The sequence below is a fragment of the Harryflintia acetispora genome (assembly GCA_004340125.1).
Lineage (GTDB): Bacteria > Bacillota > Clostridia > Oscillospirales > Ruminococcaceae > Harryflintia > Harryflintia acetispora.
The window spans coordinates 56,134-109,473 of record SLUK01000006.1 but is presented as its reverse complement, the minus strand read 5'-3'; the positions used below and the strand labels follow the sequence as shown (position 1 = coordinate 109,473).

General features: G+C 58.0%; 68 protein-coding genes and 1 pseudogene (2 of these 69 cut by a window edge). 15 read left to right on the top strand and 54 right to left on the bottom strand.

The genetic code is table 11. From position 1 onward, the window contains the following. The 5 genes from EDD78_RS08200 to EDD78_RS08180 all read left to right on the top strand — a co-directional run. Positions 1-126, top strand: the final stretch of a protein-coding gene (locus tag EDD78_RS08200) for a glycoside hydrolase family 113 protein (RefSeq protein ID WP_132084619.1). Its footprint begins 2,004 nt before the window's first position; 126 of the gene's 2,130 nt are visible here — the last part of the coding sequence; its start codon lies beyond the left edge, outside the window; its stop codon occupies positions 124-126. Further along, on the top strand, positions 123-1,259 hold the full coding sequence (locus EDD78_RS08195; RefSeq protein ID WP_132084618.1) for a HEAT repeat domain-containing protein: 1,137 nt from the start codon (positions 123-125) through the stop codon (positions 1,257-1,259). Before EDD78_RS08200 ends, EDD78_RS08195 begins: the two co-directional genes overlap by 4 nt. Beyond that, positions 1,246-2,661, top strand: a complete 1,416-nt coding sequence (locus EDD78_RS08190) for a glycosyltransferase family 2 protein (protein ID WP_286170804.1) — start codon at positions 1,246-1,248, stop codon at positions 2,659-2,661. Before EDD78_RS08195 ends, EDD78_RS08190 begins: the two co-directional genes overlap by 14 nt. Next, entirely contained in the window at positions 2,658-3,350 is a 693-nt protein-coding gene (locus EDD78_RS08185) for a polyphosphate polymerase domain-containing protein (RefSeq protein WP_132084617.1), read from the top strand. Before EDD78_RS08190 ends, EDD78_RS08185 begins: the two co-directional genes overlap by 4 nt. A 125-nt stretch (positions 3,351-3,475) precedes the next feature. Then, complete coding sequence (locus tag EDD78_RS08180; protein ID WP_132084616.1) at positions 3,476-4,231, top strand: class I SAM-dependent methyltransferase; 756 nt, start codon at positions 3,476-3,478, stop codon at positions 4,229-4,231. Between the two features lie 51 nt (positions 4,232-4,282). Here EDD78_RS08180 and fba read toward each other — a convergent pair whose 3' ends face one another. The 3 genes from fba to EDD78_RS08165 all read right to left on the bottom strand — a co-directional run bounded on the left by fba (position 4,283) and on the right by EDD78_RS08165 (position 6,991). Continuing rightward, positions 4,283-5,128, bottom strand: a complete 846-nt coding sequence (gene fba / locus EDD78_RS08175) for a class II fructose-1,6-bisphosphate aldolase (RefSeq protein ID WP_132084615.1) — start codon at positions 5,126-5,128, stop codon at positions 4,283-4,285. 14 nt (positions 5,129-5,142) lie between these two features. Then, positions 5,143-6,183 (bottom strand): SIS domain-containing protein, encoded by a 1,041-nt coding sequence (locus EDD78_RS08170; protein WP_079698786.1) that lies wholly within the window; start codon positions 6,181-6,183, stop codon positions 5,143-5,145. A 106-nt stretch (positions 6,184-6,289) separates the two neighbouring features. Further along, positions 6,290-6,991 (bottom strand): nucleotidyltransferase domain-containing protein, encoded by a 702-nt coding sequence (locus EDD78_RS08165; RefSeq protein WP_132084614.1) that lies wholly within the window; start codon positions 6,989-6,991, stop codon positions 6,290-6,292. A 244-nt stretch (positions 6,992-7,235) separates the two neighbouring features. On the opposite strand from EDD78_RS08165, the gene EDD78_RS08160 reads away from it, so the two are divergent. The 4 genes from EDD78_RS08160 (at position 7,236) to EDD78_RS08145 (ending at position 11,134) form a co-directional block, all read left to right on the top strand. Beyond that, positions 7,236-8,342 (top strand): KamA family radical SAM protein, encoded by a 1,107-nt coding sequence (locus tag EDD78_RS08160; protein ID WP_132084613.1) that lies wholly within the window; start codon positions 7,236-7,238, stop codon positions 8,340-8,342. Positions 8,343-8,890: 548 nt separating this feature from the next. Next, the gene (locus EDD78_RS08155; protein ID WP_132084612.1) at positions 8,891-9,529 is read left to right on the top strand and encodes an ABC transporter ATP-binding protein; all 639 of its coding nucleotides are present in this window, start codon (positions 8,891-8,893) and stop codon (positions 9,527-9,529) included. Further along, the gene (locus tag EDD78_RS08150; RefSeq protein WP_132084611.1) at positions 9,519-10,322 is read left to right on the top strand and encodes an ABC transporter permease; all 804 of its coding nucleotides are present in this window, start codon (positions 9,519-9,521) and stop codon (positions 10,320-10,322) included. Before EDD78_RS08155 ends, EDD78_RS08150 begins: the two co-directional genes overlap by 11 nt. Further along, positions 10,319-11,134, top strand: coding sequence for a nitrilase-related carbon-nitrogen hydrolase (locus EDD78_RS08145; RefSeq protein WP_132084610.1), 816 nt, complete (start codon positions 10,319-10,321; stop codon positions 11,132-11,134). The genes EDD78_RS08150 and EDD78_RS08145 overlap by 4 nt, the downstream gene beginning before the upstream one ends. Here the strand turns inward: EDD78_RS08145 and EDD78_RS08140 are convergent. Beyond that, a complete protein-coding gene (locus EDD78_RS08140) occupies positions 11,131-11,355 on the bottom strand; it encodes a hypothetical protein (protein ID WP_132084609.1) in 225 nt (74 codons plus the stop codon). The genes EDD78_RS08145 and EDD78_RS08140 overlap by 4 nt on opposite strands. A 137-nt stretch (positions 11,356-11,492) precedes the next feature. On the opposite strand from EDD78_RS08140, the gene EDD78_RS13970 reads away from it, so the two are divergent. Continuing rightward, a complete protein-coding gene (locus EDD78_RS13970) occupies positions 11,493-11,666 on the top strand; it encodes a YlcI/YnfO family protein (protein ID WP_165873161.1) in 174 nt (57 codons plus the stop codon). A gap of 501 nt (positions 11,667-12,167) precedes the next feature. Here EDD78_RS13970 and EDD78_RS08135 read toward each other — a convergent pair. Continuing rightward, positions 12,168-13,043 (bottom strand): TIM barrel protein, encoded by an 876-nt coding sequence (locus EDD78_RS08135; RefSeq protein WP_165873160.1) that lies wholly within the window; start codon positions 13,041-13,043, stop codon positions 12,168-12,170. A 121-nt stretch (positions 13,044-13,164) separates the two neighbouring features. On the opposite strand from EDD78_RS08135, the gene EDD78_RS08130 reads away from it, so the two are divergent. Then, positions 13,165-13,356, top strand: a complete 192-nt coding sequence (locus EDD78_RS08130) for a hypothetical protein (protein WP_079698777.1) — start codon at positions 13,165-13,167, stop codon at positions 13,354-13,356. A 149-nt stretch (positions 13,357-13,505) separates the two neighbouring features. On the opposite strand, the gene EDD78_RS13965 is transcribed toward EDD78_RS08130, so the two are convergent. From EDD78_RS13965 to EDD78_RS08115, 3 genes are all read right to left on the bottom strand, one after another. Further along, positions 13,506-13,880, bottom strand: a complete 375-nt coding sequence (locus EDD78_RS13965; RefSeq protein ID WP_143533549.1) for a hypothetical protein — start codon at positions 13,878-13,880, stop codon at positions 13,506-13,508. 77 nt (positions 13,881-13,957) lie between these two features. Beyond that, positions 13,958-14,557: a flavodoxin family protein gene (locus tag EDD78_RS08120; RefSeq protein WP_132084607.1), complete on the bottom strand. Its 600-nt coding sequence runs from the start codon at positions 14,555-14,557 to the stop codon at positions 13,958-13,960. Next, on the bottom strand, positions 14,550-15,197 hold the full coding sequence (locus EDD78_RS08115) for a TetR/AcrR family transcriptional regulator (RefSeq protein WP_132084606.1): 648 nt from the start codon (positions 15,195-15,197) through the stop codon (positions 14,550-14,552). The genes EDD78_RS08120 and EDD78_RS08115 overlap by 8 nt, the downstream gene beginning before the upstream one ends. Before the next feature lie 227 nt (positions 15,198-15,424). On the opposite strand from EDD78_RS08115, the gene EDD78_RS08110 reads away from it, so the two are divergent. Both EDD78_RS08110 and EDD78_RS08105 read left to right on the top strand, forming a co-directional pair. Then, positions 15,425-16,483 carry a hypothetical protein gene (locus EDD78_RS08110; RefSeq protein WP_079698773.1) on the top strand — a complete coding sequence of 353 codons (1,059 nt, stop codon included), beginning with the start codon at positions 15,425-15,427 and terminating at the stop codon, positions 16,481-16,483. Positions 16,484-16,597: 114 nt separating this feature from the next. Then, positions 16,598-17,347 carry a GNAT family N-acetyltransferase gene (locus tag EDD78_RS08105; RefSeq protein WP_132084664.1) on the top strand — a complete coding sequence of 250 codons (750 nt, stop codon included), beginning with the start codon at positions 16,598-16,600 and terminating at the stop codon, positions 17,345-17,347. 12 nt (positions 17,348-17,359) lie between these two features. Here EDD78_RS08105 and EDD78_RS08100 read toward each other — a convergent pair whose 3' ends face one another. Continuing rightward, a complete protein-coding gene (locus tag EDD78_RS08100) occupies positions 17,360-18,751 on the bottom strand; it encodes an MATE family efflux transporter (RefSeq protein ID WP_117507829.1) in 1,392 nt (463 codons plus the stop codon). Positions 18,752-18,922: 171 nt separating this feature from the next. Here EDD78_RS08100 and EDD78_RS08095 point away from each other — a divergent pair, with 171 nt between their 5' ends. After that, entirely contained in the window at positions 18,923-19,954 is a 1,032-nt protein-coding gene (locus tag EDD78_RS08095) for a 3-deoxy-7-phosphoheptulonate synthase (RefSeq protein WP_079698770.1), read from the top strand. Positions 19,955-20,096: 142 nt separating this feature from the next. Here the strand turns inward: EDD78_RS08095 and EDD78_RS08090 are convergent, their stop codons facing one another. The 45 genes and pseudogenes from EDD78_RS08090 to EDD78_RS07875 all read right to left on the bottom strand — a co-directional run bounded on the left by EDD78_RS08090 (position 20,097) and on the right by EDD78_RS07875 (position 52,974). Then, positions 20,097-21,128, bottom strand: a complete 1,032-nt coding sequence (locus EDD78_RS08090; RefSeq protein ID WP_079698769.1) for a hypothetical protein — start codon at positions 21,126-21,128, stop codon at positions 20,097-20,099. A 315-nt stretch (positions 21,129-21,443) separates the two neighbouring features. After that, on the bottom strand, positions 21,444-21,587 hold the full coding sequence (locus EDD78_RS13960; RefSeq protein ID WP_165873159.1) for a CD1375 family protein: 144 nt from the start codon (positions 21,585-21,587) through the stop codon (positions 21,444-21,446). Beyond that, positions 21,580-21,765: a transcription factor gene (locus EDD78_RS08085; RefSeq protein ID WP_132084605.1), complete on the bottom strand. Its 186-nt coding sequence runs from the start codon at positions 21,763-21,765 to the stop codon at positions 21,580-21,582. Before EDD78_RS08085 ends, EDD78_RS13960 begins: the two co-directional genes overlap by 8 nt. Next, positions 21,765-22,985 (bottom strand): hypothetical protein, encoded by a 1,221-nt coding sequence (locus EDD78_RS08080; RefSeq protein ID WP_207668663.1) that lies wholly within the window; start codon positions 22,983-22,985, stop codon positions 21,765-21,767. Before EDD78_RS08080 ends, EDD78_RS08085 begins: the two co-directional genes overlap by 1 nt. Positions 22,986-22,988: 3 nt before the next feature. Further along, positions 22,989-23,579, bottom strand: a pseudogene (locus EDD78_RS14260) (DUF6273 domain-containing protein); the annotation flags it as partial. A gap of 12 nt (positions 23,580-23,591) precedes the next feature. Further along, on the bottom strand, positions 23,592-23,918 hold the full coding sequence (locus EDD78_RS08075) for an inorganic polyphosphate kinase (protein WP_132084603.1): 327 nt from the start codon (positions 23,916-23,918) through the stop codon (positions 23,592-23,594). Beyond that, positions 23,905-24,228, bottom strand: a complete 324-nt coding sequence (locus EDD78_RS08070) for a hypothetical protein (protein WP_132084602.1) — start codon at positions 24,226-24,228, stop codon at positions 23,905-23,907. The genes EDD78_RS08075 and EDD78_RS08070 overlap by 14 nt, the downstream gene beginning before the upstream one ends. Further along, complete coding sequence (locus EDD78_RS08065) at positions 24,225-25,025, bottom strand: serine/arginine repetitive matrix protein 2 (RefSeq protein WP_207668662.1); 801 nt, start codon at positions 25,023-25,025, stop codon at positions 24,225-24,227. The genes EDD78_RS08070 and EDD78_RS08065 overlap by 4 nt, the downstream gene beginning before the upstream one ends. Position 25,026: 1 nt before the next feature. Further along, positions 25,027-26,160 carry a baseplate J/gp47 family protein gene (locus EDD78_RS08060; RefSeq protein WP_132084601.1) on the bottom strand — a complete coding sequence of 378 codons (1,134 nt, stop codon included), beginning with the start codon at positions 26,158-26,160 and terminating at the stop codon, positions 25,027-25,029. Next, positions 26,153-26,560 (bottom strand): DUF2634 domain-containing protein, encoded by a 408-nt coding sequence (locus EDD78_RS08055; protein WP_132084600.1) that lies wholly within the window; start codon positions 26,558-26,560, stop codon positions 26,153-26,155. The genes EDD78_RS08060 and EDD78_RS08055 overlap by 8 nt, the downstream gene beginning before the upstream one ends. A gap of 126 nt (positions 26,561-26,686) precedes the next feature. Then, positions 26,687-27,046: a hypothetical protein gene (locus EDD78_RS08050; RefSeq protein WP_132084599.1), complete on the bottom strand. Its 360-nt coding sequence runs from the start codon at positions 27,044-27,046 to the stop codon at positions 26,687-26,689. An 11-nt stretch (positions 27,047-27,057) separates the two neighbouring features. Continuing rightward, entirely contained in the window at positions 27,058-27,813 is a 756-nt protein-coding gene (locus EDD78_RS08045; protein WP_132084598.1) for a serine/arginine repetitive matrix protein 2, read from the bottom strand. 117 nt (positions 27,814-27,930) lie between these two features. Next, the gene (locus EDD78_RS08040) at positions 27,931-28,593 is read right to left on the bottom strand and encodes a transcriptional regulator (protein ID WP_132084597.1); all 663 of its coding nucleotides are present in this window, start codon (positions 28,591-28,593) and stop codon (positions 27,931-27,933) included. Then, positions 28,590-31,289, bottom strand: a complete 2,700-nt coding sequence (locus tag EDD78_RS08035) for a phage tail tape measure protein (protein WP_132084596.1) — start codon at positions 31,287-31,289, stop codon at positions 28,590-28,592. Before EDD78_RS08035 ends, EDD78_RS08040 begins: the two co-directional genes overlap by 4 nt. Before the next feature lie 531 nt (positions 31,290-31,820). Continuing rightward, positions 31,821-32,207 (bottom strand): DUF6848 family protein, encoded by a 387-nt coding sequence (locus EDD78_RS08025; protein WP_286170802.1) that lies wholly within the window; start codon positions 32,205-32,207, stop codon positions 31,821-31,823. 38 nt (positions 32,208-32,245) lie between these two features. Next, positions 32,246-32,689 carry a hypothetical protein gene (locus EDD78_RS08020; RefSeq protein ID WP_132084594.1) on the bottom strand — a complete coding sequence of 148 codons (444 nt, stop codon included), beginning with the start codon at positions 32,687-32,689 and terminating at the stop codon, positions 32,246-32,248. Positions 32,690-32,703: 14 nt separating this feature from the next. After that, on the bottom strand, positions 32,704-34,140 hold the full coding sequence (locus EDD78_RS08015) for a DUF2586 domain-containing protein (RefSeq protein ID WP_132084593.1): 1,437 nt from the start codon (positions 34,138-34,140) through the stop codon (positions 32,704-32,706). Further along, positions 34,134-34,364: a hypothetical protein gene (locus EDD78_RS08010; RefSeq protein WP_132084592.1), complete on the bottom strand. Its 231-nt coding sequence runs from the start codon at positions 34,362-34,364 to the stop codon at positions 34,134-34,136. Before EDD78_RS08010 ends, EDD78_RS08015 begins: the two co-directional genes overlap by 7 nt. Before the next feature lie 3 nt (positions 34,365-34,367). Beyond that, positions 34,368-34,877, bottom strand: a complete 510-nt coding sequence (locus tag EDD78_RS08005; RefSeq protein ID WP_132084591.1) for an SON protein — start codon at positions 34,875-34,877, stop codon at positions 34,368-34,370. A 2-nt stretch (positions 34,878-34,879) separates the two neighbouring features. Continuing rightward, positions 34,880-35,383, bottom strand: a complete 504-nt coding sequence (locus EDD78_RS08000; RefSeq protein WP_132084590.1) for a phage virion morphogenesis protein — start codon at positions 35,381-35,383, stop codon at positions 34,880-34,882. A gap of 104 nt (positions 35,384-35,487) precedes the next feature. Beyond that, positions 35,488-35,937: a gp436 family protein gene (locus EDD78_RS07995; protein ID WP_132084589.1), complete on the bottom strand. Its 450-nt coding sequence runs from the start codon at positions 35,935-35,937 to the stop codon at positions 35,488-35,490. Positions 35,938-36,075: 138 nt separating this feature from the next. Further along, on the bottom strand, positions 36,076-36,963 hold the full coding sequence (locus EDD78_RS07990; protein WP_132084588.1) for a Mu-like prophage major head subunit gpT family protein: 888 nt from the start codon (positions 36,961-36,963) through the stop codon (positions 36,076-36,078). 26 nt (positions 36,964-36,989) lie between these two features. Continuing rightward, positions 36,990-37,433 carry a hypothetical protein gene (locus EDD78_RS07985; RefSeq protein ID WP_132084587.1) on the bottom strand — a complete coding sequence of 148 codons (444 nt, stop codon included), beginning with the start codon at positions 37,431-37,433 and terminating at the stop codon, positions 36,990-36,992. 3 nt (positions 37,434-37,436) lie between these two features. Beyond that, positions 37,437-38,480 carry a phage protease gene (locus EDD78_RS07980; protein WP_132084586.1) on the bottom strand — a complete coding sequence of 348 codons (1,044 nt, stop codon included), beginning with the start codon at positions 38,478-38,480 and terminating at the stop codon, positions 37,437-37,439. Between the two features lie 135 nt (positions 38,481-38,615). Continuing rightward, a complete protein-coding gene (locus EDD78_RS07975; RefSeq protein ID WP_132084585.1) occupies positions 38,616-39,359 on the bottom strand; it encodes a phage head morphogenesis protein in 744 nt (247 codons plus the stop codon). Beyond that, complete coding sequence (locus tag EDD78_RS07970; RefSeq protein WP_286170800.1) at positions 39,352-40,905, bottom strand: DUF935 domain-containing protein; 1,554 nt, start codon at positions 40,903-40,905, stop codon at positions 39,352-39,354. The genes EDD78_RS07975 and EDD78_RS07970 overlap by 8 nt, the downstream gene beginning before the upstream one ends. 14 nt (positions 40,906-40,919) lie before the next feature. Further along, positions 40,920-42,692 carry a phage terminase large subunit gene (gene terL, locus EDD78_RS07965; RefSeq protein WP_132084584.1) on the bottom strand — a complete coding sequence of 591 codons (1,773 nt, stop codon included), beginning with the start codon at positions 42,690-42,692 and terminating at the stop codon, positions 40,920-40,922. 25 nt (positions 42,693-42,717) lie between these two features. Beyond that, positions 42,718-42,930: a DUF551 domain-containing protein gene (locus EDD78_RS14255; protein ID WP_132084583.1), complete on the bottom strand. Its 213-nt coding sequence runs from the start codon at positions 42,928-42,930 to the stop codon at positions 42,718-42,720. Beyond that, the gene (locus EDD78_RS07955) at positions 42,923-43,483 is read right to left on the bottom strand and encodes a DUF3486 family protein (RefSeq protein ID WP_132084582.1); all 561 of its coding nucleotides are present in this window, start codon (positions 43,481-43,483) and stop codon (positions 42,923-42,925) included. Before EDD78_RS07955 ends, EDD78_RS14255 begins: the two co-directional genes overlap by 8 nt. Beyond that, positions 43,483-43,806, bottom strand: a complete 324-nt coding sequence (locus EDD78_RS07950; RefSeq protein WP_434059181.1) for a hypothetical protein — start codon at positions 43,804-43,806, stop codon at positions 43,483-43,485. The genes EDD78_RS07955 and EDD78_RS07950 overlap by 1 nt, the downstream gene beginning before the upstream one ends. A gap of 4 nt (positions 43,807-43,810) precedes the next feature. Continuing rightward, the gene (locus tag EDD78_RS07945) at positions 43,811-44,119 is read right to left on the bottom strand and encodes a hypothetical protein (protein WP_286170799.1); all 309 of its coding nucleotides are present in this window, start codon (positions 44,117-44,119) and stop codon (positions 43,811-43,813) included. A 10-nt stretch (positions 44,120-44,129) separates the two neighbouring features. Next, positions 44,130-44,567, bottom strand: a complete 438-nt coding sequence (locus EDD78_RS07940; protein ID WP_132084581.1) for a hypothetical protein — start codon at positions 44,565-44,567, stop codon at positions 44,130-44,132. 168 nt (positions 44,568-44,735) lie between these two features. Further along, positions 44,736-44,933, bottom strand: coding sequence for a hypothetical protein (locus EDD78_RS07935; RefSeq protein WP_132084580.1), 198 nt, complete (start codon positions 44,931-44,933; stop codon positions 44,736-44,738). Between the two features lie 18 nt (positions 44,934-44,951). Beyond that, complete coding sequence (locus tag EDD78_RS07930; protein ID WP_132084579.1) at positions 44,952-45,197, bottom strand: hypothetical protein; 246 nt, start codon at positions 45,195-45,197, stop codon at positions 44,952-44,954. Between the two features lie 139 nt (positions 45,198-45,336). Next, positions 45,337-45,639, bottom strand: a complete 303-nt coding sequence (locus EDD78_RS07925) for a Mor transcription activator family protein (RefSeq protein WP_132084578.1) — start codon at positions 45,637-45,639, stop codon at positions 45,337-45,339. Positions 45,640-45,652: 13 nt separating this feature from the next. Beyond that, positions 45,653-46,468 carry a glycoside hydrolase family 25 protein gene (locus tag EDD78_RS07920; protein WP_132084577.1) on the bottom strand — a complete coding sequence of 272 codons (816 nt, stop codon included), beginning with the start codon at positions 46,466-46,468 and terminating at the stop codon, positions 45,653-45,655. A 10-nt stretch (positions 46,469-46,478) separates the two neighbouring features. Further along, complete coding sequence (locus EDD78_RS07915) at positions 46,479-46,841, bottom strand: addiction module toxin RelE (protein WP_132084576.1); 363 nt, start codon at positions 46,839-46,841, stop codon at positions 46,479-46,481. After that, the gene (locus EDD78_RS07910) at positions 46,834-47,280 is read right to left on the bottom strand and encodes a regulatory protein GemA (RefSeq protein ID WP_132084575.1); all 447 of its coding nucleotides are present in this window, start codon (positions 47,278-47,280) and stop codon (positions 46,834-46,836) included. The genes EDD78_RS07915 and EDD78_RS07910 overlap by 8 nt, the downstream gene beginning before the upstream one ends. A gap of 4 nt (positions 47,281-47,284) precedes the next feature. After that, positions 47,285-47,809 (bottom strand): host-nuclease inhibitor Gam family protein, encoded by a 525-nt coding sequence (locus EDD78_RS07905; RefSeq protein WP_132084574.1) that lies wholly within the window; start codon positions 47,807-47,809, stop codon positions 47,285-47,287. After that, positions 47,810-48,118 carry a hypothetical protein gene (locus EDD78_RS07900; RefSeq protein ID WP_132084573.1) on the bottom strand — a complete coding sequence of 103 codons (309 nt, stop codon included), beginning with the start codon at positions 48,116-48,118 and terminating at the stop codon, positions 47,810-47,812. It lies immediately after the preceding gene. 37 nt (positions 48,119-48,155) lie between these two features. Continuing rightward, positions 48,156-49,109: an AAA family ATPase gene (locus tag EDD78_RS07895; protein WP_132084572.1), complete on the bottom strand. Its 954-nt coding sequence runs from the start codon at positions 49,107-49,109 to the stop codon at positions 48,156-48,158. A gap of 11 nt (positions 49,110-49,120) precedes the next feature. Then, a complete protein-coding gene (locus tag EDD78_RS07890; RefSeq protein WP_286170797.1) occupies positions 49,121-51,163 on the bottom strand; it encodes a Mu transposase C-terminal domain-containing protein in 2,043 nt (680 codons plus the stop codon). A gap of 11 nt (positions 51,164-51,174) precedes the next feature. After that, positions 51,175-51,390 carry a helix-turn-helix domain-containing protein gene (locus EDD78_RS07885; RefSeq protein ID WP_132084571.1) on the bottom strand — a complete coding sequence of 72 codons (216 nt, stop codon included), beginning with the start codon at positions 51,388-51,390 and terminating at the stop codon, positions 51,175-51,177. Between the two features lie 376 nt (positions 51,391-51,766). Further along, positions 51,767-52,285 (bottom strand): hypothetical protein, encoded by a 519-nt coding sequence (locus EDD78_RS07880; RefSeq protein WP_132084570.1) that lies wholly within the window; start codon positions 52,283-52,285, stop codon positions 51,767-51,769. Positions 52,286-52,287: 2 nt separating this feature from the next. After that, positions 52,288-52,974 (bottom strand): hypothetical protein, encoded by a 687-nt coding sequence (locus EDD78_RS07875; RefSeq protein ID WP_165873157.1) that lies wholly within the window; start codon positions 52,972-52,974, stop codon positions 52,288-52,290. A gap of 178 nt (positions 52,975-53,152) precedes the next feature. Here EDD78_RS07875 and EDD78_RS07870 point away from each other — a divergent pair, with 178 nt between their 5' ends. Then, positions 53,153-53,340, top strand: the beginning of a protein-coding gene (locus EDD78_RS07870) for a helix-turn-helix domain-containing protein (RefSeq protein WP_132084568.1). 211 nt of this gene lie beyond the right edge of the window; the window shows 188 of its 399 coding nt (coding positions 1-188); its start codon is at positions 53,153-53,155; its stop codon lies off the right edge, out of view.

Here is a 53,340-nt window from a genome sequence, read left to right as displayed (position 1 = left end):
GGAACCATCGAACTGGGTGAAACGCCCCTGCGCGGCTGGGGCAACAAGGTCACCTATCATGAGCGGCTCAAGGATTCCTACTACATCGTGCAGGAGATGTGGGCCGCAGGGGAGGCGGCGTCATGACCTCCGGCTGGATCTGGACTCTGCTCAACCTCTATCTGCTCATCAGCCTGTGCGCCATCCTGTTCGATTTATGGATCATGCTGACCGCCTCGCACCGCCAACGCGCCCGCGGCCGGCGGGAGGCCCGCCTCAAAGCCCTGCTGGAAAGGCAGCTTTCCCTGCTCGGGCAGGGGCGCGAGCAGGAGGAAGCCACCCAGCATAAGCTGTACCGCCGGCTGCGCTCGATCGGCGACGTGCTGGCCTTTTGCGTCCTGGCGGATGCTTACAGCGCGGACGGGGACGCGCGCTTCGCCCTGTGGGTTTCCCGGTCGGGCGCGATGTTCGGGCGGCTGTGCCAGTACTATGGCCGCAAGCAGAAGATGTACCGCGCCTCCTTCGCCTGGCTCTTGGCCTCCTGCCGGCAGGACATCCCGGCCGCCCTGCCCTTCCTGCTCGCCTGCACCGCCCAGCGCGGCTCGATCTATTGCCGGGAAAACGCCCTGACCGCCCTGTACCGGGGCGGGAGCGTCAAAGGGGTGGTCCAGGCCCTCAAGCGGATGAGCCGGGAGGATGTGCATCACAGCCAGAAGCTGCTCTGCGACGGGCTGCTCTCTTTTAAAGGAGACCGCGAGGAGCTTTGCGCCCAGCTCTGGGGGCAGTTCGGCTCCTTCACGCCGGACATCCGCCTGGCGCTGGTGGACTTCATGCGGCTGCTTGGGGCGGACTACTGCCGGGAGCTGCTCCCCCTGCTGGACGACCCCGCCACCGACGATGAGCTGTGCTACGCCATCCTGCGCTACTACGGGCGCTGCCGCGACGAAGGGGCCTACCGGCGCATGCTCGCCTTCCTGGAAAAGCCGCGGGGCGGCCTGTGGGAGTACGCGGCGGTGTCGGCCTCCGCGCTGCGCGCGTATCCCTGCGGGGAGACGGTAGACGCCCTGCTCGAAGCGCTGGGCGCCCACAACTGGTACGTGCGCTACAACGCGGCGGAGAGCCTGGTGTCCATGGGATTGCCCGAGTCGGCCTACCGCCCGGCGCTCGAGGGCGAGGACCGGTACGCGCGGGAAATCCTGCAATACATGCTGGAGCGCCGCCAGCTCTCGGGCGCCGCGCCCGAGACCCGGAAAGGAGGCAAAAGCCTTGTCGTTTCTTGAGACCCTCACCCAGGGCGTGAATTCGTTTTTCCTCCTTTACATGCTGGCTTATTCCAGCGTTCTGTTCCTCTCGGTGATCGTGGGGGTGGCCCAGATCGCCAGGCGCAGCGAGCTCATCGAGATGCGCAACTCCTTCCGGCACGAATATTACGTCCCCATCACCATCATCGTTCCCGCCCACAATGAGGAGCTGACCGTGGTGGACACGGTGCTCTCCCTGCTCAGCCAGAACTACCGGCTCTATGAGATCATCGTGGTGGACGACGGCTCCACCGACGGCACTGCCCAGAGGCTGATCGAGCACTTCCAGATGGAATGCGTGCAGCGCCCCATCCGGCGGCGGGTGCCCTGCAAGGAGGTGGTGAGCGTCTTTGAAACCCAGGGGCAGAAGGTGCCCCTCACCCTCATCCAGAAGCAAAACGGCGGCAAGGCCGATGCGCTCAACATGGGGATCAACGCCTCCAAGTACCCTTATTTCATCGCCATGGACGCCGACTCGGTGCTCGACGACGCCCTGGAGGCCATCGCCAAGTATGTGCTGGAGGACGACCGCACGGTGGCCGTCGGAGGGCTGGTTCGCATCGCCAACGGCGCGGTGCTCAAAAACGGGAAGCTCGTCAGCTACCGCCTGCCCAAAAACTTGTGGGCCATGCTCCAGGTCATGGAGTACGACCGCTCCTTCCTGGCCTCCCGCATGTTCTTCGACCTCTTCAACGGCAACCTGATCATCTCCGGGGCCTTCGGACTCTTCAAAAAGGAGACCGTCATCCAGGCCGGGGGCTACGACACCAATACCATGGGCGAGGATATGGAGCTGGTGATCCGCCTGCATGAATACTGCCGGGCCAGCCGCCTGCCCTACTCGATCAAATACGCCTCGGACGCGGTGTGCTGGAGCCAGGCCCCCTCCACGCTGGGGGATTTGAGGAAGCAGCGCCGCCGCTGGCATATCGGCATGTTCCAGTCCATCGCCAAGCACCGCAGCCTCATCCTCAACCCCAAGTTCGGACCGGTGGGCACCTTCTCGTTCCTCTATTACATCCTCTTTGAGCTGCTCTCCCCGCTGATCCAGATCGTGGGCCTCGCCTTCGTCGGGGTGGCCTACTACCTGGGGATGGTCAACGTCCCCTTCATGCTCGCGTACTATCTGTGGAGCCTGCTCTTCGGCGCGGTGCTCTCCATCGCCGCCTTCTTCACCCGGGTGTTCACCTTCCGCACCAAGCTGCCCAAGGGGGATTACCTCAAGGCGGTGCTGGTCTGTATCCTGGAAAACTTCGGCTACCGGCAGCTCATCGCCCTGTTCAGCCTCTCCGGGATTATCGGCTACCGAAAATACTCCAAAAATTGGGGACGTATCCAGCGCACCCGTTTTGGCGGGGATGAAAAGGGGGCCTCGGCATGAGGGAGGTACTACGCTACGAGCGCAAATTTCTGCTGCCCCAGGAGGAATACTTCCGGCTGCGCGGGCGCTTCGAGGCGCTGCTGCACAAGGATGCGCACACCGGCCGGGACGGCTACACGATCCGCTCCCTATACTTCGACACCCTGCACGATGCCGACTATTTTGAAAAGCTCGACGGCGTGCAGCTGCGGCGCAAGCTGCGGCTGCGGCTCTATGATCCTGCGGCGGACTTCGCTTTTTTGGAGCTCAAGCAAAAGGAGGGTGAATATCAGCTCAAGCGCTCGCTGCGCCTTGGGAGGGAAGCCGCCCTGTCCCTTTGCCGGGGCGTATACGCCCCGCTGCTCGACCTGCACGACGAATTCGCCGACGAATGCTACGCGCTGCTCACCATGCGCGGCTACCGGCCCAAGGCGGTCATCGAGTACCGGCGGGAGGCCTACACCGCCCGGGAAAACGACACCCGGATCACCTTTGACCGGGACATCCGGGCCAGTGAAAGCTGCCTTAGCCTGTTCGACCCCCGCCTGGCGCTCTATCCGGTGATGAACCAGGGTCAGGTGGTGCTGGAGGTAAAATACAACGGCTTTTTGCTGGAGTACCTCAAGGAGCTGGTCAGCGGGTGCGAGCGCTCCCAGGTCTCGGCGAGCAAATACTGTATGGGGCGGCTGGCGAGCTATGGCTTGATCTGAACATAACGGAGGGGTATCCATGAAAACGAAACGAATTATCTGCCCGGTGCGGCCGATATTGCGCTGAACCGGGCTCCAATATGGCTGCACCGTTTTTGTTAAAAAACAAAAAAGGAGCAGTAAAAATGAATAAAAAAACTTATAAAGCGCTTTGGAAGGCGGAGGAATCCCACGCCTTTCAGGGCTGGGATTTTTCTTATCTCGACGGGCGGTGGGAGCTTAGCGACCCGCCTTGGGACTACCGGGCGCTGGTGCTCTCCCTGCTCGGGCCGCATGAGAGGCTGCTCGACATGGGCACCGGCGGGGGCGAATTCCTGCTCTCGCTCCATCACCCGTACGCGCTGACCAGCGTCAGCGAAGGGTACCCTCCCAATGTCGCGCTCTGCCGCCGGGTGCTGGAGCCGCTGGGGATCACGGTGGGAGAAGTGTCCGGGGATGATTGCCTGCCCTTCGCCGGCGATTCGTTCGACCTCGTGATCAACCGCCATGAGGCCTTCTCTCCCGCCGAGGTTTGCCGTGTGCTGCGCCGCGGCGGATATTTTCTCACCCAGCAGGTGGGCGGGCAGAATAACCGCGACCTCTCCGAGAGGCTGATCGAGCACTTTCAGCCCGCCTTCCCCCATCATACCCTGCAAAATAACGTGCACGCGCTCGAGGGGCAGGGATTCGAGATTTTGCGCGCGCAGGAGGCCTTCCTCCCCGAACGCTTTTACGACGTCGGGGCGCTGGCTTTCTATTGCCGGATCATCAAGTGGGAGTTCCCCGGCTTCTCGGTGGACGGCTGCTATGAACGGCTTTTGGCGCTCCAACAGCAACTCGAAGCGGGCCGGCCAATCGAGGGGACCGCTCACCGCTTTCTGATCCTTGCCCACAAGAAATGAGCACAAAAAAGGCCGCTGTGGAATATCCACAGCGGCCTTTTCATTTTCCCATTAGGCCTTCCCGTTGCAGCCGCAAACCGTCATCTTCTGTTTGACCAGCTCCTTGACCGCCTCACGCGCCGGGGTGCCGTACTTCTTGGGGTCGAACACCTTCGGATCCTTTTCAAGATACGCCTTGACCGCCTCGGAGAAGGCGACGCGCAGCTCGGTGGCAAAGTTGATCTTCGCAATCCCCTTGCGCACGCCCTCCTGCATGACCTCGTCGGCCAGCCCGGAAGCGCCGTGCATCACCAGCGGAATGGAGACCACTTTGCGGATGTCCGCCGCGCGGTCCAGATCCAGCTTGGGCGCGACCTTGTAAATCCCGTGCGCGGTGCCGATCCCGATCGCCAGCGAGCTGACCCCGGTGCGCTCGACAAACTCCACCGCCTCCTTGGGGTCGGTGTACTGGTCGTCCACCCCGACCACGTCGTCCTCCTTGCCCCCGACGCGCCCAAGCTCGGCCTCCACCGGCACACCAAAGCTCTTGGCGTAGTCCGCGACCTTCTTGGAAACGGCGATGTTCTCCTCGAACGGGAGCGCCGAGCCGTCGATCATCACCGAGGTGTAACCCGCCGCTATACAGGCGCAGCAGAGCTCATAGCTCGAGCCGTGGTCGAGATGGAGGGCCACCGGCACGTCGGTCTTCTGCGCCTCGGCCTTTACCATGCCGGCGAACATCTCGGGGCTGAAATATTTGAGCGTCGAAGAGGTGGTCTGGATGATCACCGGGGCGCGCAGCTCATCGGCAGCGCGCACGATCGCCCAGACCATCTCGGCATTTTCCGCGTTGAACGCGCCGATGGCGTAGCCGCCGTCCCGCGCGTCGTCGAGCATTTTTCTGGTGGTAACAAGCATTGATAATCCTCCTGTTATTTTAAGGTGATGTATGCGTCCAGTCCGGTGGGCGCATCCGGGTTGCCGCCGATGGCCAGCGCGTGCGAAAGAGCGATCATCTGGCAGACGTAAATAAACGGCATGCCGAACGCCTCGAAGCGGTCGATCCCCTCGATCTGCACATGCAGCGCGGCCGAGCAGGGGTTCCCCGCCGCGTCGCCCACCGTGACGACGGTGCCGCCGTGCTTTTTGAGGTCCTCGACCATTGCGTATTGATAGCTGGTCTCGCCCGGCTGCAGCAGCAGGATGGTCAGCGTCTTCTTTCCATTGAGCACGATCGGCCCGTGGCGGTAGTCGAGCATGTTGAAGTACTTGCCGGGCACCAGCGCCACCTCGGTGAAGGCGAGCGCGCCCTCCTCGGCGATCCCGCAGAGCGGGCCGTCGGCCAGCACCACCACGTCGGAAAAGTCGTTTTTGCCGATCTCCTCGAGGGACGGGCGCCACTTCTCCTGATGGGCCTTGTTGCTCCCCGCGGCGGCCTTGACGGCGGCTTTCAGGCCCTCGTCGCCGTAGCAGATGGCGCACAGCTGTAAGGCGCTCGCGTAGAGAGTCGCCACCGTGCGGGTCTGGCAGACGCTGTTGTCATAAGCCCAGGGCAGCACGATCGCAAGGTCGGAGAGACCGGCCGCGTCGTTTCCTTCCTTCATGGTGATCGAGACCACCTTGACGCCCGGCTCCTTCTTCATGATCGTAAGGCCGCGCACAATCTCGCTGGTCAGACCCGAGCGGGAGAGCGCGACCACGATGGCGTCCCTCACGGTCTCGCGGTAGTAGCCAGGGTTCACCAGGTAATCCCCGCCGGCGAGCGCCACCGCACTGGTCCCCGGACGGGCGATAAAGAGCCGTTCGCAGCTCTTGGCCAGCATGTTGCTCGAGCCGCAGCCGATGAAGACGAACTTGCGGCTTTTGTTCTCCTCAAAAAAGCGTTTGATTTCCTGCTCCTGGCTCTCGATCTGCTCATACGAGCGCATGAGCGCCTCCTGGGTGCCCATGATTTCCTGTTCGGTCAGATACATCTGCGCTGCCTCCTTCGACGGTCGGCCGTACCCCTGTGCGGGTCGGGCAAAGTTTGTTATAACATTATATTCAATATACCATCCGCCCGGCCGTTTTGTCAACCGCTTACCGGCAGGTTTCGGGCCCCTTTTGCAGAATTTCCCCGCAGAGGCCGATCAGCCTGCCCAGCCGCTCCTCATACTCCGCCCTTTGCAGGGCGCCGCCTGTTCCCGCTTCGTCGAGCAGGACCTGCCGCCGCGCCCCGCGAAGCTTCTCCAAGAGCTCTTTGCGCGTCGGGACATACTCCCCGGTGCGCAGAGCATGATCCATGCGCAGCAGGAAGAAGGCGGATTTATAGAGCCCGCACAGCGCCTGCGGCTCCAGCTCCCCGAACAGGAGGGTGTGGCAGGCGGCGTGATAGAGATTGGCTGCCCCGACCTGCACGCAGGCGAGCTCGTCCTCCCGCCCCAGCGGCGGCAGCAGGGCCAAAAGATCGCCATAGTACCCCTTGGTATCCCGGCTCAGGGCAACGAGATCGTAGCCCGGCCAGCCCCGCAGCTCGCGCAGCCCGCAGATGAAGCCGCAGGCGAGCCCGCCCTGCGGCATGCCGCGCAGGAGGGAGCGGTAGGCCGCTAGGTCCTCTGCCTCCACCCTGTCCAAAACCACCACCACGTCGATGTCGCTGTCCTCCCGCGCCTCGCCGCGCTGCCGGCTCCCCTGCAGCCCAGCGAAGAGCAGACGCTTGCCGAAGCGCTCCGACAGCTTCCGGCACAGCTCCCCCATCCAGGAAACGACGTCCAATTCCATCACGCACACTCCTTTCACCATTTTGTCTTCCCCATCCTATCATACCGCATCCGCGCCCCGACGGCAACCACACCACCGTAAATCCCCGGATTTATTATACTGTTTGTAAATAATCAGATTGTCATTTCTCGACATAAAATTTAAAATATTATGCGGTTTAATTGTTGTAATTTACGGTTTGTTCATATTTATCCCTTGTCCAATCCCGGAAATATCTGCTATACTATTCGTATAAGAACAATTTTCTGACGAAAGGATGAGGTTTATGAGCTGGCAGGAGGAACTGAAACAGAACATTACCACAGCGAAGGAGCTTTCCGGGCTCTTAAACTGCACCCCGGAGGAGCAGCAGGGGTTCGCCGAAATTTTGGAGCAGTACCCCATGTCCATCACTCCCTATTACCTGTCTCTGATCAATTTTGAGGACGAGCACGACCCGATCCGGCGGATGTGCATCCCCTCGCTGCACGAGACCGACCTGGGCGGTTCCTTCGACACCAGCGGCGAGGCGGACAATACCGTAATCGTCGGGATGCAGCACAAATACCGCCAGACGGCGATGGTCCTTTCGACCAACCAATGCGCGATGTACTGCCGGCACTGCTTCCGCAAGCGCCTTGTCGGGCTGTCCGATGAGGAGGTTGCGCGCTACTTCGACGATATGATCGGTTATATCCGCGCGCACGGGGAGATCAGCAACGTGCTCATTTCGGGTGGGGACTCCTTCCTCAATTCCAACGCCGTCATCGAGCGGTATCTCGGCGCCCTGTGCGGCATCGGGCACCTCGACCTGATCCGCTTCGGCACCCGGGTACCGGTGGTCTTCCCTTCCCGGATCACCGGGGATGGGGAGCTTTTGGACATCCTGGGGCGCTACAGCCGTAAGAAACAGATTTACGTAGTCACCCAGTATAACCATCCTCGGGAGCTGACCGAAGCGTCCCTGGCGGCGGTGCAAGCGATTCGGGAGCTCGGGATTCCGGTGCGCAACCAGACGGTGCTGCTGCGCGGGGTCAACGACACCCCCGAGACGCTGGGCGCGCTGCTGCGGGGAATGACCCGAAATGGAATTCTGCCCTATTACGTCTTCCAGTGCCGGCCGGTGACAGGGGTAAAAAACCAGTTCCAGGTGCCGCTGCGGGAGGGCTACCGGATCGTGGAGGGCGCCAAGGTCCTGCAGAACGGCCAGGGCAAGTGTTTTCGCTACGCGCTCTCCCACCGGAGCGGAAAGATCGAAATTCTCGGCGAGCTGGACGATGAGCGCATGCTCTTCAAATACCATCAGGCCAAGGACTCAAAGAACGCCGGCCGGATTTTCTCCCTCCCCGTCAATGAGCGGGACTGCTGGATCGACGAGTGCTACGGCGAATAACGATACAGAAAAGATGGCCCGTATTCCAAATTACGCATAAGAAAGTTGGCAGGCAGCAGATGGAATCTGCTGCCTGCCAACTTATAAAGGACATGGCGTCAACTCCCGCTCTAAAGAAAAAAGGCGTGCCCTGCCGGGTGTGCTCAAAGGGCGCAGGAACAATTCCGCCCCAGAGAAAAAAGGCGCGCCCTTCCGAGAGCACCCATATGAAAGTATTGGAAACACAGCTTTCAATACTTTGAGAAGGGCGCAGCGTCAACCCCCGCCCCGAAGAAAAAAGGCGCACCCTTCCCGGGAGCACCCATATGAAAGTATTGGAAGCGCAGCTTTCAATACTTTGAGAAGGGCGCAGCGTCAACCCCCGCCCCGAAGAAAAAAGGCGTGCCCTTCCGGGAGCACCCATATGAAAGTATTGGAAGCGCAGCTTTCAATACTTTGAGAAGGGCGCAGCGTCAACCCCCGCTCTAAAGAAAAAAGGCGCGCCCTTTAGGACTTCTTTTTGTGTTATAATAGCTATTATACATTTTTAATTTTCAGGAGGCGGGGCCATGTTCACCATCACAGGGCTGAAATACCGCTCGATATTGGATATCCAAAGCCTCACCATCGACCGGCCGGTCAGCTGCATCACCGGCCCCTCGGGCAGCGGAAAGACCACCCTGCTGCGCTGCCTCAACCGGCTGTGCGAGCCGGACGAGGGGGTCATCCTCTACAATGGGATGGACATCGCGCGCACCGACCCTGTCATGCTACGCCGGCAGATCGTCATGCTCGGCCAAAGCCCGGTGCTCTACGACGGCACAATCGGGGACAATTTGCAGATCGGGCTACGGTTTGCACAGAAGCCCGCCGCCTCCCGCGACCGGCTGCTGGAGGTGCTCGCGGGGGTTGGACTGCAAAAATCGCCGGATGAGGAATGCCAGACCCTCTCGGGCGGGGAGAGGCAGCGGCTGTGCCTGGCGCGGGTGCTGCTCATGGATGCGAAGGTCTATCTTTTGGACGAGCCCTCGTCGGCGCTGGACAAGGAAACCGAGCGCTTTGTAATCGAAAACCTGGCCTCCTTCGTGCGCGGGAGGGGCAAGGAGCTGATCCTGGTCACCCACTCGCCCGAGGTGGCCGGGATGTATCCCGGCGCGCAGATCAGGCTGTCGGGCGGAAGGACGGAGGGATACGGGGATGAACAGTAATCAAAGCTCGGTGATGGACCTGCCGGTGCTCAGCCTTGCGCTGGCCTATGTCTTTGTGCTGGTGCTGCTGGTGATCTTCCGCTCCCGCGGGATCCGGCGCGAGCGGCAAATCCTGATCGCCACCACCAGGATGACCATCCAGCTGACCGTGATGGGCTACATCCTGATGTACGTCTTTCAGAACCCGAGCTGGTGGCTCACCCTGATTATGCTGCTCATCATGCTCGGGTTCGCAATTTTCAACGCCCAAAAGAGGGTGAAGCTGCCCCTCTCCCGGCCGCTACGGCGGCTGATGGGGCTCTCGATGCTCTGCGGCTACCTGTGCACCGCGCTCATCTTCCTGCTGCTGGTGCTGCGCATCCGGCCCTGGTTCAATCCCCAGTATTGCATCCCGGTCTCAGGGATGATCATCGGCAACGCGATGACCGGGATCTCCTTAGGCGCCAACAAGCTGTGCAACGGGATGAAGGAACAGCGCCCGAAGATCGAGAACTCGCTGATGCTCGGCGCCTCCCCTGCGGCCGCGGCGAAGGAGATCGTCAACGACGCTTTTGACAGCGCCATCCTGCCCACCATGAACAACATGCTCACCATGGGGATCGTCTCGCTGCCCGGGATGATGACCGGGCAAATCCTATCGGGCACCTTCCCACTGACCGCCATCAAGTATCAGATCGGGATCATGCTGGCCATCCTGGGGTGCACCGCGATCACGGTGGTGCTGTTCGTCACCCTCGGGTACAAGACCTTTTTTACCAGCGGGGCCGCCCTAAAATTGGAGGAAACGGTATGAAAGAGGATTTGAGAGTAAGCGTCATACAGATGGAGGCGCGCTGCGGCGAGACCGAGTGCAACCTGCGCCGGATCGCCTTCTTCGCCGCTCAGGCGCGCCACCGGGGCTCCGCACTCGCCTGCTTCCCGGAATGCGCCCTGACCGGCTACTCCCCGAAGAACGCTGGGGCGCTTGCCCTTCCGGCCGACGGAAAGGAATGCCGCTACCTAGAAGGGCTGGCGCGGCTGCACGCCATCACGCTGCTGGTCGGGATGATCGAGCGCGGGCGGGGAAAGCCCTATCTCACCCAGATGGTATTCGGCCCGCGCGGCCTGATTGGGCGGTACCGCAAGACCCACCTCGGCGCGCGGGAACGGGAATACTTCGCTCCCGGAGACGGGACCCCCGTCTTTCACACGCCAAAGGCCGATATTGGGGTCGAGCTGTGCTGGGACGCACACTTCCCGGGACTGAGCTTTGCGCTCTCGCGCAAAGGGGCCGAGATCCTTTTTGTGCCCCACGCCGCACCGCAGAGAGCAGGAGCGCGGGAAACGATCTGGAACCGGTACCTCCCGGCGCGCGCTTATGACAACCGGGTCTATCTGTGCGCGTGTAATCTTTGCGGGGAGAATGGGCAGGGAACACAATTTGGCGGCGGGCTGCTGATCGCCGGGCCGGATGGGGAGATCATGGCACAGCGGTACTCCCCCACCGCCGGGATGCTCACGGCGACCCTGTCCGCGGACATGCTAAACCGCTACCGCGCGGATGGCGACGGGGAGATGGAAAGCCGGTTCTTCCCGGCCTTTGCGCGGGTGGAGCTTTACGATTAGCCACAGGAAATATCCTCACGCTCGAAGAGGCGCACCAGCCGCTCGATGCAATCGAAATCGTTGAGTGTACCGTCGGCCAGGATCGACTGGATTTCCAGGAGCATGTTGAAGCCCTTCTGGGCCATGACATGCTCAAGGTGCTCCGTGTCGAGGCCGGGAAACTCGACGCGCATGGTTTTCCGGGAAAGAATGTTGATTAAGATTTGATTGATCGGTTCCATAAAATCACCCAGCTTATTTTAGCACAGATCGAACTTGTTTCCTGCAACGCAATTCGCAGTACATTTGTCATGCTGACATCCAGTCAGGACGTTGGTTATACTAACTACATGACAAAAGATATTGCGTGGCGAGGCAGATGCTAAAGTTTAAAATCCCATCCATTCCATCTACAACCAACAAGAGCATCCGTTTCCCGAACGACCTGATCGACGAGGTGGAAAAGGCCATTCAGGGAACCGACTGCACCTTCTCCGCCTTTGTGGTCGAGGCGGTGCGCGTCGCGCTGCAAAGCCTGAGCGAAGACAAATAAAAGGATTCCAAAGGAACCTCGTTCCTTTGGCCGGAGCCACGAGGGCAGAGCCCTCGTGCCGCCCTTCGCAAAGGGCGGAATTCCTTTCGTAAAAAGGCGGGGAAAGGTCGAGGAAAACCCCAAGATGGGTTTTCCTCGAGGGGGCGTGGGGGTGCGGTGCACCCCCACAAAGGCCGCCGCCTCGATGAGGGCCTCCGTCGGCCGAAATAAACGCTCAACTCGTTTTAGGGGAACCCCCTCTTGGGGTTTCCCCGGCCAAGCTTCCACTGGAAGCTCGGCCTCCCCTCCCCGCGCTCTTTTACGTCTTTTTGAGGGCTCCTCGCCCTCAAGCTCCCCGCCAAAGGGTCTTTGACCCTTTGGAAACCCGTTTCCTGGGCACTATGGAAAACCCTGGTGGAAAAGGGCCGTAGCTCTTTTCCACCAGGGTTTTTGTTTGGACATTGTGCACCCGACCCAATCCTAATACTTCAGGACGCGGGCTGTGCATGGCCGCCTCGCACGCTAGTCCTTTCGCGTATAGGCCGCAGCGCCCCGCTGCCGTTTCACGCCATATTCGTTACAGATGATCTCAATATCGTCGGCGAACTGCGCCAGGTAAAGCTCCGGGTCCCGGAAATAAGGGCCGAGGATTTCCAGCGAGCACCACCCGTCATAATGATAGCGCTCGAGCACCTTGAAGAGCGCCTTCATCGGGATGATCCCGTTCGCGTCGTGCACCGGCATATGGAAGTCGTCCTTGTCCGGGCAGTTGCACAGGTGGAGGTACTCCATCTTGTCGCCCAGGGTGTCGAAATATTCGGATACCGGTTCGCTCATTACCACCGGCACCGCGACGTCGACCATCGACTTGAGCGCCGGGGAACCGACCAGCTCGATCATCTCGCCGATCTGGTGGGCGGTGGTCACGGTGTTCCCTTCATAGGAGGAGAGCGATTCGAGGATGATGTCCACTCCCAGCTCCTCGGCCCGCTTGCACAGCCGGGCGATGCCTTCGCCAACCTGCGCCTTGGTCTTGTGGCGGTCCACCTTGTAGCCGGGATGGCCGGTGGTGATCTGCATTTTGTCGGTGCCGATGGCGGCCGCGGCCTCCACGCTGCGGATCAGGTAGGCCACCGTCTCCTCGTACTCCTTCTTCTCCTGCGAGGCGAGGTTGTAGGGATAGGCGAGGATTTCGGGGGTGAACATCGAAATCTCGAGACCGTACTTCTTCTTGTAGCCGTTGATCTCGGCCACCCGCCCGGCGTCCAGGTCGTAGGCATAGGCATGCGGGCGGGCGCCCCAAACCTCCACGCCGTCCAGGCCGTAGTGCTGCCCCATCTTGAAGCAGTATTCCAACGGATAACGGCAGAACTGGTAGGTCAAAAATGAAAATTTCATGGGCTTCTCCTCCTCTTGATTGTTTTGACACGATTGTACCATATTTTTCATTTTCTGAAAAGCCGCGCCGGCAGAAGAAAGTGGGAATACTAAAAGCAAAATCCCATGAGGAGGAAATAACATGTCCAAGGATATCAAGCAGAAGATTCTCGACGAGCTCGACAGCCGGATCAGCCGTCTCGAAGAGCATGAAAACGATGAAAAACCGGCGGACAACCAGTACAGCGAGCTCAACCATGCCCTCTCCCACGCGATCGGCAGGCCGCTGATGACCGAGCTGCGGGACGTTCGCGATTTTGTCGAGCGCCTGTAAGCGCCGCGGGCAAAAAACCATAGGTTTCAAGAGCTCATACCAAGAAAGCACAGGGGCAGCAGATTGTATCTGCTGCCCCTGTGCTTATGAAGGGCGCGGGAGCAATACCCGCTCCAATTTTTTGGAAATGGCGAAAGCGCCCTTTGCCCTCAGTTTTGGCAGTATAGGTCGCTGCAGCACAGCCAGCGCGGATGTGCGAACGACGGCCAGAAGGTGTTGCGGCAGACCTCGGGATAAAGGGTAGTCACACCGTTCGGATCGGTGCAGGGCTGATAATTGCGCTCGATCAGAATCTCCTCCGGGGTCGGCTCCACCACGATGGGCGTGCAGTCCACACACGGACAGGGGCAGCGGTTTTCGTCCATCGCCTGAATGTTCGCCGCGGTATCGCACGGACCGTTTTTCTCGCACAGGCAAGCGCCTCTGCAATTACTTTCCGAGCGAACGGTATCCTCGGCGACGCACTCACTGATACAGTTACATGCAGAACTGCATGCACGGTTGCATGCACAGTTACAGGCCATATTTTTAGCCTCCTTATGTTTTGTTGGTCACGCGAGATTTCTCTCAACCCATTATATGAGAGGGAGGCCGGTTTTGCTTATCCCCCTTGGCGCACACCGCCGAGGAGACGGTCCATCCGGGCGAGGATTTTTCGCCGCACCCCGTCCGGCAGGGCGCTTTTTCCCCTGCTCCCGGCAAAAACCACCGATCCGAGCTTCCGCATCCCCGCCGTGCCGAAAAATTCCTTCATCGCGCGCAGCGCGCCCCGGCTCTGCCCGCAGAGCCAACTAAACGGCGAAGGGGTGGTGCAGGCGGTGAGCAGCAGGTAGCGCTGCTCCTTTTTCAGCAGGGGCCTCGGGAAGGTGCTGGTGTCCTCCATCACCGACCCGGCCAGACGGTCGAACATCGTCTTGACAGGGCCCGGCACATTGGCAAAATAGACCGGCGCCGCCAACACGCACAGGTCGCACCGCAAAAGCTCCCGCCGCAGCGGCGGCAGCCGGTCCGGCAGCGGGCAGCACGCTCCGCCGCGGCAGGCCATGCAACCGGTACAGGGCAGCAGGGCGAGCTCGTAGAGATCGAAGCGCACGACCTCCCAACCGGCTTTTTCGGCCCTCTGTACGGCGACGTCCAACATGCGGGAAACCATCCCGCTCCTGCGCGGGCTGCCCAGCAGGGCGAGCATGCGTTTAGCCATTCCCCCGCCCCCCTCCCAGCGAACCCAGCAGCAGCGCGAAGCCCCGTTCCAGAAACTCCCGGCGGGAGAGCCCCAGCGAGAGGCGGATATACCGCTCCTTGGCCCCGGCCATCTTAATCATTCCGCACAGGCTCCCCCAAAAGAGGAGCACCGCCGCCGGCACGTCGAGCGGGGCGCTCACCTCCCCCTGCGCGGCCCCCTCTTCGAGCAGCCCGCCGACCAGGCGGGTGATCTCCTCCCCCGTCTCATAGATGTCGAGCAGCACCTGCGGCGCCGCGGGGGAACCGGGATCGAACTCCACCTCCCCCGCGGCGTAGTCGAAGGACCAAGGGTCCCGCTCGTAAAAATCGGCCAACGCGCGGCAGAGCGCGAGGGCCCGCTCGTGGAAGCCTCCCGGCTCCCTGGCCGCGAGGCGCAGCGTCTCGAGGAGGGCGCGCATGCTCCATCGGGCGATCGCCCGCCCGATCTCCTCCTTGCCGGAAAAATAGACATAGAGGGTGGCCTTGCTGTACCCGGCCTCGCGGGCGATGTCGTCCATCGTGACGGCGGCTTCCCCACTGCTCTCATAGAGCCGCCGCGCCGCCGCGATGATCTGGGAGCGGTGGAATTGCGCGAGGGCCTCCTTGCGTTCTGGCTTCATAATTCCATACCTCAAATATAAAAATTAAACTAAGAGTTTAGTTTATAATATACCCCTGCCCTCCCCCTGTCAAGCGGTCGTGGAATACCGGGCCCGCCGGCCGCATATAATTCACAAAATCTTCACGTTTCCCGATTGCCAAGCATGGGTATTTCCGGTAGAATAGAAGAAGAGAAATACCAGCGGTTATGGACAGAATATAAATTCCAGATAAAGGAGCGGTAGTTATGAAAAAGCTACTATCTGCCCTGCTCGCAAGCGCAATGGTGCTGGGCATGGCAAGCACGGCGTTCGCCGGGGAGATCAAAAAATCCACCCCCGCCCCCACTACAAAATCCGGCTCGATCAGCCAGTCCGCCAAACGGCAGCCGGACTACAATGTGGAGGTCGACGTAAATTCTGACAACGCGGAATATGAAGGAGGCCCCTTCCTCTATAAGTACGGACCCGAATGGGCGGGCGAGAGCGAGGACGCGGGCGGCACCAAGGCCGAGGTCGCAGTCACCGTGCCGGAGGGGCAGATCATCGACCGCATCTCGGTGCACGCGGCCACCAAGAACATCACCGCCACCGTCAAACGCAACCAGGGCGTGGCCATCGGCTACGACAGCGCCAAGAAGCGCTACCCCACCAGCAACAATAAGGAATGGCTCGCGCCGGTGATCACCCTAAAGGCAGGCAGCGGCGTGCGCGCCTACGAGCTGGAGGACTGGGAGGTCGAGGTGGACGCCACCATCGGCTACCAGGTCAAGGACAAGAACGGCTATCCCATTTCGGGGCGGGCCAACCGCACCCAGGAAATCACCTTCACCATCAAGAATTCCGACGCGGCGGCCTACTCGCGTATGCGCGACCTGGAGAGCGGCACCACCTACACCATCAACAAGCAAAACGGCTCCCTCTTCGAGATCCAGAACAACATCACCGAGAGCTCCCGGGTCAAGTGCCTGGATGGCGTCAACCTCTACTTCAAGGGGAAATACGGCTATCAGAAGGTCAATTTGCGGGTGAGCACCTCCGACATCGCGGCGGCGCAGAAATACCTGGGCGACAGCTATGCGGACTGCTACGAATTCCTCGGCTCCCCCAAGCTGAGCGCCAAGGTGAAATGCCGCATTTCGGCCGGCAAGGACCAGTACGTGTACGAATACAACAAGAGCACCGGCGCGATCAAGAAGCTGGCCACCACCTATGAGGGGGACGGCCTGAGCTTCCAGACCAACCGCCTGATGAGCTATATCGTCTCCGACAAGAACGTCAAGGACGGGAATGTGAAGAAAAAATAAGCTGAAACCTAAAGTCCGTGGAACGGGGCGTGCCCCGTTCCACGGACTGTTTTCAGCCGGATAATGAGAGAAATCAAAGGACCATGATGAGGTGTTGGAATGGAAAGCATACCGTTGAATGAGGATTTTATAAACCTGACGGCAGAAAACCTCGCCGACGAGCATCTGTGCTGCATCATCCGCGCCAGTAAGCCCCATCCGGGTATTGAGGCAAAGCGGCAATGGCTCAAGGACCGGATCCGTGAGGGCCATGTCTTTCGCAAGTTAAATGCAAAGGCCACGGTTTTTATCGAATATGCGCCTCTTGAAACGGCCTGGGTTCCCATCGTAGGCGGCAACTACTATTATGTGTATTGCTTATGGGTTTGCGGCGACTACAAAGGAAAAGGGTACGGGAAGCTGTTGATGGAGTATTGCCTCGACGACGCCAAGGAAAAGGGCAGGTCCGGCGTGTGCATGCTCGGGGCAAAAAAACAAAAGTCCTGGCTTTCCGACCAGGCCTTTGCGAAGAAATTCGGCTTTGAGACGGTCGATTCCACCCGGAACGGATATGACCTGCTGGCGCTTTCCTTTGACGGGACAGCGCCAAGGTTTGCGCCCAACGCCAAGAGCCTTGAAATCGAAAGCGGCGAGCTCACCATTTACTATGATTTGCAATGTCCCTATGTCCAACGAAGTGTTGAAATGGCACGGCAGTACTGCAAAGAGAACGGCGTCCCCGTATCCATCATCGAGGTGGACACGCTGCAAAAGGCCAAGGAACTGCCCTGCGTTTTCAATAACTGGGCAGTATTTTATAAGGGGAACTTTGAAACCGTGAATTTATTGGACGCCGCCTACTTAAAAAGGATCCTCAAAAAATAAGCCAGGACGGCGTCAGCAGCCGCCGTCCTGCTTTGCCTCCAGCTGCTCGCGGCGCCGCAGCTCGGGCCAGATGGTCAGCAGCATGGTGATATAGCAGGCGGCGCCCCCGATGAAGTTGGAGATCGGCTCGGCCAAAAAGACGCCGTTCACCCCGAGGCCCATCACTCTGGGCAGGACCAGGGTCAGCGGGATGACGATGACCGCCTTGCGCAGCAGGGAGAAGAAGATGGCCTGACGGCTTCTCCCGAGCGCGACCGCCACGCACTGTCCGGCCATCTGTAAGCTCATCATAAAAAAGCCGAAGAAGTAGATGTGCATACTCGGCACGCAGGCCTCGATCAGGGCCTGATCCTCGGTGAACAGCCGGATAAAGAGCCTCGGGAAGAGCAGCAGCACGCCCCAGGCGGCGGTGGTATAGCCCACGCACAGCAGGGACTCGAACTTGATCCCGGCGCGCACCCGGCGGTACTGTCGCGCGCCGAAGTTGAAGCCCAGCACCGGCTGCGCGGCGCTGGTCAGGCCGTTGACCGCGGTGGTGGCGATCTCCCGGATCGAATTGATGATGGTCATCACCCCGACGTAGAGATCCCCCCCGAAGGATTGCAGCGTCGCGTTGCAGACGATCTGCACCGCGCTGTTGGTCACCGACATGATGAACCCCGACGCGCCCAGAAAGCAGATTTCCCGCACCAGCGGGAGCTGCAGGCGCATGCTGGAAACCTTGAGGCGCAGCAGCGCGCGCTTTCCGCGCAGGAAGCAAACGGCCCAGAGCGCCGAGGCGGCCTGCGAAATCACGGTGGCGATGGCGGCGCCGCGCACCCCCAGCCCCAGCACGAAGATGAAGAGCGGGTCGAGCAGGATGTTGATCAGCGCCCCCAGCAGCACCGTCACCATCCCCTTGCGGGAAAAGCCCTGGGCGTTGATGAAGTTGTTCATCCCGAGGCTGAGCATGACGAAGACGCTGCCGCAAAGATAGACCGAAATGTAGTCGTTGGCGTAGGGGAAGGTCGCGTCGCTCGCCCCGAAAAGATAGAGCAGCGGCCGGCGGAACACGAGGATCAGCACGGTGAGCAGCACCCCGCAGGAGAGCAGCAGCGCGAAGGTGTTGCCCATGACGTCCTCGGCGCGCTGGTCCTCCTTCGCCCCGCGGGCGATGGAAAACAGCGGCGCGCCGCCGGTGCCGAAGAGGTTGGCGAACGCCATGACGATGGTGATGATCGGGAAGGTGAGCCCCACTCCGGTCAGGGCGTTGGCCGCCGCATGCGGGATATGCCCGATGTACATGCGGTCCACCACGCTGTAGAGGACGCTGACCAGCTGGGCGAAGATCATCGGCAGGGCCAGCGAGAGGATATTCCCCGACACCGACCCTTGGGAAAAGTCGTTGTTCTGCTCATGCAACATGCCTCGTCCACTCCCCTTCTCTGCAAAATCTCCTATTATCATAGACCAATTCTTTTTCGCTTTCAAGTACCGCCGCCCTACCGGATTTTTCAAATTTTTCTTGACAGGGCGGCGTTTTCGCATTACGCTAGATTCAGAACTGATACTTTTTTAACAACTGGAGGAATTCCAATGGGAATGAAACTCAATAAAGAGCTGCCCCTGCCCGCCAACTTAAAAAACGAGTATCCCCTCTCGCGGGAGATCATCTCGCTCAAGGAGCGGCGCGACCGGGAAATCCGGGATATCTTTACCGGCAAATCGGACAAGTTCGTGGTGGTGGTCGGCCCCTGCTCGGCGGACAACGAGGACTCGGTCTGCGAGTACCTCTCCCGGCTGAGCCGTGTCAATGAGAAGCTCAGCGAGCGCCTGATGATCATCCCCCGCGTCTACACCAACAAGCCCCGCACCACCGGCGAAGGGTACAAGGGGATGCTCCACCAGCCGCAGCCGGACAAGGCGCCCGACCTCTTGGCGGGGATCATCGCCATCCGCCGGCTGCATATCCGCGCCATCGAGGTCAGCGGGATGACCTGCGCGGACGAGATGCTCTACCCGGAAAACCGCAGCTACCTGGACGACCTGCTCTCCTACGAGGCGATCGGGGCGCGCTCGGTGGAGAACCAGCAGCACCGGCTGACCGCCAGCGGGATGGACATCCCGGTGGGGATGAAGAACCCGACCAGCGGCGATTTCGTGGTGATGCTCAACTCGGTCATCGCCGCGCAGAAGTCCCACAACTTTATCTACCGCGGCTGCGACGTCACCACCGGCGGCAACGACCTGGCGCATGTGATCCTGCGCGGCGGGGTGGACAAATACGGCACCTGCATCCCCAACTACCACTACGAGGACCTGGTGCGGCTGCTGGAGATGTATGAAAAACTCGATCTGCAAAACCGCGCGGTGATCGTGGACGCCAACCACTCCAACTCCAATAAAAAATATAAGGAACAGATCCGCATCGTCAGCGAGGTGCTGCACAGCCGGGGCTACAACCCCGAGCTGAAAAGGCTGATCAAGGGCGTGATGATCGAAAGCTATCTCGAGGAGGGCAACCAGCCCATCGGGGAGAGGCATGTCTACGGCAAGTCGATCACCGACCCCTGCCTCGGCTGGGACGACACCGAGCGACTGCTCTATAAGATCGCGGAGAACTGCTGAGACCGATTACAAAAAGGAGACCGCGGGAAGGGGGTACTCCCTTCCCGCGGTCTCCTTTTATCTTGCCTCCCCACTGGGGGAGGCGGTCGGTTCTCATAGAAGCAAACAGGATTTTGATTTTAAGAAACAGGAAACGATCAGCTTACTTGGAAAGTTTTTTCACAGCCAGCGCGCCCAGGGAGATCATCCCCGCCGCCACGGCAAGGCCCATCAGGTCGGGGGCGCCGGTGGTCGGGTTGTTCTTGTCCCCGGAAGGGGCGTTCGGCTTGGAGCTGCCACCGGAGGAGCCGTTCGAGGAGCCTGAGCCGGGTTTAATCAGGTTCTGGTCCTCGGACACGACGCCTTCCTGCAGCGGCATGTCGGCCAGGATAAACATGGCCAGCTGGTTGGTGCTGAAGGTGTAAGCGCCCGCATCCTCGTCGTACTCGGCGCCCGGCACCTTGGTCAGCTTGCCGCCCGCGTACTGGTAGAGGTAGCTCCCGGAATCGGCGCCCAGGGTCACCTCGACGCTGTTACTGAACTTCGGGGCGGACGGGAAGGTGTAATACGTGAGCTCATGCTTGGAGAACATATAGTCGATGGACTTGTTGCCCTCGTCGCTCAGGCGCAGGTTATAGGAGCCCTTGACGGTCTTGTCGAACTTCAGGTGCATGTCCCGCCCGACATAGATATCCACGTCCCTGGCGCCCTCGCCGAAGTCGTAGAACGCGCCCTTGGTGTTGACGTAGCGTCCGCCGTCCTCAACCTGCTGGATCTTGTCGTAGGAAACTGTGCCGGTGATCGAGAAATCCTTGGCGACGACGTCCTTGGTGTTGCGGTCGAGCACCTCGATCTCCACCTCGTACTCCTTTTCCTCCATCACGTCCTCTTTGATGGTCGGACGCAGCACGACGGATTTCTTGCCTTTGGAATACTCGGCGGCGACGTACTTGCCGCCCTCGCGCACCGCGACGTCCACGGTGTAATAATTGGCGTTCGCACCCAGGTCGAAGGAGAGGGAAACGCTGCCCTCGGTCCCCCTAAGATCCTGCTCGGCGGTCTTCGAGCCGCCGGCAAAGCCAACCACGGTGTCTTTGAGTTTATTGTCCTCGCCATTGACCGGCGCCGCAAAGGCGGTCGCTCCAATGCCGAGCATCATCGATGTCGCAAGCAGTGCAGCCATCAGTTTTTTCATTTCGGTTCCTCCTAAGGTTTTCATCATACAAAAGGATGCCATTCTCTTTGCTGTCCCATGTTGCGACTCCGGTCTCTCCGGAACAATTGCAATTATACGGGCAATGTCGATAAAAGTCAATACTATTTTGTAATCTAATTGTTACCAATTGTAATTTAAGTGAATAATTTTAAATTTTTTCGATGTAAATTGATCTTACGAATACGATTTTTGTAGCCGATCAAAATATTTGTCAAAAAAAATCAAGATAGTTGTCAAAAGATTTTCTCGAAAAGAAGGATGAAGGGCACGGCTTTCCGTGCCCTTTTTTGCACCCTATTTTTCTTCTTCGAGAGCAACCAAATACTCGGCCACCGGGACCTGATATTCCTCGGGAATTTCCTCGATGGTCTTGCGGGGCGGATCGGTGCGAATCAGCACCGCATACGCCTGAACAAGGTAATTTTTGATCTTAGCCATTATTTACACCCCCTCCCTCGATCTGTTTTTCCAAGGCGGACAGTCGCGCGTCAAATGCAAGGAGCTCCTCGCCGATTTCGGCGATCGCCTCCCATAGGTCACCCTGGACGTTGAGCTGCCGCTGCTCGGCCTCCTCGGCTATATCAGAAAGCGGCTTTTGCATAAAAAATTTAATCATTATTCAAATGCACCTCCGAATCCGTTGACCGAAATTTCCCCTTCAAATCCATCATTTTTGTCAATGGTAAATCGCACGTTGATCCCCCATTGCTCTGCCGTCTTGGTGGTGTTGATGAAATTAAAATGACGGTTGACCAATACCTGAGCGGTGATGTCCTCCCAGGTTGGGGCCTCGTCGAACGCGTTGTTGCACGCCTCTACTGTTGCGGTACCCCCGGCGATCGACCAGATCGGGGAGATTAAAATCTTTTTGGGCTGTGCGTCCGCCGCGATCGGGGCCGCCAGGGTGAAGAGGATGGAGGTCTCATTTTTAGAAAACTGGAAGAGCCGCACAGATTTTGCACCCTTGGCGTCCACCGCCTCGACCTTGAGGGTATGCTGGCCGTTGGGGAGTATCCGCCAATTTTCCATGGGGAGGGTTATGGTGTTGGTCTCCCCGTGGACCGCCTCAAAGGTGCGGATCGTGGCGTCATCGACCAGCTCGGTCACGGTGACCACATCGCCCTCGACGTCGGATATGATGTAGTCGCGGAAGAAGGGCTCCTCCACCGTCCCCAGGGTTTCGTCTTCTCCCGAGATCGTCGGGGCCGCATTGACGCGGGTAAAAGTATAGTTGCGATAGGCGACGCCGCCATTAGGGTCCTGTGCCTGGATGGTGACCGTATTTTGAGAATCGAGGTCCAGCGCATAGACTTGAGCGTCTGATAGCTCCAGGGTGATGTCCGTGTTTTTGGGTGCGTTGTTGATGGTTTGGAGGACTGTGCCGTTGAGCTTCTCGGTGACGGTCAAGGCGTCATTGTCCGCGTCCGCTACCCGGTAAGTTAGTACAAATCCCTTGTTTTTGCTGCCGAGGTTTTGGTCGCTGCCACTGATCGTGGGTGCGGCATTAACCCGCGTAAAGGTATAGGTGCGGGTGGCCGTGCCGCCCTTGCCGTCGCTGACCGTGATGGTGACGGTATGCGCCCCCAGCGTCACGCCGGTGATGGTGATCGGGATTGTGTAGGTCAGATTGCGGGTGGCGTTGTTGATGGTGCGGATTGTGGTGCTATCACGCTTTTCCGTGATGGTCAAGGCGTCGGATGTATTAACATCATTAACAGAATATGTAATGTTGAAATTGGCGTTTTTATTGCCGAGGTTTTGATTGCTGCCACTGATCGTCGGGGAGGTGTTGGTGGTCACAGACCCATCATCATTGACCCAAAGGGTAGACGGCAACAAAAAAGTGGGTACTACCCCGTAAGAAGCAGACGAACTTCCAACGTCACGTGATTCATAGTATCCAACATCTGTTATAGTAAATGTGTATCTATTGTGATCATTAGCATTGCTTCTGGTCCAGTATTCGGCGGCCTTGCCATTGTATCGCACAATCCGGTTTGCCTGTGTATTGTAATAAGGGATTTTGGTACCCTCTACGTTAAAGGCCAAAGTGCGATCATTATTAAGGCATAACTCGTAAGCAGAAAGTAAAAATACTTTTCTGGCGATTGTTTGCACATTGTAGTCTTCGCCATACATGTGGCCTCCAGGCGTGTACTGTATATTAACAGATGGGATGAGTGATCTTATATCAGATGGTATTAAATTAAGAAAAGTACTATTTAGCCAGTCGTCGATACCATTATCAGTATAATTGTTATATCCGCGCACACCCCAGCCCTGGTTATTGTAAATACTTTGCCTGCGTACTAACGTATATCCAGACCGCAAATAGTTTTGTGCTGGGACAACGTAATTTTGATATACCCCGTTTTCTTTAATCTTAACGATTGTTCCCGCTGACTTTTTCCCTAGCTGTACTGCTGCCATCTATCTCACCCCTTACGCATAGACCCGTTTCATGGTCTGATCGAAAATGCCTTTTTGTATATCCAGGCTGTCCAGCCCGTCGAAGGAAACCACAAAGACGTTGTTGGTCATGTTGTTGAGCGCCGCGTCCTTGAGGGTCTGCAAGTCGGTGCGCATGGAGGCCAGCTCCTGGCAATGGCCGATCACCTCGTTGGTGACATCCTCGACCCCGTGCTCGATGTTGTTTAGCCGCCGCTGATTGATCGGCGTCCCCTGCTGGATGATCGCGCCGGTGATGATGTCCACAAGGTGATCGATCCATTCGGTGCGCTCATATGGCTGCAAACTACAATTGCTCAAGCTGCTCGACCTCCTTCTCCACATACTTATAATAGAAAGCAAAGTACAAGGCTTTTTCCTCCGGCTTCTCGAATACTTCCTCGCTGCGGGCCAGGATGTTGCCGCCCTCATCGAGCAGCTCGACGTTGCCGATCTGGCCGGTGGCCAAGTCGTCGAAGCAGACAAAGATCACGGCGGTGTCGCCGGACACATCCTTGCGAAAGATCGGGGCCGTCTTCTGTACCCCGTCCTGGGTGTAGTTGGCCGAGACCACGCAATCGGCAAAAAGCCGGGCGTGCTTATTTAGTCCCGTTACGGTCAAAGTTTTCATCGTTCTACTCCTTCCTGCTGGGCTCCGCTAAAGCTGCGGATGTCCTGCGTGTCTATGTATGCCCTGCCGATCGCCAGGTCCTCCCGGGTGTAGGTCTCCCCGCTGGCTCGGACGGTGGCCGCCTGGGGCTGCTCCACGAGCCCCGAGGTATATAGTCCGTTGAGCTCGACGCCACAGGCATAGAGCCGTCCCACCGCCGCATAATCCGGCCAGACGCCGCAATTGATCGTATTGCAAAGCGGGTAGTAGGACATCCCGGTGCGCACAAAAGTGCGAATTTCCAGCTGGTTTCCATCCAGCGATCCATATGCCGGTTTGGAGCTGGCCTGCTTGACCTTGCGCACCTCGGCGTCGATCAGTGACAGGTCCTTGACCCCCTCGCCCGAGCCGCGCAGGAGGACGATAAACTCGGCCCAGCGGTCACGGTCAAACCGGCGCATGGGGATGATCTGGGAATACTCATAGCCCAGCGCCGCCAGCGCCAGCAGTATTCCCGGGATCGTCCCGGCCTTCTCGGCAATGACCGCCTTCATGGAAAGCCGGGTCCGGTAGCCCTTTTCCGTCTCCCCGTTGAGCCGCTGCATGTCCCGGTCCTTGCCGTGCTCGGGGAGGAGCCCCTCGCTGGCGCTGATGACATTTAGCTCCTCGCGGGCCCGCAGCAGGTCTTGCTTGCCGTCGTCAAACAGCTTGCCGATGACCGCAAAAAAGACATTAAACTGGTTTGCCAGCTTGCGCCCCTTTCGCAACGGAGTGAAGAGGAGGGAATACATATAATCGGCAAATTTGTCAAAAGCCATGCTATCCCACCTTTTGCACGGTCACGGTGATCTCGCCGGGGATGATCACCTTGTCACTATCCAGGGACAGGTCCGTGGCCGGGGTGGTCACCTTGACGTTTCTGATCTCATCCAGCCGCCCTTTGAGGGTATAGATGATGTCGGCATGGGTCAGCTCGTTTAAAGCCCGGCCCCGCCTGATCTGCATAAGCTCGGTGATCACCGAGGCCGCCTTACCCTCGAGGCCCTCGGCGTAGAGGGAGATGGGGACCGTGACGGTGACCGCGACATCCTGCTGCACCGTAACCGAGCTCTTGACCAGGATGTCGTCATAGGGCCCGGCAATCGAGGCGGCAGCCTCGCGTACATCCTCGAGCAGCCCCTCGGTGGCCTCCCCTGCCGTACCGGTGACCACAATGTCGATCGTCCCCTGGCCGCGCGGGTGCAGGTCGTGGACCGTCACAAACAGGACGCCGGGAACCCCCTCGCACACATTTTGATACTTGGCCGCGATCGCCTGGGTGGAGAGCTCGGACCAGGCGCGCAGCGTTCGCTCGCGCAGTCCCTCGTCTTCCTCCACGTCCGCGCCCTCCCGGATGATCCATCCGTCCGGGTTGGTGACCTCATCGATCCCCTCGATGTGTGTCAGGCTGCGGGATATTTGCCCGGTGGGCACGTTGTAGCGCGCCCCCTCTTTTTCCGCCTCGACGACCACGTTGACCGCCAGGGCGTCCTTTTGCAGGGTGGTGGTCTCCAGCACAAAGTAGCGCAGCTCGTCGCCGTTGATGTCCTTGATCGTCTTAACTATCTGGCCCTTGCCGATCTTAACAGCCTCCCCGGGCTGTTTCCGGCTGACCGTGACATAGCCCTGGGTCTTGACCGCCGCCTTGCGGCGCTTGGAATAGTCCGCCGATTTAAGCTCCAGCCATGCGCCGTTGGCATGGGATACAAAACCCCCGCCTACGATGGTGCGGGCGAGCTGTGCCAGCTCGATCCTCATTTTGCAGGCGATCATCAGGAGATGATAAAAGACGCCGCCCGAATTAAAATTTGTGATGGCAAAGCCCTGCTCCTGGAGCTCGGCCACCCTTTGATCCCGCAGCTCCTCGAGCTCGGGGACCGGGAGAATTTCGTCTAAAATCTTGCTGTCAATCAAGCGTTACCACCTCCACGTTGACACGGTCCAAACCGACCGTGATTGATTGCTTTGTGCCCTGGACCTCGAAGGTCACGTCCAGAATCAGCAGATCGTTGTCAAGCCTAATCTGGATGTCGATCGACCCCGGCGTGATCTCCTCTCTGCGCCCGAGCTTTTCGCGGACCCGCTCGGTGATCTCCAGGCGGGTCAGCTCGTCGTCCTCGCTCTTCAAGAATTCGAGCAGACCCCAGCCCCAATCGGGGTCATAAAACAGCTCGCCCGGCTGGGTGATCGCCTCGAGGCGGATGTCCTGGACAAAGCAGTCCAGATCTGAGCAGAGCGGTGCGTCCCCGTTGGCCGCCTGGGTAAGCTGCCAGGTCTCGGACAGCTTAACGTCGGTGTCATGCAGCCCTGCCATCTTAACCTCCATTCCCTGTCGGGCGTGCCGCCCGGCAGACCTTGATAAAAAAGCGGCGCTTTCGCGAAGCGAAATTCGGTTCCCGATGAACCGAAAGCCGGTTTTTAACATGCGTGAAAGATACTTTCACGCTATCATCTCCCCGACAATACAGGGGCGCAGCTCGCCATAGAGGAGTACCACCGCAGCCGTGCCGCCGACACCGATCTGCACCTTGGAGCGCACCCCCGGAATTTCGGGAAACTCCTCATCGATCTCTCCGTCCCGGGTCAGCATTTTAAGGCTGTACTCGTACCAAGGACCGTCGATCTTGGCCTCAAAGACCTTGCCCTCGGTCTTGTTGGTGACGGTCAGATCGTCGTAGCTGTAGCTTCCCAGCCTGGCGGCTGCGGTCACCCGAGCCGTCTTAATGCAGGACGTCAGCAGGTGCGGAAAATCCTCCTGCAAAGTCTTTTTAATCTTGGACGCGATCATCTCCTCGACCATTGGGATACCTCCTAAAAGTAAACGTGTGTGCGGATAAAGCCTCGTTCGTTGGTCTCAAAATAAACCTTTTTAACCTCATATTGCCCGTTCACCTGGGGATGGATCACGTTGATCTTTTGGGAGTGCTTGATCTGCGGGAGCGAGACGGTCACCAGCTCCCACACCCCCAGCGGGCGATCGAGGGATATAATGTTTTTGGCGTACTCGAATGTATAGATCAGGTCCTGATCCGGACGCTCCCCCCAATAGAAAATATCGTCCTGGAAGAAAAACCGTTTGTTGATCCGCCAGAGGCTGTGCACCTCTTTGATCATGGCGATCACGTTTTTGCGGTAGATCGCCACCGTCTTTTTTTGCGGTAAAAGATCGCCGGACAGCTTGTAGCCGGTGACCCCGGCCTGTGCCAGGCCATAGGCTATGATCTCCTGGGGGGTGGCGTCCAAAAAAGTATTTGTGATGTAGGTGTCCTCGAGCCGGGTCATACGATCCTTGAGGACGATCTCGTTGACGTAGCCGCCCCCGTCATAGGGCCGGGAGACAAACCCGGAAAACACCGGCCATAGCTGGCCGCCATAGCCGAGATATATCCCGCCTTGGGCTTTCTCCGGTACGCTGATCTTTGGTTTAAACTCCGGCGTAAATCGGATTTTGGCCCAGGCAAAATAGGCGTCCTGGCTGGCAAAGCCTTCGATCTCCACGCCCTTGCTAAAAGTGTATGGCCCGGCCACCGCCCGAATCTCGGGGTAAAACAGTTCCCATGATTCCATTTATGATCTTTCCTTTCCCGGAAATTGGTGGCGTGGCGGTCACACGACCGCCATTCGGCTATGCCGAATAGCCACCAATTCCATGAGTTTGAAAGATTTATCTTTCAAACTTCCTCCTCAATATGGCATGTCTTTCAGGGTTTCCAAAAACTTGGCGGCGCTGGCCGTGTCGTTGGCCGGTGATCCCTGGGGCAGCTCGGGGGCCGCGCCCCGGGCCGCCATGTACTCCTCATAGGTCATGGGATCGCCGTTAAAGTTGTAAAGCTTCCCGCCCTCGGCGGGCTGGGGACCCAGGGAATAGAAATCAAACAGCTCCTCCTGCTCTGCCGGAAGCGGTCCGGCGTCGGTGATCGTGCCGGTGGCCTTTTGTGCTGTGATGGTGATCGCCGTGTACTCCAAAAATTCCAGGGTGGCGACGATCTGCTCCTTTTTGGTCTCGGCCTTGTGGCGCAGGGCTTTAAAGATAACCTTTTTTAATCCCCGCGCCGCCGTGTGCTCGTTGACGATCTCATAGACCTCGGGCTTTTCCTGGCCGGGGGCCCGGAATCGGTTTTGAATGATCTCCAGCTTTTCCATCGCCGTCTTGTCCGGGCCGTCGATCAGGATCAGCTCAAGGGTGATCTTGCCGTCCTCGTAGCCGGTGGCCTGCTTGGGCTTTTTGGTCTGGCCCTCGACCTCCTGCTCGTCGATGATCGCCTCGCCGCTGATCTCCAGGCTTTTGATCAGGCCGGGGAGGACAACCCCTCCAACCTTGATCGACTTGTCATCTACAAATATCATGCGGGCTGTCCCTCCCCTCCTGAGACATCCAGGTTGTTGCTGTTGGCGTAGTCCTCGATCTCCCGCAGGAGCTTTAAGAGCATAGGCAGCTCCTTGATCTTGGAGAAGTCCACCATCAGCTTTAAGGTCTGGATGACGACGCCCTTGTCCTCGACGTCTTTTTCGGTGGTCTTGGTGACGGTCTCCCGGACCAGGTCCTTGATGACCTCCACCCGCTGCTGCGGGGCCCGGGTATCGCGGATGTCCACGCCCTCGGCCTGATCCTCCCCAAAACCAAATAGGGAGGCCAGCTTTGCCATGGGCCCGGTCGCCGCCTTGGCGGGCAGGTCCGCCGCCGAGGTGATCCCCCCGGCATAGGTGGACATGGTCCGCTGACCGGACAGGGTCAAGGTGGACAGCGGACCCTCTCGTGCGTCCGAAAACGGAAGGAGCTGCCGCACCCTATTGAGTCCCCGCTTAATAACCGCATAGGGCTTGGCAATCGCGCTTTTGATCCCGGATACAAAGGTATCGATGATCTTGCGGCCCGCTTCCCGGAACCATTCCGGGACCCCGGCCAGGAAATCCTTGATCGATTGGATGCCGGACACAAATTTATCCCGGATACCCGAGAGCCGTCCGCCGGTCATACTATCAAGCCGGTTAAAGAGGTCCTCCTGGATGGAGTGGACCCCCTCCATGGCCGCCGCCATGGCTCCCTTGATTCCTCCGCCGTGCTCCTCATATACCTGCTGCATTTCGGACAGCTTGGTGGCCGCGTACTGCTTGGCTCCCTCCATGGCGGTGGAGACCGATTCTTTGAGGCTCCCCATTTTTTCGGTAAATTTGTTTTTGACCTCGGTCAGCTTGCCGCCCGTCAGCTTATCCAAAAATGTATAGCCCATCGTATAGTAGGACTTGACGCCCTCCAGCGCGGCATAAGCCGCGCCCTTGATCCCGCCGCCGTGCTCGTCGTAAGCTTTTTTGATGTTGCCGAGCTTCTCGGCGACCGTGTCTTTGACCGCCGTCAACGCCGATCCGATCCCCTTGCCGATCGACCGGAAGACATCCAAAACCTTCTGGACGCCCTCCCGGAACCAGTCAAATTTTTTATAACAAAAGATAAAGGCTGCCGCCAGAGCGATGATCCCAATCACTACCCAGGTGATTGGATTGGCAAGCAGGGCCGACGTGAAGGACCAGACCGAAGCGATCAGTCCAGGCAGGGCGGTGGCCGCCGCATGGATCGCGGTCTTGGCAAAACCAGCGACTCCCCGCCCCACGCTCTTGACCGCCGAGACCGCTGTTGACCCAGCGCCCTTGATCAGGGTAAATCCCTTTTTGATCCCGTCCCCCGCGTACATCGCCATAATCTGGACATTTTCGAGCATGCCGGGAATTTTCTGGAGCTTGTTGACAAAGCCCACGGCAAAGCTCGCAGTTCTCGTGAAGATTAATCCTACTCCGCCAAAAACCATGAGAAAAGTCCCGGCCACAGCCATGACGCCGCCTAAACCAAGGACAACGAGCATAATGACCTTGACCAGCTCCTGGTGCTCCTCGGCCCATGCGCCAAAGCTCTGCGCCGCCTCACTGATCTTGCCGATGACCTGATTGACAGTGGGCAACACGCTGCCACCCAGCGTCTCCTTGATGTTTTGTAGCTGCTGCTGGAATATCTGGTATTGATCCGGCTCCATGCTGTTGATCGCCTGGGCCATCCCGGTGGCCGTGCCGATCCCACCGCCCATTGCGTCATACAAGGATAGGATATTGCTTTGCAGGTCCCCGGTCTTGCTGTACATCAAATCGATCAAGGCCACGGCCTCAGTGTCGCCAAAGGCTTTTTGCAGCTCCATTTTTTCGGCGGCGTCCATCGTCTCGCCGAATTTTCCGCGCAGCAGCGTCAGGATTTCCGGCATGGACAGCAATTGATTGTTGGTGTCCAAAAAGCTCAGGCCCAGCTCCTTGCCGCCCTTGGCGGCGGAGCGAAGAAAGGCTTTGTACTTGGTGCCCGCCTCGCTGCCGCCCATGGTGGCTTGCAGCATACCCAAGACAGACAGCTGCTCCTCGAGGGGCACCTGCGCGGTGGTGGCCGAGCCGCCGAGCGTCTGGATCGCCTGGGCCATCCCCGAACCCGTCGTTTTAAACTGCTGGACCGACTTGGCGATCCCGGCAGAAAACATTTCCCCGAATTGCATGTCGGAGAGATCACTGTAAAAGTCCTTGTAAATGCCGTAGCCGGTGGCAAACAAGTTGGTCATCTCAGCGATCGAGGACTTGGTTGCCTTGGCCGTAATGCCCGACAGCTCGGTGTAGCCCGCCACCCCGGCGTCAGTCAGGGAGGCGATACCGCTTTTAATATCATAGGCAGCGGCAATAAACTCAGCCTTGGTGGTCCCGGCCCAGGTGCTGGAAAAGTTTTTAGCAGCCTGCTCGACCACGCCCAGGTCTTTGACCCCCAGCGAGGACAGCTCGCCGATCGCGCGCCGGGTTGCAAAGGTTGCCTCCACCGGAGCCAAAACCGCACCGGCGATCTGTGACCCCGCCGTAGCCATTGCCGCACCGGCCTTGGTCATGTTACCAAAAAAGTTAGTGGTACGGTTGATTTTTGACATCTGTGCCCCGACGCTCGTTCCGATTTTTGCGACCGGACCGGTCAGGTTGTCAACCATGTTCATGATCAGTGACAGCTTAAAAACAGATTCAAGACCCACTTTAAAACCTCCTTTCTTTGTGATATACTGGAATTGCGAGGAGGTGCTGATATGTTTGTTGGTATAATGTTTGTTTTAAAAGTTTTGATGTTTACTTTTTGCCTCGGCGTCTCGCTTTGCATTATCGTATATGTACCGTTGATGATCTATGTCGTCCCCTATGGGATATGGTTAGGTGGGTCAAAGGCCAAACGCCAATACCCACATCTTGCAAACTGTAAATCGTTTTGGCTGACCGTAAGGCGCGCCACCAAACTGTATAAGTCCTGGATCACCCACAAGGACCCGACCTTTTAGGCCGGTCCTTTTTTTATGTCTCCCCGTCTGAAAATGCCCGGGCGATCCCCTGCGCGACGATCTGCTCCTCGATCTCCTCGAGGCAGCGTGCCCTGGAAAGCAAACGGATAAAGTCGTCCAGCTCCAGCTCCATCGGATCGCCGACCCGCTCCAGGAGCGGGAGAGGCACAAAGCGGTAAATCTCGAGCAGCCCGGCCTCGACAAAGTTGCTTTGTACCTCCCCGATCGCCTCTCCTAGAGCATCTTTAAATTTGTCGAAGTCGTGAGCCCGAGCATAGCCAGCAGCTTTTGGCCGACGTCAAGCGTCAGGGCGGGGTACTCCTCCAGGTCACGCTCGAGTTTTTCCCGGCTCTCGGCGAGCACATTGTCAAAGACAAAGTCCCGCAGCGCCTTGGTCATACTCTTGGACATCATTTTGACGTACCGGTCATAGCTGGCCGTGTTGGGCCGTTTAAAGTAGTAGGTCATCTCGAGCTGGGTCTCGTCGTCCGGCTCGATGATCGCCTCCACCCGATACACCTTGCCGTACTTTGCCCTGAGCTCCTCTTCGAGGCTCTCAAACTCGAATCTCTGCGACTCGGTCTCGGGGATATATGCGCTCTCAAACACTACGCTTTCCATAAATAATCCTCCTTAGTTATTGTCAAATATCCTGACGATCAGCGTCCGGAAATGGGCTTGACGCCGTCCCGATCGATCCCGTGGATGATCAGCAGGTCCAGCTCGACGGCCAGGCTTTTGTCCCCCTGGCTGGCCTTATTGCTGGTCTTGGTGATGGTCACACTGTTCAGCACGTCGGTCCGGGTGCGGTCCCCATCGTTGGCATAGGAAACCGTCATTTTGGGAAAGATCAGGTCATAAATCCCCTTGCCGCTGCGCTTGCAGTAGTCCAGCACCTCGTCAAAGTCGTCGCGCAGCATGGTCAGCTTGCCCTCCGACTTGTAGTTGCCGGTGCCGTACCCACGGGGACGACGCCCGAATCCGTACACGGATTCTTTTTCCAGCTCGTCGTCGTAGCTGACCTCGGTGGCCTGGAGATTGAGGCCGGGGATTCTGACGTCCACGTCGCCCCAATCGTAGCTTTTGCCGTTGACTTTTAACATTCGTATCCCTCCCTTTACGCTGTGGTCGAGAGATTGGCCCGGCCAAGGTCGATCTCAATCTCGTGGATGTAGCCTCTGGAGATATACCGGATGATCACCCGCATCTTTCCCGTCATGATGATGTCCTGCCCCTCGGGAACAACGATCTCAAAATCGGAAATCTCCTGGTTTCTGACCATCTCGTCCAGCGGGGCCTCGAGATAACGAGCCCGGCGCTCAAGCTCTCCCTGGGTGTCGGTGACGTCGATGTCGTCCTTCAACAGCGGCAGCGCCGCCTTGCGCACCTCCCGGATGATCTTGTGCAGCACCCGGGTGTCCTCAGCGTACCGGTAGTCCGACCCGTCCGGGCACATCATCCGGGCATTGGTGACAAAGTAGTCGTCCAGCCCGTCATATTCCCGGAAAGTCAGAAAGTCCGCCGCGTCCAGCAGCTCGACATACTCCTCGATCCCACGCGGGCGCAGCTCAGCCATCTTGGCCTTTTTGATCCCCATGCCCGCGGTATCGCGGGTGCGCCCGATCGACTGCTGCACGTTGGTCTTGGCGTACAGCCCGCAGACGATTCCGGCGCAGTTTTGCTCCCGGGTGGTCCCGTCCAGCTTGGTGTACAGGGCGCGGGCCGCCACCACCTGGATCGCCCGGTTTTTGACCTGCTTGCGGGCCGCCTCCAGACGCAGCGCGTAATCCTCGACCTTCTCCCCCTCATTGGGGACAAACGCCTCCAGTACAAACATCAGGGGCTTGTGGTAGTCCGCCTCCAGCTCCACCTGTGCGGCGGACACCGCCGCCCACATCTCTGCCGAAGATTCTCCGATGATGTGCACAAACTCATAGAGCTCGGAAAAAGTCTTGAGCTTGTCGATCGCGGCCAGCGCGTCGGCGCTGGACATCTGCGGCGCGGTAGTTGCAAAAGAGAAACTGTCGTCCAGCAGGAAGGACGGCGCGGCGTCCGAGCTGTCTGCAGCTTCGGTGAAGGTGACGGTCAGTCCCGTCCCGGCGATCTCGTACTTGCCCGCGACCGGCACGGTGATGTCATCGCTAAACGAGTAGCCTCCGTCGATCGAGTAGACAAAAAGGGCGGTGTTGAGGTTGCCCTTTCCGGTGATCTTGATGATCACGCCATAGGCGTTGTTGGGGCTCCCCTCGACCGTCAGGGTCCCTCCATCCGCACGGGAGGCTTTGATCTCGCCGACTGTCCCGGCCACCGAGGCGGCCATTGGCAGACAGTAAATCCGGTTGGCGCCGTTCTCCACTGCATCCATCACCGAATCGGCCAGGGGGCTCAGCCCCAGGCGCTCCCGAATTTTGGACACGCCCATATTGCCGGTGATGATGACCGGGCCGTCCGAGACCACCGGCGACGCGCCAACGTCCACAAAGATGCCGGTCCCCTTTTCCGTCGCAAAGCCGAGCAGGCCGTCGCTGACTTTGGTTACTACATCTCTTAACATTTTTGTTTCCCTCCGATCGGGGCGCTGCCGAATCTCTTGACCGCCGCCTCATACTCCGCCTGGGTGACCATTTTGCCCGGTCCCCAGCTCTCGGCGGCGCAGGCGCCATAGTGCAGCGCGACGCTCGTGCCGGTGATCCCGCGCAGCTCCTCGATGGTCCGCTGTATATTTTTCGGCTCGGGCTGTGATACCGCCGCCTGAGCCGCTGTCCCTGTTTTTGCCATCTGTTACTCCTTTCCCGGCACCGACCGCTCGACCTGGATGTCCAAGCCGAGCTTGTCAGCGTCGTATAGCTTGGTGTCGCGGTAGACCCCGCCCACAAATTTAATCGTTACCTGTACTGCGATCTTGGCTTTGAGGATGCTGTCGTCCTGATCGACCCAATCGGCCTCCTCGACCTCGAGATAAACATAATTGCCGTCAATATATAAGCCGCGATCGAGGAGGGAAATGAAACGCTCGACGATCTCTTCGGCCTTTTCCTGCTCGTACTCGCCGATCACTACGTCGAAGGTAAGCTCCCGGTCGAAGACCTTGCGCCGTCTTTGCTGATCGCCACTCTCTGTCTGGTATCTGCGTTTCTGGCCGCTTCTGGCGTAGGTCTCACTCTCAAACAGGACCGCCCCGATATGGCTATCCTGACTTGTTCTTAATCTTTTTTGACTGGTGACAACTGGCGGTCTGACCCCTGCCTCCGTCAGCTTGTCGATCAGATATTGCCGACACTGTAAAAACATCCTTAATCCTCCCTCAGGGCGTCCTCCACGGTGCCCTTGATCTCCTGCATGTCTTCCTCACTCAGGCCCAAAAACGGGCGAGCGGGAATCTTTACCGCGATCTTGACCTGCTGCTTGCGCATCCAGCGCCCCTTATACCGAAAGACCAGTCCCTTGGACGTCTTGGCCCGGATGGTGATCCTGCGGCCTTTCTCGCCCTGTTGATGTGTGGCGGCGTAAATCAGGTTGGTCCCGACCGCAAAGCCCGAGGCGTCCGACTTGGACTTGATCGAGTTGCGCAGCCGGCCCTTGTCACTTAACGTGACGCCGCCCTCCCGCTGGGCCCGGATCGACGGCTTCCACCGCTTGCCCTGGGGGTCCGTCTGCTTTTTAAACCGCTCGACGGTGGAGGTACGCACCGCCTCGGCCATGGCGGCACTGACCGCCTTTTTGTCCAAATACGCAAACTGGTTGATCCGGCGCAGCAGGCCCTTGACGTCGCCCTCCAGGCGGATACTGCTCCCCAATTTAATCAACTCCTTTTCGGATGTTTTGTGCTGGTTTCGCTCTGCGAAATTGTCGCGGCAGCGGCAAAAGCACGAAACTCCAAGTTTGAAAGCCTGCTTTCAAACTACATCCCTCGCAAACTGTCGCGGGTAAATAGCCGCTGGTTCGAGCGGACCGCAAATCCCGTATTTGCGGCCTTGGTCGTGTCCACCGTCCCCAGGCTGACCTTGCCCTCGGCGACGAGGGTCAAAAACTTAACTGCCGCGTTATATCGGTTCAGATAGTTTTTCTGTTCGCTCCCCTCGTCGATCCCAAGCCGGGAAAACAAGTTATACACCGCGATATCCTTGGCAAATTTGTTGATGACCTTGGGGGCGGGGTCCAGGGGGACGGGATACCGTTTGGCCAGGTATCCGTCGATCTCCCCGTCCGCGTCTGCGATCGCCTCCTCGATGATCGGGGTGACGAGCTCCTCGCGCTCGATCGGGTCGTCTATGTAGGTGTCCCCGATCAGGGCGTTTAAGGCGTCGTCCTTGATCATCTCCCGGACCTCGTCCTTGGTGCAGTATGCCATAATTAAATCCTCCAATTTAGCAAAAGCAGCGCGCCCGCGAAGCGGGATGCACCTCTTGCTTTGAGGTGCAAGCTGCTTTTCAGAGGGCGTGTCTTGTCACGCCCTTCTCCCCTTACGGTCTACCGCTGATTATGATCTTTACGCCTTGCTGCCGTCGCTGCCATAGGCCATCTGCCAAAAGCCAAAGCCCGCGTTGCCACGGCTGTCCACGCCGTAAAGGTAGTTGCCCCCGAAAAAGACGTTGTCGTCCGTCTCGTTGGTCTTTGACACAAAGGTTGCCTTTTTGCGGTCCTGGTAGATCAGGGGCTTTAACGGTTTGTTGGTCGCCAGCAGATACCAGGCGGCATCATTCCCGGCCAGCTCGGTGACGACCAGCAGCTCGGCGGTGCCTTTGAGGGTGTTGGTGGTGCCGTCGATCTGATCGGCCAGCAGGATTTTGCGGGCCATCGATTCCAGTGCGGGCGGCACGACCAAGAGATTCGGGACAATATTTAAGGCTTTGCCCTTGCTGTTGGTCAGCGACATCATGGATGCGCGGGCCGCCGCATAGCTATCAGGAGACAGCTTGTCGGTGCCTTTGTTGCTGACCGTCTTGCTGCCGATCTTGTGATCCGCCGCAAAAAACGCCTTGCCGTCGTAGCACTTTTGTGCAAAGCCATCCTTTAGCAGCCCAAAGATCAACTGATCCGGGTGCAGCGCGGCAGACTGTCCAAGCATCTGGATCGACGGATTGTAGACCCCGATCTTGTCGTCCTCCACCGCGTCGCGGGGCAGCGCGACGGTCAACTCAAACTTTTTGTTTTTGATGGTGTAGTCCGAGGCGGTCAGGTTTTGCAGCTCCCGGTCCCCGATCCACTCGCGCATCATGGGGATGTCGCCCAGCCAGGCATAGGTCTCCTCACTGGTGGTGCTCGGCACCACGGTGGCCACCCTGGTGTACAGCGGGGCGACGTCGGCAAACGCCTTATTAAATAAGGTGTTAAAGGCGACAAAAATGCCCCGCATGGTCTGTGCATTGATAATCATCTGTTATCCTCCTTTTTTGTGTCGGGCTATGCGCCCGCTGCCGGTGCGGTCAGCGCCGGGTTGATCTCCACCACGACGCCGCCCTCGTCCACGTCGATCACCAGTCCGGCGATCGACGCGCCGGTCGCCAGGGCGGTGACGGTCTGGTCGTCCTCGATGTAGCAGGGTTTTAAGATGTGCGCCGCGCCCACCTTGTTGGCCGACGTCGCTGTGTTATCCCAGACAAAGACGCCCCGGGACACCTTAATGCTGATCGCGCCGTCCGCGCCGCCCGCGTTGTCGGCGGTCTCCTCCGCCCGGCCCGCTGCGGTGATACCCGCCGCCTTTTTGCCGGGGATCGCGTAACCATTGGCGTCAACCGCCACAAGCGCCCCCTGGTAGATGGTGACGCCGCCTTTGACCGGGATCACCAGATACTTTGCGTTGTTTGCGACCTCGACGGTGTCCCGTACATTGTCAAGTGCTGCCATGATTTAGTCCTCCTTTCCAAATTTTTCGAGGTCCTCGGGGCTGACCCCGACCTGCTTGCAGATCGCCAGCGTCTCCTCGGACACCTTTTTCTTGTCTTCTTTACCGCCGCCCGGGGCGATCTCGCTCAGCGGGACCACCTGCGGGGCCTTATCGGCAAACGCCTTAAACCCGCTCGGGTCCTTGAGGGCGTACTCCTTGGCCCACTCCCTTTGAGCCGGGGTGATCTTGCCGTCCTTTAAGGCCAGCTCGACCATATCCTCGGCGTCCCGATCGGCCAGACGGCCCTTGAGCGCCCTGAGCTCGGCCTCGACATTGCCCGCGCCGCCATCCTTGAGCTCAACGATCCTGGCGCTCACTTCTGACGCCGGTGCCCCGGCTTTGAGGCCGAGCAGCTCGCAGACGTTTTTGTTTGCGACGACCTGATCCTGCGCCTCCTGCTTTGCTTTCAGGTCCTTGGCCTCGCCGACGATCTCACCGAGGCGCTGCATGAGCTGCTCCTCGCTCGCCTCCTCGCCCAGTCCGAGGGCTGCGGCGATCTTTTTTACTAACTCTTCCACTTGATTGCCTCCTTTTTTATTCTTCGGGATCGCCCCCCACGGGGGAAGCCGATCCGAATTGACGATTGCAAACATCCGGTCTATCGCCGGTTTGTTGGTCAGCGCCGCCGAGTGCAGCCCGACCGCCTTCTTATCCTTTGCCCGGACCAGTACCACCGGAGACAGATACCGGTACTCCCGGTGCTCCAGGTACTCGCGACCCTTGTCCGTCCACTCCACCCGGGCGGCGATCGCGTCCTCCTGCAGGACCAGCTCCTTGATCCAACCAGCTGCCGGGGCCTGGACGTCCTTTAGTGTCTGGTGCTCATAATCGATCGGCAGGTCCAGCCGCCTCGCCCGGTACTGCTCTTGCATGAGCTTGTAGCTCTCAGCGTCAACCTCAAAGCTGCCCTCGGTGGTCGTGACATGTCCAAGAGGCAAAATCTTGATGACCTCGGGCGCGCCCGAAACCTCGGCACGCCCCGCTGAACAGGCAAAAAGTTCTATCATCCACACTCTCCTTTCCTTTTCCACCTCTGAAATCGCCATAGACCGCGTGCGCACGCGTGCGCACGGGGGTAAATTGGCATGGGGCGGTAATTTTACCTTTTATCCTTGCGGCCCCTTCCAGGGCGTTTTAGCCGCCTATTTTACTTTTTTGCCCTTTTGCAGATTTTGATAGGCATTTTTAAGGGGCTCGGGGTAGTCCGTAAGGTCCGGAGACCATTGCCTTTTGGCCGGGTTGTAGGCAAAATGCACATCAGGGTGCATGACGATCAGCCGGCCGTCCGGCAACTGGACCCGCAGCGGGACCTCATGCTCCACCTCCAGCCCCCGCTCCCGCACCTGCCGCGCCGAGAGGGATGTGACCGTGCAGCGGCATTTAAAGCCGTTGGGCGGATACCAGGTGTCCCACACCGGGCTATCGGCCGGGAAGACCTTGCCGTCCATCTCCAGGTGGGCGGGCCGGGTGCTGTTGTCCCGTACCGCCTGATACTGCCAGTAAGGGCGCAGCTTCTGGACCCCGGGATCGGACATCTGGTCGTAGTGTCCCACCTGATAGGCCGTCTGGACGTTGGTCTCGAAGATGGTGCGGACCTGGAAGGGAGTGGTCCCTTGATACCCCTGATCCGTCAGGAAAGTATCCATCCGCTCCTTGAAGGTGGCCATCGTCTCTCCGTCTTCGATCGCCCGCAGCAGCTCCTCCCGGAATTTGTTTAGGACCTCGAGTTTGCTGTAGTTGGAAACCGTAAAGGCCAGGGACCGGTACTTCTCCGCCATCCGGTAAAACTCGCTGGGTTTTAGGGTGATCTTGCCCTTAAAGTACCGGACCGCCTCCTCAAACTTAAACGCCCCGCCATGGGTGATGACACTCTCGATCTCATTCATCCTGCTGCTCACGCCCCTCGAGGTAGGCCAGGGTCATGGCCCGTTGCAGCAGGTCGTCCAGCGCGCCGACGTCCATCTCCCGCAGCACCCGCTCGACCGTCTCCCCGTCCTCCAGCAGCTCCTTCAGCTCCTCCAAACTGCCCGCGCCATCAAGCAATTTGACAATCGGGTCCAGCACGCCCGCGAAGCTCTTTTCTCCCTCCACGGCTGCCGCGTCGGCAATCCGGTCCACCTGATCCTGTACTGCCTCCCCACCCTGATCCTTGAGCACCAGGGTCTCTTTAAAGGGCAGTGGGGCCGCCCTGGGCGGAGTGATGGTCTTCTCGTCCTCCCCCGGCTCGGGGATGGAAAACTTTTTGTACAGATAGTTTTCCGAGACCGGGAGGCCGATGTCACAAATCAAAGTCTTGCACACCTCGGCGGTCTCCTTGAGGTCATCCGCCTCCTCGAAATGGTACCGGATTTTGGGTATCCGGCGATCCTCGCCGAAGTTATATACCACCAGGGGCCGGATCAAGTCCCGGCGCAGCGTCGCCGCCAGCGCCCGGCAGTCCGCCGCCGTCAGGTCGTGCCGGACCTCGTTATGCGTCTTGCTTTGCGCGTAGCTCCCGCCGCCGCTGTCCGACGTCAGGGTCTGGCCCAGGATCGCCTTGCTGATCTGCTCGTCGCAATACCGGGCCAACCGCTCGTACAGATTGGTGCTGGACGCTTTTTCGGTGGTGATAAAGTCGATCATGGTTCCGTCCGGGATGATCCCCGCCGCGTCCGCCCCGATCTTGATCAGTGCCTCCATCAACGCCCGCTTGTCGTCCTCGCTGGCTCCTGGCGCATACTTACCCAGGCGCAGCGGCATACCGTAAGCCTCGCAAAAAGCGGTCCAATCTTTGACGTCATAATTTTTAAAAAGATACATCCAGGCGACCACCCGCAGCACGCCCGCCCGGGCCGGGTGGCCCGATCTGGCCTTGTACCGGTGGACGACAAACTTGTTTGGGGGCAGCAGCAGCCCCTCGGGGTGATCATCGGTAGTGATCCGCAGGTTGTCGTCGGTGTCCCACACAAGACGCTTTTGATGTCGCCACTTGACGTCCTTGATCACGACCCGCCCGCCGTCGTATCCCCATATGATCTCGGAAACCGCTATCCCCTTGCCGATCGCGTCCAGCAGGTCCAGGGTGATGTCCTCGAAGCTCTCCAGGCTCCCCAGCTCTTCGGCGACAAAGTCGGCGATCTCCTTATCCCTCGGGTCATCGGAAAAGGGAATGACCTCATAATCCAAACCAGTGACCGCATTTTTTCGGGTCTGGAGCTGCGAGAAAAGGTGCGGGTCCTTCTCCTCGATCTCCTCGAAAAGCTCCATCTGCCGCAACACGTCGCCCGCGTCGGCCTCCTTGAAAATCGCCGCCAGGCGCTTGGGCGTCAAGTCGTTGGACGGATAGGTGGAGTATTTGTCCTGTAGCGACGAGACCGCTACCTCGCCGGTGTCCGGGCGGGCTCTATGGATGATCTCCTGGGCCTTATCCTTCAGATTGCTCCATATATTCAAGGGTCTGTCTCCTCTCAATAACCGCCATGGCGGAAGTTTAGCGCCCGGCTGATCACCGACTTATAGTCCACCTTGGTGCCGATCTTGATGTCAAGGGCTAGTTTGACGGCCATCTCCAGGCCGTCCGGGCCGTCGTCGTTTTTACCCATGGGGTATTCCTGCATTTGCTTGATCAGCTCCTTGTGCCGTTTGGAAAACTTGATGTATCCGTTTTTGACGTAGGGCTGCAAGGATTGGATGCGCACGTCCTTGTTTTGCACGCTCTTGATCTCCTCAATAGGCAGATACTCTCCGGCCTGGGCGGCGCGCTGCGCCATAACGTCTTTAAAATACTGTTGGAATTGGACGGTCTCGACCCCAAACCGCATAAAGGGCCTTTTGTAATCCCGCCTTAGTCGGCGGTTGGTTTCGATCGCGTCCTCGATGATCTGGTCCGGCTTGCGCCGTTCCACAGAGGCGATCACCACGTACATGTACCCGCTGCGTGTATCCTTGGCCAGGCCGATGATCGACGACGTGTCGCTCTTTTTGCTCTTACCAAGGCTGGGATCGTTGGCGCCGATAAAGACAAAACGTGGGTCCGAAAAGTCGGGCGGGGTCTTGCCCTCGTCGTCATAGTAGTCAAACCATTCCTCGTTAAAGGCGCAGTTCTCGGGATCGATCGGATCGTTTTGGATCTCACTGTTAAAACTTGCTTCGCCCTCTGACACCCGGATGACCATCAAATCGTAGTAGGATAGCTTCTCCTCCCATAAGACCTTGGTGCCCTTTAGCATTTCGGCCTTGTTGGCCAGGTAAAAATCCTTGGCGTCCTCCTGGTGACGATCGTTGGACAGATCGGTATAGATGCGCTCCCACGCGTCCCAAAGGTCAACATTTTTGGCAAAGGATATGACGCCCTGATACTTGACCGCCTTATACTCCGGGTTGCTGGCGACGTTGGCCAGCAGCGCGTCATAGTGCAGCAGGGTGCCGATATATACAATGTCGGTGTAGGTGTCCCCTGCCTTGGAAACCGCCTTGTAGTACCAGTTGCGCAGCTTGCGGCGCTGCTCCGGGGTATTGACGTTTTCGTCGTTCTCCAGGTCGTCGCACAGGATCAGGTCTGGACGCCATTGCTTATGACGGCGGCCTCTGATCTTCTTCCCCGCGCCCAGCGCCTCGATCTTGGTGCCGTTGGACAGCAGGATGACCGACGACTTCCACACCTTTCCGACCAGGTCGCCAAAGTCCTCCCGGATCGCGGCGTTCTCCTCAATTTCGGTTTTGGTGTCGCCGAGAAATCCCTCGGCCTGCTCAGAGCTGTCGGACAGGATGATGATATAGTGCTTGTAGCCGTACAAGGCGGCGTGCAGGTCGTCCTTAAAGGTAAAGGTGGTGCTCTTGGCGTGGCCGCGTGGGGCCTCGATCGCTCGGCGGCAGCCGTCCATCCGGCTGATCTCCCGCGCCTCGTGCAGCGGGTCGCGGCCTTTCATGACCCCTTTCCGCCAGATCGCGTCCAGCTCGGCGTGAAACGCCGGGGACTGACGGACAAAGTAGTGGGGCAGGTAGGCCCGGCCAAAATACTCCAGGTCGATTGCACCCAGCGCCTTGCGCAGCCCCTTCGGACCGGTCAGCTCGGCCCCGGCCCGGTACTCCCGCAGCAGCTTCTCCCGCAGCTCCGGGAAGTTGTCGCCCTGAGTGACGTACCGTCCGAATAGCTCTTGCTGATATTCCCGGTTGGCTGCTGCTTCTCGGTCCTCCGGCTCTTCTAGCTGCTCCAGATACTCCCGCAGATCAATCGGCATTGCTCAGTGCCTCCTTTCCTACCCCTTAACCTGGACAGGTTTCTTTTGGCGGCTCCGGCATGGGCATCCAGTGGGTAACGTGCTTTGTACGTGTACCGTACACCTTCCACCAACCGTTTAAATCGCGGTATCCCTGTTCAACTCTGCCGTCTTCCCGGCAGACAATAACCGGGACAAACCGCTCCGGCAGTCTGTCCTCCACGTTGATCCAGCCCTTGTTTGACGTCACCTTATCCATCCTCCATCAGCTTCTCTTTGGCTCTTGTTAAGATGTCATGCAGCGGGCCGGACAGCTCCGGGTCCTGCTTGATCGCACTCATCAGCTCGACCTCCAGCTCCTCAAAGGCCAGCTCGGCCTTGTGCTTTAACTCTTGCCGTACCCGCTTGTCATAGGTCGCGTTGCGGGACAGCGAAGCGATCAGCCGCCCCGCCTTATCCAGCGGCATTTCGGCAAACTCCTCCTCGGCCGTGGAGACCTTTTGCATCAGGCCGTCCATCAGTACCATGCTGGCCGCCTTGGTATAGTCCAGATCGGGGTGCTGCTCCACCGCTGCGGCGATCGCCTGGGTGCGCTCCAGCGTCTCGGCCACCCGCTGCGCGGCCTGGTTGGACCGGATCGCATACCTGCCTACCGCGCTTTTGCTGACCTCGTGACCCTGGCCCTTGAGCCAGTCGGATATGTCCTCGTAGGTATTGGCCGTGTCCATCAGCCTGGCGTCAAGCTGCGCTTTGATCTCGGGCGGCAATTGATCGATTGAGGACCTGATCCGCGTACGCTTACGCTTTCCCATCAGATCGCAACCCCCGGATCGTCAATCGTCCCCTCAACCAGGTCCACGCCCTTGCGGGACAACTTGATCACGGCGTCGCGCCGGTATGCGTTGTACGCATTGGCCGTCCGATCCGTAAAGACGATGTACTCAGCATCCAGCAGATAGTCCAGGTGCTTGCTGATGTCCGGGGCAATGATCAAGCCGTCCGCCACCAAGGCGTTTGTGATCTGGCGCACCAACAGGGCGTTGTGGCTGCCCTTGGCTAGGGCGCGCACGATATAGCCCCGGATCGCTTTGTTTTGCAGGGCCTCGTGCTCGTCCCGCTCATCCATAATCGGCATGTTTCTAATCCTCCTTTCCCTTTGAGGAGCAGCCGCCCCCGTATATGATCTGGTCCAGCTTATCCTCCACCCGATTCATAATCCGGATGTAGTCCTCGCGGGTGACATAGATCAAAGGTAGATCGGCCTTCAAATCATTTAACTTTTCTTCGACCTTGATGATCCGCTCGGCGTTTTCCCGGTCCGCCTCCTTCAGGTCGCTCGTCACCGCCTTGATCTCGGCAATCGCGTTTTTGATCCCCCAGGCGGCGATCCCCACGATCGCCGTGACGACCGTCTGAAAGACAAACATTGCAATGGTGGCCCCGTCCATATGTGCCCCCTTACTGGCCCGTGGCCGCTTTGATCTCCAGCACCTTGCTCTCGATCAACCGGGTCAGGTAGTCGTCAAAGCTGCCGAGGTTGTCGGCAATCACCCGCTGGGCCTCCGGCGCGACTTTAGCCTTGATGTCCTCATAGGCTTTTAGCGACAGGGCGATCAGCTCGTCTTTGCTGACCTCTCCGTCCATTACCGCCTCCCGCAGCTCCTTGGCGGTGGTCTGCTCGATCGCCGCGACCGTCACGGTCGCCAAGGTCTCCACATCGTCCAGGGCGTCAAGCAGCAGCTGCCGCCGCTGCTGGTCCTTGATCTGCCGCGTCTGCTCGCGCACCTTGCCCGCCGCCCTGGTAATGTAATACATCCCATAAGCGCCCAGCAGGGTGATGATCCCCAGCGCCAGATTGATCAGCAGCTCGCTTGCCATCGTTTGGATCGTTTCCATGCTTCTCCTCCTCCCCTTTGGGGTAAATAAAAATGGGTTATGGGCTTAGCCCATAACCCTATATTAAAGCCATTTGACGCAAGTTGACATACGTAGTGATTGTGATGATTTTTGGCAGGATGCCAACAAAAAAAGACCCGGCACATCCCTCGATGTACCGGGTTCTTTTTATTCTTTCTCTTCTTTCGGACGCCTGCCGTTTTGCGCTCTTTGGTCCTCCGGGTAGGGTTCGTTTTTGTCGATCACCCAATTGCGGCCAATTTTTTGCGCGGTCTTAAATCTTCCCTGCACCGCCAAATGCGACACGGTAACGCGGTGCTTCCCGTGCATGGCTGCATACTCCACAATACTAATCAACTCTGACATAAGTCCTCCGTGATCGTTTTATTCTTGCCAATCCCCATAGTATCCAAAGCTGCCGTAGGTGATGGGGTCCATCGTTTCCTGATCGTCCTCAGCGTTATATTCAACGCCAAACCAGTTTCTTCTCGCTACTTCTTCTCCGTCCTCGTCGTGGATGGTGATGGGCTGCTGCGTATACGCTGCGCCTTGGTCCGCCAGGACCTTAGCCTGCTCTAAGGTCTCCGCGTTATTGTCGCCCGCGCCAGTGTGATAATTAATGTAATACATAGTCAACTTCCTTTCTGTCGTTGGTGTTTCTTTTCTTTCTGTTTTAATTATAATACATATGTATTATAATTGCAAGGGTTTTTTTAAAAAAAGTTAAAAAAATTTTGCCCTATCCATTTATTGACAGATAGGGCAAAATCTATTGATCAAAAAAACTGATCTGTCCCTTGATCTTCCCGGGCCCGCACAGCTGCCGGACCCAGCTCTCGGTGACATTGTACTGCTTGGCAAGCTCGGCGGTATTGTAGCCGCTAAACTCCTCCTTGATTCGCGCGTCCCGCACGGGCCGGATCAGGCTGTCGGTCTTGGGCATGTAAAAGGTAGTACCGCCAAACAGCTCGGCCAGCCTGACCAGATTCTCGACCCCGACCGCCTCGGCGATCTGCCGTGCGGGCCCTTCTGGTAGCATATCCACGGTCAGGTCTTTGATCCAGTCCTCCATACCGTGCGCCTCCTCATTTTGCCGTCATCCTCCCCAGCAGGCCCAGCAGCTCGCCGACCGTGACCTGCTCGTCCATCCGCCCGGCCCACTCGTCCCGGTCGATGACCCCGGCCTGGGCCAACTGATCCAGACCCGCCTCCTGCCAGTCGTCCGCGTCCGGCTCCTCGGGCTGCGGCGTCGGCTTGGGCCGCTCGTATCCGTTCAGGCCCGCCGCCTTGATGATCGCTGGGTAATCCTTATATATGTAGTTCAGATCGACGTTACCCTTGATCCCGGCCACCTGGCCGGTGTGGGAATACTGCCAAATACCATAATCGCCGCTGTAGGCCGGGGCACTGACCCCAACATGCGCGACCCATTTGTCATACTTGGCGATCTCGGCGTCGTAAAACTTACCCGACATCCAGCTCGCAAAGGTATACAGCACGCAGTAGTACCGCTCCCCCTCGAGCAGATCACAAAAGGCTTTGACGATGTCGGTCGCCTGGCGCTTGCTCAATGGCTCATGTGCCGCTATATCCTCAAAATCAAAGGCCACCGGCAACTGTAGCCGGTAGGGGGCCAAAAGCTCCAGCACAAACTTGGCCTCTCTCCGAGCCTCGGCCACGTTGGCGGCGTAGGAATAATGATAGACCCCGACATTTAAGCCCGCAGCATAGGCGTCGCTGATGTTGCTCTTAAAATTCGGGTCCTCACATGGGCCGCTGTTGTCCCAGCTCGAGCAGCGGATCATCACGTTGTCGATTCCCGCCGCCTTGACCGCCTTCCAGTCTATATCCCCCTGCCACCGGCTGACGTCGATGCACTTGGCAAATACTGATTTATTCATATTTTCCTCCTTATAAGTCCATGATCGGCGCAACAACTTCTTTATATAGGTCCATTAGATTGTATTGCGTGGTGCCTTCCGGCAGCGCCTTCTCATATTTTTTGAGCTCAGTGGCCAATTTCATAACCTTCAAAATCCCGATCTGCTCGGGCGTTATTGGCCTATCCTCATGACCGGCAATCATCCAGCTGATCCCCTCCCGGATATACCAGTACATCATAGCATCGTTCAGTTCGTCAAATTCCTTGACCACCTCTTGCGCAAACTTCTTGCGGTTCAGCCGGGGCTTATCAGGTGGGATGACCCCTTTCTCCTGCAATTCCTTTTTTAGCTTGGCCCGCATTTTCTTTTCTCTGGCTGTTTGCTTAGCCATGGTCTTTCTCCTCCTTCTTCTGCCTGGCGATCATGGCCTTTAGCGCCTCGATCACCTTGTTGCAGTCCTCACAACCCAGCCACTCGACACTGTCTACACCAAACCGCTTGCGGACAAACCCCTTTAGCCGCTCCGGCTGCTTATCCCACCCCAGAACCTTGGTCAGTGCGTAGATTTTGCAGCGCTGCTTGGCCGTAAACGGATTGCCGTTGTCGCTGTACCTGCGCCCCCTGCGCTGCCGCAGGACCGCGTCCTTGCGCCGCTGCAAGGTCTCGCACACCTGCACGATCTCGGCCTTGGTCAGCTCCCGCATATGCTGCTTACCGGTCTCCTGGTAGATAATGCTGTACAGATCATCCTCGGCCAGCGCCAGCTCGGGCGACTTGGCGATCGCCCATATGCGGCGGATCGTATTCTCCGGCCGCCTATACTCTGCCATCCGCTCACCTCCTCGGAAGATCAAGCTGCTCGACCTTATCCTGCGCGGCCCGCAGCCAAAACACATCCTTCTGCACCAGGGTAGCGCCCACCGCCGCGACCCTGGCCTCGCCGTACTTGCGCAGCGCCTCCTTGTCAATCGTCTCCTTGGTGATGATACAGTCCGACATCCTCCGGGCTTTCAGGCGGCGGATCAGCTCGGCCAGCTTTTCCCGACCCTTGGGCAGGGTGACCGAGGTGGACAGCCTGTAGCCGCACTCGCCAAAATTAAAATACTTGGTCTTGCTCTTGCCCAGCTCCTCCCGGTGTTGATCAAAATACTCCTTGACGTCCTTGGTCAAGGTGCTGATCCGGTCCTGGTGCGGCTTGCTCTGCTGCTTGGCGATCTCCTTGATCCCGTTAATCTGCTTGTTCATGTCGCCCTGGATGTCGCCGAGGATGATCTCCTCCTCGGCGATCTCCCGCAGCGCCTGGTCCACCTCATCCCAGGACCGCAGCACAGGGGCTTCAAGCACACGCCTGCGCGCCATCTATTCCACCTCCCCGCTGATCCACTGGCGGCGGCGCTCCTCCTCGTCGGCGTAATAACTGCCGCCGTCCTTGTAGTACCCGACGATCTTGCCATCCTCCACCAAAAAGGCGATCCCCAGCCGCTCGCGCATTAGGTCCAGCACCTTGATAGGGACCTCCTCCAGGCTCCGCGCCGGGCGGTCGATCTCGGCCTGCTCCAGCGCGGTGCGTATCCGCTCTTTGACCTGCTCCTTGGTCTCGACCCTGGCCTCCAGGCAATTTAATCCGATGGTAACCTCATCCATAATAGCGGTGATCTTCTTATTCATGATCGACACTCCTTTGTCAGTTATCTTGATTTCTGGCTTACAACATCAGCATACCGGACGCCTGGTTGATGATCTCCAGGGTGATCCGCGTCTCGTCTTTTTCGCGCAGGATTCTAAACACATTGTTCAGGGTCCGATCCAAAACTCTAAAGCAGCCCGTGCGCTTGTTGCAGCCTCGGCGGATCAGCTCGTCAACCGCCTTGGGCTCGATGTCCAGGTCCTCGACGTATGCCTCGACCTCCTTGGGCTTTAACCCCTTGAGGCTGGCATAAAAATCGACCCGGTTCGCAAAACGCTCGGTCAGGGTCTTGATCTGCGCCTCCAGCATGGGCTCCCCGGCGATCACCATCCCCACGTTTGATTGGTCGTAGATCGCCCGCAGAATCTCCAGCTTTTTTGTGGAGTTGCGCCCGATCAGCTTGTCGGCCTCGTCCACGATCAACAAATACCCCGGATTGTCTTTAAAAAACTGCCGGATACCCATCGACTGCTGCCAGACCGAAGAGTTGACCTGCTTCTGGCCGGTGCCCATATTGAGCGCCGACGCCAGGTCCCGAATCCCCATCGAATCGTCACACTCCAAGTAGACGACACGGGGCAGGCTGGCATAATGCTGCAATGCGTAGGACTTGCCATACCCCGAAGGTCCCACCACGACGCCGAGCCCCTGATTTTCTTGGCAGAGGGCACAGACCCCTAGCACACTGGAGCTGTCGCTGGATTGGAAAAATGCTTTCCGCTTCCCGGTCTTCTTCGGCTTCGGGGGCTTCGGCTGCTCCGGCTCCCCGCCTATGTATCTGCGCAGCGACCCCTCCAGGGTGCTTACATCCGCGTTATACTTACCATTTAAGTACCGGCTCAACGTTGTCCTCGAGCACCCGACCTCGTCCGCGATCTGCTGGATGGTCATCCCCTTTTGATCCATGTACTCCTTCACTTGCGTGGCCAGATCGGTCCGCGCCTGATACTCTTCCGCTCTCAGCACTTCCATGCTTTAGCCCCCTATCCGATTTCTTTCAGGCGGTCAAACGCCTTTTTGGCTGCGGCCTCAAAATACTCGTTGCTCGATTCCTTCTCCCGCTGCTCCTGCTTCTCCTCGCGATACTGGCGATCCGTCGGCAGTGACACCACCTTGTCCGACCGGTCCGCCTTAATGGTCAGGTCCAGCTTGCCCACCGCCTCGTGCGGGCCGCTGCCGCCCTGGCGCTCTTCAAACGGGGTGCGCAGCCGTTGCAGCTGCTCCCGCACCTCCTTGTACTGCCGCTTCTGATCTCGGTTGTGCCGCTCCAGCTCCTCCTGTGACACTCTCGACGCAATCAGCAGCAGCTCGGCGGATTCGGCCACGCATATCTTCTCGCCGCTGCGGGTGTAGACGTACAGCTTGGTGACGTTATCCACGTCCCACTTGATCGCCACCTTCTGCCCGACGTACTTGGACAGCTCATAATGGGTGTACAGCTTGCCCCAGCGCCTGATCCCCTGGTTACTGACCCGGGCGGTCTCGGCCTTCATCAACAACATGGCCGCAAACTCCCTCGGCGGCGGGGCCTTGATGTACCGGTTCTCGGCCTTGTCAAACAGCTCCAGGGGCTTGATGTGCGTCTCCCCGTCTTCTTTTAGTCCCTTGTGGGGCCGCTGATGGTAGACCTCTGTCAACCACTTGCTCCAAAGGCCGTAAAACTCCTGCATGGTCAACAGCTCGCCACGCTCCAGCATTCCGTCCACATCCTTGCGGCGCTTGCCCACTGTCCGCGACCCGGTCAGGGTGCCGGTGTACGACGCGACCCAGCGTGTAAACATCCGGCAGACGGTGCCAAAAAACCGCTCAATCTGTGCCTTGCCCCAGGGCTGGTAAGGTAGGGACCGGGACCACTCTTCAATCCCGATGGACCTGTAAAAGCCCTTGGTCTCGCTGTCGATCTCCATACCGCGCTGCTTGCGGCTCTGGCCCAGGTTGCTTTCGGCGGTGTAGTCCTTGCCGTTGTCGATGTGCAGGTGCTTGGGCACGCCGCCCGGGTGGGAGTACAACATCTTGACCATAGATTCCTTGATGGTCTGCGCGTTGGCGTGGACACAGATCACGTCGCCCAGGATACAGCGGGACCGGGTGTCCAGCCAGGCCACCAGCACCGGGCGTACCGCCCGAATTTTGCCGTTTGTCGGATTGGTGTATTGTACCCAACAATCAAACGTGTGCTCGTCGCCCTGCACAAACTCCATGACTGCCAGGGATTGCACATCCCGCTTGCCCTTGATCATCCGCTGGTTTTTCCATTCCCGCGCGCCGTTGGATGCAAGGTAATAGGCGCTCTCGCCGCCGCCCGTGTCCAACAGATACCGCACGTACCGCCGCACGGTGCTGATCGACGGGATACTCTCCCATTCCCGGGTCTTGGCCTGGCGCTGCAATTCTATGTACAGCATTTCCACGGTGCCCAGGTTGTTGGCAAAGCCCTCATCAAACCAGATATTTTCGATAAGGGCCCGCTGCTCCTCATCCAAAACCGGAAAGGTGTTCTGATCCTTCGGCTTCCGGCAAAGGGCCAGCGCCTCGAAATATTGGTAGCTCTCTCCCCGCTCGTCCTCCAGGCGCTGGGCCCACTGGCGGGCCTCCTGGACATTGGCGGTGTAGCGGTACAACGTGCGCTGGCTGATCCGCAGCTGGGCCGCAAACGCGCTGGCGTAGATCGTCCGCTCCCGGTCGGTGTACCGCACAAACTTGTCGATCTGCCGCACCAGGTCCACGGCTTGCAGGTATTCCGCCCTGTGCCGCTCGAGATACTGATTGAGATCGGCGTCCACGTACCAGGGGACCGCGCCCCGCGTTGGCTGGGTCGCCTCCTTCTGGCTGCGCCAGTATGCGCGGCGGGCCTGGGGGGATAGGGCGGACAGTGGCAGCAGTATCCGGTCTTTGCCCCCGTCCTGGCCGGGCTCTTTGATAACCGGATATTCTTCGGGGGTGCGCTTCATCCGCTGGACCATGGTGTTATACCTGATCCCTTCAAACTGCGCTGCTTCTTCTAATGGTATATATACTTCGGCCAACCTGATCCCCCCTATGCCGTTTTCTCGTTGTCCTCGATCCGCAGATCAAGGGCTTTGATGATCCTGGTGACGTACTGGGTCCCTGCCCGCTGCCCAAAAAGGATCAGGTCCAAATACTGTCTGCTGGTGCCGATCCTGCGGGCAAGCTCCTGCTGGGTCATCCGCCGGTCGATCAGGGCTTTTTTGACAGCCACGCCAAATGGCGTCAGCTCGCGTTTTGTATACATTTAGTCACTCCTCTTTATTGAAATAAATTATGTAGATTCTTCCAATCCATAATGCTATACTTAACGATGGAAAGGAGGTGATGACATGTTTGACGCGACTAAATTCCGAAAAGAATTACTGAACGATTTTTTCTCACAACATCCTGATATACAATCTAAAGACATTTTGTATAAGCCCATTGCTGATATTTCTTCTAAAATGATCGTAATGGCAATCGAGAAGTACCTTAAAGAGAATGATACTTAGAGTATTTTTCTATTTCATCTAACATCTTTATAATTTGAGGAAATCTTTTAACTAAAGGACATTTCCGACAAAGGGACATTCCATTAATGGGTGACCCTTTTTTTCTTTTATGCGCTTTGATTCGCATGACTATGCCTCCTTATCAATTTTGCAGAATCGATATGAATCAATACAGAACCAGCCCAATCGCTTGCGGACTATGAACTCTGCCACGGGGCGGTTTTCCGCATATGTGACGATCTCCAACATCATCACATTAGGACTAATTTTACTTACTCGTAAATCAAAATCCCCCGAAACCATAGAATTTGCCAGCAGCTCGATCCTCCGCTGATCTGCCTGATCGGGCGCATAGCAGTGCTCGTAAACAATTTCAAAAATGGATTTCCAAAGTGACAGTTTTTTCCACGCCGCCTCTTCTAGGGCTTTCTGTTCCTCGGTTTTGTTTACCAGGCTGTGCAGCTTCTCATACTCAGCCACGGCCTGATCCGCTTGCGCTCGCACAAGTGCAAGACGGGGCGGATCATCAAAATCTGTTGCAATGGACCTAAACTCACCCATTGGGGGCACCGGTTTCTTACGCGATCTTACGGGCGGTTTCTTGGGCACTTTCACATGCTCTCCAAAATCAGTTATTGTATCTCGCATGACTATGCCTCCTTATCAATTTCGTGCAGCCTGGTCTTCCACGTTTCCCGAAACACTTGATTCCAGGCCAGCATTTCATCGCCTTTAATAACCTGGGCAGTCCTTAACCCCAATAAAAAGCCTACTGCCTCACGAAACTTTGAGCTGAGGAGTTCGTGTATATGCGCTGCCTCTGATATTTGACGACGATAATCTTTTAAAATTCTTTCAGCTTTCCGGCGTAGATCAGCAGCCTTCTTCTCTTGATCCAATAAATACATTTCTCCCTTCGCCAAAGTAAGCAAATCCTCCAGGATGTCGAGCTCGTGCAGGGCTGCATAAAAATCATCCTCAAGCCCTTTTCGCGGACATTCCATAAAGTAGTCCGTCGATGATCGTCGCTGTCGTACTCTCGCCTGGGTTATAAGGCCGTTCAAATAGTCTAGGACTTCCTTTTCTCGTGCTCGCTTTCCTCTCGCGTGTACATTTGGCACCAGGTCTCCACGCCCTAAGTCGATCGCCTTTTCGATTGCTTCATCAATGGAATCCAAACCATCTAATTCCATGTTCTGTAAATCTCTCCAAAAGCGACCAGTGAATAAATCACGCCGGATAACTCCATATTGATGTGGGTTCATTTTCATTTCTGTTGCACTAAATGAAACAATGATATACCCCCCGGCCGACCATACCTTCTTGATGTTTATCACCTCTTTCGACAAAATTTTCTTTAGAATAGTAGACTTCGCGCGCGCTATATGATAGACTATTTCTTGATGTCAATAGTCATCATAGCTATATTATACGAGATTATAATCTCGTTGTCAAGACTTTTGCGATATTATATTCTCGTTAATATGCAACAATTTTCTTTAGGGGGTGCGCATTATGACACTATTTGAAAGAATAGAAAATAGTGCAAAAAAAGAAGGCATTACCATTGGAAAACTAGAGCGGTTATGCGGTTTTAGTAACGGTACGATTCGCAAATGGCGAACGCAAAAACCAACCCTAGAAAAAGTTATGATAGTTGCTGATCAGCTGAATGTAGGCATACAATACTTAGCAACTGGAAA

What these genes read in the sequence shown, in the direction of transcription:
- EDD78_RS07900 (WP_132084573.1), bottom strand. Translation starts at nt 48,118, where the DNA reads ATGAATAAGAAGATCACCGCTATTATGGATGAGGTTACCATCGGATTA.
- EDD78_RS07905 (WP_132084574.1), bottom strand. Translation starts at nt 47,809, where the DNA reads ATGGCGCGCAGGCGTGTGCTTGAAGCCCCTGTGCTGCGGTCCTGGGAT.
- EDD78_RS08055 (WP_132084600.1), bottom strand. Translation starts at nt 26,560, where the DNA reads ATGGCAGGGCTGCATGACACCGACGTTAAGCTGTCCGAGACCTGGCAG.
- EDD78_RS08170 (WP_079698786.1), bottom strand. Translation starts at nt 6,183, where the DNA reads ATGTATCTGACCGAACAGGAAATCATGGGCACCCAGGAGGCGCTCATG.
- EDD78_RS08110 (WP_079698773.1), top strand. Translation starts at nt 15,425, where the DNA reads ATGAAAAAGCTACTATCTGCCCTGCTCGCAAGCGCAATGGTGCTGGGC.
- EDD78_RS08165 (WP_132084614.1), bottom strand. Translation starts at nt 6,991, where the DNA reads ATGGTGAAAGGAGTGTGCGTGATGGAATTGGACGTCGTTTCCTGGATG.
- EDD78_RS08015 (WP_132084593.1), bottom strand. Translation starts at nt 34,140, where the DNA reads ATGTTAAGAGATGTAGTAACCAAAGTCAGCGACGGCCTGCTCGGCTTT.
- EDD78_RS08185 (WP_132084617.1), top strand. Translation starts at nt 2,658, where the DNA reads ATGAGGGAGGTACTACGCTACGAGCGCAAATTTCTGCTGCCCCAGGAG.
- EDD78_RS07980 (WP_132084586.1), bottom strand. Translation starts at nt 38,480, where the DNA reads ATGATAGAACTTTTTGCCTGTTCAGCGGGGCGTGCCGAGGTTTCGGGC.
- EDD78_RS13965 (WP_143533549.1), bottom strand. Translation starts at nt 13,880, where the DNA reads ATGGCCTGTAACTGTGCATGCAACCGTGCATGCAGTTCTGCATGTAAC.
- EDD78_RS13970 (WP_165873161.1), top strand. Translation starts at nt 11,493, where the DNA reads ATGCTAAAGTTTAAAATCCCATCCATTCCATCTACAACCAACAAGAGC.
- EDD78_RS07940 (WP_132084581.1), bottom strand. Translation starts at nt 44,567, where the DNA reads ATGGAAACGATCCAAACGATGGCAAGCGAGCTGCTGATCAATCTGGCG.
- EDD78_RS08095 (WP_079698770.1), top strand. Translation starts at nt 18,923, where the DNA reads ATGGGAATGAAACTCAATAAAGAGCTGCCCCTGCCCGCCAACTTAAAA.
- EDD78_RS08130 (WP_079698777.1), top strand. Translation starts at nt 13,165, where the DNA reads ATGTCCAAGGATATCAAGCAGAAGATTCTCGACGAGCTCGACAGCCGG.
- EDD78_RS07990 (WP_132084588.1), bottom strand. Translation starts at nt 36,963, where the DNA reads ATGATTATCAATGCACAGACCATGCGGGGCATTTTTGTCGCCTTTAAC.
- EDD78_RS07920 (WP_132084577.1), bottom strand. Translation starts at nt 46,468, where the DNA reads ATGAATAAATCAGTATTTGCCAAGTGCATCGACGTCAGCCGGTGGCAG.
- EDD78_RS08150 (WP_132084611.1), top strand. Translation starts at nt 9,519, where the DNA reads ATGAACAGTAATCAAAGCTCGGTGATGGACCTGCCGGTGCTCAGCCTT.
- EDD78_RS07935 (WP_132084580.1), bottom strand. Translation starts at nt 44,933, where the DNA reads ATGTCAGAGTTGATTAGTATTGTGGAGTATGCAGCCATGCACGGGAAG.
- EDD78_RS07880 (WP_132084570.1), bottom strand. Translation starts at nt 52,285, where the DNA reads ATGCGAGATACAATAACTGATTTTGGAGAGCATGTGAAAGTGCCCAAG.
- EDD78_RS08115 (WP_132084606.1), bottom strand. Translation starts at nt 15,197, where the DNA reads ATGAAGCCAGAACGCAAGGAGGCCCTCGCGCAATTCCACCGCTCCCAG.
- EDD78_RS08100 (WP_117507829.1), bottom strand. Translation starts at nt 18,751, where the DNA reads ATGTTGCATGAGCAGAACAACGACTTTTCCCAAGGGTCGGTGTCGGGG.
- EDD78_RS07915 (WP_132084576.1), bottom strand. Translation starts at nt 46,841, where the DNA reads ATGGCTAAGCAAACAGCCAGAGAAAAGAAAATGCGGGCCAAGCTAAAA.
- EDD78_RS07955 (WP_132084582.1), bottom strand. Translation starts at nt 43,483, where the DNA reads ATGGGAAAGCGTAAGCGTACGCGGATCAGGTCCTCAATCGATCAATTG.
- EDD78_RS07930 (WP_132084579.1), bottom strand. Translation starts at nt 45,197, where the DNA reads ATGTATTACATTAATTATCACACTGGCGCGGGCGACAATAACGCGGAG.
- EDD78_RS08160 (WP_132084613.1), top strand. Translation starts at nt 7,236, where the DNA reads ATGAGCTGGCAGGAGGAACTGAAACAGAACATTACCACAGCGAAGGAG.
- EDD78_RS08050 (WP_132084599.1), bottom strand. Translation starts at nt 27,046, where the DNA reads ATGGTCGAGGAGATGATCGCGTCCAAGATTAAAAAGACTTTGCAGGAG.
- EDD78_RS08090 (WP_079698769.1), bottom strand. Translation starts at nt 21,128, where the DNA reads ATGAAAAAACTGATGGCTGCACTGCTTGCGACATCGATGATGCTCGGC.
- EDD78_RS07885 (WP_132084571.1), bottom strand. Translation starts at nt 51,390, where the DNA reads ATGTATACAAAACGCGAGCTGACGCCATTTGGCGTGGCTGTCAAAAAA.
- EDD78_RS08025 (WP_286170802.1), bottom strand. Translation starts at nt 32,207, where the DNA reads ATGGAAAGCGTAGTGTTTGAGAGCGCATATATCCCCGAGACCGAGTCG.
- EDD78_RS08045 (WP_132084598.1), bottom strand. Translation starts at nt 27,813, where the DNA reads ATGGAATCATGGGAACTGTTTTACCCCGAGATTCGGGCGGTGGCCGGG.
- EDD78_RS08155 (WP_132084612.1), top strand. Translation starts at nt 8,891, where the DNA reads ATGTTCACCATCACAGGGCTGAAATACCGCTCGATATTGGATATCCAA.
- EDD78_RS08195 (WP_132084618.1), top strand. Translation starts at nt 123, where the DNA reads ATGACCTCCGGCTGGATCTGGACTCTGCTCAACCTCTATCTGCTCATC.
- EDD78_RS08010 (WP_132084592.1), bottom strand. Translation starts at nt 34,364, where the DNA reads ATGGCAAAAACAGGGACAGCGGCTCAGGCGGCGGTATCACAGCCCGAG.
- EDD78_RS13960 (WP_165873159.1), bottom strand. Translation starts at nt 21,587, where the DNA reads ATGGCTAAGATCAAAAATTACCTTGTTCAGGCGTATGCGGTGCTGATT.
- EDD78_RS08005 (WP_132084591.1), bottom strand. Translation starts at nt 34,877, where the DNA reads ATGTTTTTACAGTGTCGGCAATATCTGATCGACAAGCTGACGGAGGCA.
- EDD78_RS08085 (WP_132084605.1), bottom strand. Translation starts at nt 21,765, where the DNA reads ATGATTAAATTTTTTATGCAAAAGCCGCTTTCTGATATAGCCGAGGAG.
- EDD78_RS08180 (WP_132084616.1), top strand. Translation starts at nt 3,476, where the DNA reads ATGAATAAAAAAACTTATAAAGCGCTTTGGAAGGCGGAGGAATCCCAC.
- EDD78_RS08065 (WP_207668662.1), bottom strand. Translation starts at nt 25,025, where the DNA reads ATGGCTTTTGACAAATTTGCCGATTATATGTATTCCCTCCTCTTCACT.
- EDD78_RS08020 (WP_132084594.1), bottom strand. Translation starts at nt 32,689, where the DNA reads ATGTTAAAAGTCAACGGCAAAAGCTACGATTGGGGCGACGTGGACGTC.
- EDD78_RS07995 (WP_132084589.1), bottom strand. Translation starts at nt 35,937, where the DNA reads ATGGCATACTGCACCAAGGACGAGGTCCGGGAGATGATCAAGGACGAC.
- EDD78_RS07985 (WP_132084587.1), bottom strand. Translation starts at nt 37,433, where the DNA reads ATGGCAGCACTTGACAATGTACGGGACACCGTCGAGGTCGCAAACAAC.
- EDD78_RS08145 (WP_132084610.1), top strand. Translation starts at nt 10,319, where the DNA reads ATGAAAGAGGATTTGAGAGTAAGCGTCATACAGATGGAGGCGCGCTGC.
- EDD78_RS07925 (WP_132084578.1), bottom strand. Translation starts at nt 45,639, where the DNA reads ATGGAGGACTGGATCAAAGACCTGACCGTGGATATGCTACCAGAAGGG.
- EDD78_RS08120 (WP_132084607.1), bottom strand. Translation starts at nt 14,557, where the DNA reads ATGGCTAAACGCATGCTCGCCCTGCTGGGCAGCCCGCGCAGGAGCGGG.
- EDD78_RS07895 (WP_132084572.1), bottom strand. Translation starts at nt 49,109, where the DNA reads ATGGAAGTGCTGAGAGCGGAAGAGTATCAGGCGCGGACCGATCTGGCC.
- EDD78_RS08040 (WP_132084597.1), bottom strand. Translation starts at nt 28,593, where the DNA reads ATGATATTTGTAGATGACAAGTCGATCAAGGTTGGAGGGGTTGTCCTC.
- EDD78_RS07945 (WP_286170799.1), bottom strand. Translation starts at nt 44,119, where the DNA reads ATGGACGGGGCCACCATTGCAATGTTTGTCTTTCAGACGGTCGTCACG.
- EDD78_RS07975 (WP_132084585.1), bottom strand. Translation starts at nt 39,359, where the DNA reads ATGAATGAGATCGAGAGTGTCATCACCCATGGCGGGGCGTTTAAGTTT.
- terL (WP_132084584.1), bottom strand. Translation starts at nt 42,692, where the DNA reads ATGCCGATTGATCTGCGGGAGTATCTGGAGCAGCTAGAAGAGCCGGAG.
- EDD78_RS07950 (WP_434059181.1), bottom strand. Translation starts at nt 43,806, where the DNA reads ATGCCGATTATGGATGAGCGGGACGAGCACGAGGCCCTGCAAAACAAA.
- EDD78_RS08135 (WP_165873160.1), bottom strand. Translation starts at nt 13,043, where the DNA reads ATGAAATTTTCATTTTTGACCTACCAGTTCTGCCGTTATCCGTTGGAA.
- EDD78_RS08070 (WP_132084602.1), bottom strand. Translation starts at nt 24,228, where the DNA reads ATGAAAACTTTGACCGTAACGGGACTAAATAAGCACGCCCGGCTTTTT.
- EDD78_RS08140 (WP_132084609.1), bottom strand. Translation starts at nt 11,355, where the DNA reads ATGGAACCGATCAATCAAATCTTAATCAACATTCTTTCCCGGAAAACC.
- EDD78_RS14255 (WP_132084583.1), bottom strand. Translation starts at nt 42,930, where the DNA reads ATGGATAAGGTGACGTCAAACAAGGGCTGGATCAACGTGGAGGACAGA.
- EDD78_RS07910 (WP_132084575.1), bottom strand. Translation starts at nt 47,280, where the DNA reads ATGGCAGAGTATAGGCGGCCGGAGAATACGATCCGCCGCATATGGGCG.
- fba (WP_132084615.1), bottom strand. Translation starts at nt 5,128, where the DNA reads ATGCTTGTTACCACCAGAAAAATGCTCGACGACGCGCGGGACGGCGGC.